Origin of the sequence: Pseudogemmatithrix spongiicola, assembly GCF_030623445.1 — a bacterium.
Lineage (GTDB): Bacteria > Gemmatimonadota > Gemmatimonadetes > Gemmatimonadales > Gemmatimonadaceae > Pseudogemmatithrix > Pseudogemmatithrix spongiicola.
The window spans coordinates 746,468-804,138 of record NZ_CP130613.1 but is presented as its reverse complement, the minus strand read 5'-3'; the positions used below and the strand labels follow the sequence as shown (position 1 = coordinate 804,138).

41 protein-coding genes (1 of these 41 cut by a window edge) are annotated in these 57,671 nt (G+C 68.3%); 21 read left to right on the top strand and 20 right to left on the bottom strand.

Translation table 11 applies throughout. From position 1 onward, the window contains the following. The first annotated feature begins 510 nt into the window (after nt 1-510). Nucleotides 511-1,080, top strand: coding sequence for a DinB family protein (locus Strain318_RS03565; RefSeq protein WP_367887156.1), 570 nt, complete (start codon nt 511-513; stop codon nt 1,078-1,080). Between the two features lie 155 nt (nt 1,081-1,235). Here the strand turns inward: Strain318_RS03565 and rpsG are convergent, their stop codons facing one another. Then, nucleotides 1,236-1,706: a 30S ribosomal protein S7 gene (rpsG, locus tag Strain318_RS03560; protein WP_367887155.1), complete on the bottom strand. Its 471-nt coding sequence runs from the start codon at nt 1,704-1,706 to the stop codon at nt 1,236-1,238. After that, nucleotides 1,706-2,104: a 30S ribosomal protein S12 gene (gene rpsL / locus Strain318_RS03555; protein ID WP_367887154.1), complete on the bottom strand. Its 399-nt coding sequence runs from the start codon at nt 2,102-2,104 to the stop codon at nt 1,706-1,708. The genes rpsG and rpsL overlap by 1 nt, the downstream gene beginning before the upstream one ends. A gap of 220 nt (nt 2,105-2,324) precedes the next feature. Between rpsL and Strain318_RS03550 the strand changes: the two genes are divergently transcribed. Together Strain318_RS03550 and Strain318_RS03545 are read left to right on the top strand one after the other, a co-directional pair. Then, a complete protein-coding gene (locus tag Strain318_RS03550) occupies nt 2,325-5,009 on the top strand; it encodes a DUF5916 domain-containing protein (protein ID WP_367887153.1) in 2,685 nt (894 codons plus the stop codon). A 43-nt stretch (nt 5,010-5,052) separates the two neighbouring features. Then, a complete protein-coding gene (locus tag Strain318_RS03545; RefSeq protein WP_367887152.1) occupies nt 5,053-5,790 on the top strand; it encodes a PPC domain-containing protein in 738 nt (245 codons plus the stop codon). Between the two features lie 4 nt (nt 5,791-5,794). Here Strain318_RS03545 and Strain318_RS03540 read toward each other — a convergent pair whose 3' ends face one another. The 5 genes from Strain318_RS03540 to Strain318_RS03520 all read right to left on the bottom strand — a co-directional run bounded on the left by Strain318_RS03540 (nt 5,795) and on the right by Strain318_RS03520 (nt 10,238). After that, nucleotides 5,795-7,255 (bottom strand): 1-acyl-sn-glycerol-3-phosphate acyltransferase, encoded by a 1,461-nt coding sequence (locus Strain318_RS03540; protein ID WP_367887151.1) that lies wholly within the window; start codon nt 7,253-7,255, stop codon nt 5,795-5,797. Nucleotides 7,256-7,317: 62 nt separating this feature from the next. Next, a complete protein-coding gene (locus tag Strain318_RS03535) occupies nt 7,318-7,833 on the bottom strand; it encodes a fasciclin domain-containing protein (RefSeq protein ID WP_437436310.1) in 516 nt (171 codons plus the stop codon). A gap of 166 nt (nt 7,834-7,999) precedes the next feature. After that, complete coding sequence (locus tag Strain318_RS03530) at nt 8,000-8,497, bottom strand: hypothetical protein (RefSeq protein WP_367887150.1); 498 nt, start codon at nt 8,495-8,497, stop codon at nt 8,000-8,002. Nucleotides 8,498-8,506: 9 nt separating this feature from the next. Beyond that, nucleotides 8,507-9,160, bottom strand: coding sequence for a hypothetical protein (locus tag Strain318_RS03525; protein ID WP_367887149.1), 654 nt, complete (start codon nt 9,158-9,160; stop codon nt 8,507-8,509). A gap of 43 nt (nt 9,161-9,203) precedes the next feature. After that, nucleotides 9,204-10,238 carry an MBL fold metallo-hydrolase gene (locus Strain318_RS03520; RefSeq protein WP_367887148.1) on the bottom strand — a complete coding sequence of 345 codons (1,035 nt, stop codon included), beginning with the start codon at nt 10,236-10,238 and terminating at the stop codon, nt 9,204-9,206. A gap of 183 nt (nt 10,239-10,421) precedes the next feature. Here Strain318_RS03520 and Strain318_RS03515 point away from each other — a divergent pair, with 183 nt between their 5' ends. The 6 genes from Strain318_RS03515 to Strain318_RS03490 are packed head-to-tail and all read left to right on the top strand — an operon-like array spanning nt 10,422 to nt 15,817. Further along, nucleotides 10,422-11,210: an alpha/beta hydrolase gene (locus tag Strain318_RS03515; RefSeq protein ID WP_367887147.1), complete on the top strand. Its 789-nt coding sequence runs from the start codon at nt 10,422-10,424 to the stop codon at nt 11,208-11,210. 28 nt (nt 11,211-11,238) lie between these two features. Next, entirely contained in the window at nt 11,239-11,811 is a 573-nt protein-coding gene (locus Strain318_RS03510; RefSeq protein ID WP_367887146.1) for a phosphorylase family protein, read from the top strand. Further along, the gene (locus tag Strain318_RS03505) at nt 11,799-12,584 is read left to right on the top strand and encodes a 1,4-dihydroxy-6-naphthoate synthase (protein WP_367887145.1); all 786 of its coding nucleotides are present in this window, start codon (nt 11,799-11,801) and stop codon (nt 12,582-12,584) included. The genes Strain318_RS03510 and Strain318_RS03505 overlap by 13 nt, the downstream gene beginning before the upstream one ends. Continuing rightward, nucleotides 12,577-13,035 (top strand): MOSC domain-containing protein, encoded by a 459-nt coding sequence (locus Strain318_RS03500; RefSeq protein WP_367887144.1) that lies wholly within the window; start codon nt 12,577-12,579, stop codon nt 13,033-13,035. Before Strain318_RS03505 ends, Strain318_RS03500 begins: the two co-directional genes overlap by 8 nt. Continuing rightward, a complete protein-coding gene (locus tag Strain318_RS03495) occupies nt 13,035-14,243 on the top strand; it encodes a 6-bladed beta-propeller (RefSeq protein ID WP_367887143.1) in 1,209 nt (402 codons plus the stop codon). The genes Strain318_RS03500 and Strain318_RS03495 overlap by 1 nt, the downstream gene beginning before the upstream one ends. Then, nucleotides 14,240-15,817, top strand: coding sequence for a protein adenylyltransferase SelO (locus Strain318_RS03490; protein WP_367887142.1), 1,578 nt, complete (start codon nt 14,240-14,242; stop codon nt 15,815-15,817). Before Strain318_RS03495 ends, Strain318_RS03490 begins: the two co-directional genes overlap by 4 nt. Here Strain318_RS03490 and Strain318_RS03485 read toward each other — a convergent pair whose 3' ends face one another. Then, nucleotides 15,818-19,105 carry a VPS10 domain-containing protein gene (locus Strain318_RS03485; protein WP_367887976.1) on the bottom strand — a complete coding sequence of 1,096 codons (3,288 nt, stop codon included), beginning with the start codon at nt 19,103-19,105 and terminating at the stop codon, nt 15,818-15,820. A 90-nt stretch (nt 19,106-19,195) separates the two neighbouring features. On the opposite strand from Strain318_RS03485, the gene mtgA reads away from it, so the two are divergent. Further along, nucleotides 19,196-19,954: a monofunctional biosynthetic peptidoglycan transglycosylase gene (gene mtgA / locus Strain318_RS03480; protein ID WP_367887140.1), complete on the top strand. Its 759-nt coding sequence runs from the start codon at nt 19,196-19,198 to the stop codon at nt 19,952-19,954. A 39-nt stretch (nt 19,955-19,993) separates the two neighbouring features. Here mtgA and Strain318_RS03475 read toward each other — a convergent pair whose 3' ends face one another. From Strain318_RS03475 to Strain318_RS03465, 3 genes are all read right to left on the bottom strand, one after another. Beyond that, on the bottom strand, nt 19,994-20,458 hold the full coding sequence (locus Strain318_RS03475) for a hypothetical protein (protein ID WP_367887139.1): 465 nt from the start codon (nt 20,456-20,458) through the stop codon (nt 19,994-19,996). A 66-nt stretch (nt 20,459-20,524) separates the two neighbouring features. Continuing rightward, on the bottom strand, nt 20,525-21,667 hold the full coding sequence (locus Strain318_RS03470) for an NHL repeat-containing protein (protein ID WP_367887138.1): 1,143 nt from the start codon (nt 21,665-21,667) through the stop codon (nt 20,525-20,527). Between the two features lie 20 nt (nt 21,668-21,687). Beyond that, on the bottom strand, nt 21,688-23,889 hold the full coding sequence (locus tag Strain318_RS03465) for a S9 family peptidase (protein ID WP_367887137.1): 2,202 nt from the start codon (nt 23,887-23,889) through the stop codon (nt 21,688-21,690). A 135-nt stretch (nt 23,890-24,024) separates the two neighbouring features. Here Strain318_RS03465 and Strain318_RS03460 point away from each other — a divergent pair, with 135 nt between their 5' ends. From Strain318_RS03460 to Strain318_RS03425, 8 genes are read left to right on the top strand one after another with little or no spacing between them, the layout of a single operon-like run. Next, nucleotides 24,025-24,723: a TetR/AcrR family transcriptional regulator gene (locus Strain318_RS03460; protein WP_367887136.1), complete on the top strand. Its 699-nt coding sequence runs from the start codon at nt 24,025-24,027 to the stop codon at nt 24,721-24,723. Beyond that, on the top strand, nt 24,723-26,015 hold the full coding sequence (locus Strain318_RS03455; protein WP_367887135.1) for a TolC family protein: 1,293 nt from the start codon (nt 24,723-24,725) through the stop codon (nt 26,013-26,015). Before Strain318_RS03460 ends, Strain318_RS03455 begins: the two co-directional genes overlap by 1 nt. Further along, nucleotides 26,015-26,908, top strand: coding sequence for an HlyD family secretion protein (locus tag Strain318_RS03450; protein WP_367887134.1), 894 nt, complete (start codon nt 26,015-26,017; stop codon nt 26,906-26,908). The genes Strain318_RS03455 and Strain318_RS03450 overlap by 1 nt, the downstream gene beginning before the upstream one ends. Continuing rightward, nucleotides 26,905-27,858, top strand: coding sequence for an ABC transporter ATP-binding protein (locus Strain318_RS03445; protein ID WP_367887133.1), 954 nt, complete (start codon nt 26,905-26,907; stop codon nt 27,856-27,858). The genes Strain318_RS03450 and Strain318_RS03445 overlap by 4 nt, the downstream gene beginning before the upstream one ends. Next, nucleotides 27,855-28,604 carry an ABC transporter ATP-binding protein gene (locus tag Strain318_RS03440; RefSeq protein ID WP_367887132.1) on the top strand — a complete coding sequence of 250 codons (750 nt, stop codon included), beginning with the start codon at nt 27,855-27,857 and terminating at the stop codon, nt 28,602-28,604. Before Strain318_RS03445 ends, Strain318_RS03440 begins: the two co-directional genes overlap by 4 nt. After that, on the top strand, nt 28,601-29,716 hold the full coding sequence (locus Strain318_RS03435) for an ABC transporter permease (protein WP_367887131.1): 1,116 nt from the start codon (nt 28,601-28,603) through the stop codon (nt 29,714-29,716). Before Strain318_RS03440 ends, Strain318_RS03435 begins: the two co-directional genes overlap by 4 nt. Then, entirely contained in the window at nt 29,716-30,861 is a 1,146-nt protein-coding gene (locus tag Strain318_RS03430; RefSeq protein WP_367887130.1) for an ABC transporter permease, read from the top strand. Before Strain318_RS03435 ends, Strain318_RS03430 begins: the two co-directional genes overlap by 1 nt. 27 nt (nt 30,862-30,888) lie before the next feature. Further along, nucleotides 30,889-32,520 carry an MFS transporter gene (locus tag Strain318_RS03425; protein ID WP_367887129.1) on the top strand — a complete coding sequence of 544 codons (1,632 nt, stop codon included), beginning with the start codon at nt 30,889-30,891 and terminating at the stop codon, nt 32,518-32,520. A gap of 84 nt (nt 32,521-32,604) precedes the next feature. Here Strain318_RS03425 and Strain318_RS03420 read toward each other — a convergent pair whose 3' ends face one another. The 4 genes from Strain318_RS03420 to Strain318_RS03405 all read right to left on the bottom strand — a co-directional run bounded on the left by Strain318_RS03420 (nt 32,605) and on the right by Strain318_RS03405 (nt 39,048). Continuing rightward, complete coding sequence (locus tag Strain318_RS03420; RefSeq protein WP_367887128.1) at nt 32,605-33,246, bottom strand: hypothetical protein; 642 nt, start codon at nt 33,244-33,246, stop codon at nt 32,605-32,607. Nucleotides 33,247-33,314: 68 nt separating this feature from the next. Then, nucleotides 33,315-33,983 (bottom strand): hypothetical protein, encoded by a 669-nt coding sequence (locus tag Strain318_RS03415; RefSeq protein WP_367887127.1) that lies wholly within the window; start codon nt 33,981-33,983, stop codon nt 33,315-33,317. 72 nt (nt 33,984-34,055) lie between these two features. Next, nucleotides 34,056-36,971, bottom strand: coding sequence for an Ig-like domain-containing protein (locus Strain318_RS03410; protein ID WP_367887875.1), 2,916 nt, complete (start codon nt 36,969-36,971; stop codon nt 34,056-34,058). A gap of 292 nt (nt 36,972-37,263) precedes the next feature. Then, nucleotides 37,264-39,048 carry an acyl-CoA dehydrogenase gene (locus Strain318_RS03405; protein WP_367887126.1) on the bottom strand — a complete coding sequence of 595 codons (1,785 nt, stop codon included), beginning with the start codon at nt 39,046-39,048 and terminating at the stop codon, nt 37,264-37,266. A gap of 102 nt (nt 39,049-39,150) precedes the next feature. On the opposite strand from Strain318_RS03405, the gene Strain318_RS03400 reads away from it, so the two are divergent. Beyond that, complete coding sequence (locus Strain318_RS03400; protein WP_367887125.1) at nt 39,151-40,329, top strand: SMP-30/gluconolactonase/LRE family protein; 1,179 nt, start codon at nt 39,151-39,153, stop codon at nt 40,327-40,329. On the opposite strand, the gene Strain318_RS03395 is transcribed toward Strain318_RS03400, so the two are convergent. Next, nucleotides 40,316-41,854: an alkaline phosphatase D family protein gene (locus Strain318_RS03395; RefSeq protein ID WP_367887124.1), complete on the bottom strand. Its 1,539-nt coding sequence runs from the start codon at nt 41,852-41,854 to the stop codon at nt 40,316-40,318. The two genes, Strain318_RS03400 and Strain318_RS03395, sit on opposite strands and share 14 nt — an antisense overlap. A gap of 108 nt (nt 41,855-41,962) precedes the next feature. Here Strain318_RS03395 and Strain318_RS03390 point away from each other — a divergent pair, with 108 nt between their 5' ends. Then, complete coding sequence (locus tag Strain318_RS03390; RefSeq protein ID WP_367887123.1) at nt 41,963-42,505, top strand: DsrE family protein; 543 nt, start codon at nt 41,963-41,965, stop codon at nt 42,503-42,505. 21 nt (nt 42,506-42,526) lie between these two features. On the opposite strand, the gene Strain318_RS03385 is transcribed toward Strain318_RS03390, so the two are convergent. Next, nucleotides 42,527-43,825 (bottom strand): MFS transporter, encoded by a 1,299-nt coding sequence (locus Strain318_RS03385; RefSeq protein ID WP_367887975.1) that lies wholly within the window; start codon nt 43,823-43,825, stop codon nt 42,527-42,529. Between the two features lie 120 nt (nt 43,826-43,945). Here Strain318_RS03385 and Strain318_RS03380 point away from each other — a divergent pair, with 120 nt between their 5' ends. Continuing rightward, nucleotides 43,946-48,082, top strand: coding sequence for an ATP-binding protein (locus tag Strain318_RS03380; protein ID WP_367887121.1), 4,137 nt, complete (start codon nt 43,946-43,948; stop codon nt 48,080-48,082). A 1-nt stretch (nt 48,083) separates the two neighbouring features. Here the strand turns inward: Strain318_RS03380 and Strain318_RS03375 are convergent, their stop codons facing one another. From Strain318_RS03375 to rpoB, 3 genes are all read right to left on the bottom strand, one after another. Beyond that, complete coding sequence (locus Strain318_RS03375; RefSeq protein WP_367887120.1) at nt 48,084-48,737, bottom strand: DUF6498-containing protein; 654 nt, start codon at nt 48,735-48,737, stop codon at nt 48,084-48,086. Between the two features lie 115 nt (nt 48,738-48,852). After that, nucleotides 48,853-53,214, bottom strand: coding sequence for a DNA-directed RNA polymerase subunit beta' (rpoC, locus tag Strain318_RS03370; protein WP_367887119.1), 4,362 nt, complete (start codon nt 53,212-53,214; stop codon nt 48,853-48,855). 3 nt (nt 53,215-53,217) lie between these two features. Continuing rightward, nucleotides 53,218-57,671 carry the 3' portion of a DNA-directed RNA polymerase subunit beta gene (rpoB, locus tag Strain318_RS03365; RefSeq protein WP_367887118.1) on the bottom strand. It continues 115 nt past the right edge of the window, so the window shows 4,454 of its 4,569 coding nt (coding positions 116-4,569); its start codon lies off the right edge, out of view — the gene reads right to left on this strand; the stop codon is at nt 53,218-53,220.

The following is a 57,671-nucleotide window of genomic DNA, read 5'->3' as shown; positions in this document are numbered from 1 at the left end:
TGAGTAGGCTCATGGGGAACAAAAACGCGGCTGGACCAGGCGTTCCCCCCATGCAGCATCCGGGGAACCGGTGTCCATCCGCATCCGCCGGGTACAGTCGCCACTGCAGCGCGACTGGGGACCCACGGCGCATCAAGGGCCAACGCGAACTATCCCCTGATGTTGAGTTGTCCTGCGTGCTTTTCGGGAATCGCGGCGCTCTAACCGTCTAGAGCGGGATCGATCGGGCTGTCCACTCCCCCCGCGCGTCTCGGTCGAAACCGTGCTAGCCGACGTAGGCGGGCCCATAGGTCCGGAACGCAGTGCTCCGGGGTGTTCACTGTGACCGAACACCTGCGACGGCAAAATGCTTTTGAGAGCGTTTCACCGTAGCCTGAGTAAAGTATCCGCAATCTGGGCGAAGTCAATACCGGACAAGGCTCTAGCGTCGGTGACTCCGATTGCGACAAATGGCTCGCAGCGGTAGGCTCTGGCAGTCCCCACGCCACCCTTTCGCCCCGGATGTTCCGTATGCGGCCCCTGCTCCGCCCGATTGTTCTCGTCCTCGCCGTTGCCGCGCTCGCAGCCAGCCCGGCAACTGGCCGGCAACTGCATGCCCAGCAAGGCTTTATGGCCACGATGCACCGTGACCTGAACGACACGCAGAAGAAGCTGGTCGATCTCGCAAATGCGATTCCGGAGTCCGCCTACGGCTGGCGGCCGGCCCCGGGCGTGCGCTCCATCGGAGAGGTGCTGCAGCACATCGCGGCGGACAACTACATCCTGCCGGTGTACATGGGGACGCCAGCCCCAGCCGCCACCGGCATCACCGCCGACTACGGCACGGCCGTCGCCTACGAAACCCGACGCGGCATGACCAAGGCGCAGATCGTCGCGGACCTCGAAGCCTCGTTCGCGCACCTGCATCGGGCGGTGAACGTGAACACCGACGCGAACATCACCGAGAACATCAACTGGTTCGGCACGCAGGCGACCAGGCTGCAGGGGATGACGGGGACGGTCGGGCATCTGCATGAGCATCTGGGGCAGCTCATTGCGTATGCGCGGTCGAACAACGTGAAGCCGCCGTGGAGCAACTGACCTTACTCAACTGACAACTGCAGTTACGAGTTGTGAGTTGGGAGTTGGAAGTAACGGCGGGAGACGGGAGACGAGATACGAAAGAGGGGCGAGCCGAATCCTCGGCTCGCCCCTCTTTCAACTCTCAACTCCCAACTTCCAACTGCAGTTGGCAGTTACCAGCGGTAGTGCGCAAACGCCTTATTGGCTTCCGCCATGCGATGCGTGTCGTCCTTCTTCTTGATCGCGTTGCCTTCACCCTTCGCGGCGGCGAGCACTTCGGCGGCCAGCTTCTCGGCCATCGACTTCTCGTTGCGCTCGCGCGAGTAGCTGATCAACCAGCGCATCGCCAGCGCCGTGCGGCGCTCGGGGCGGACTTCGACGGGCACCTGGTAGGTGGCGCCGCCGACGCGGCGGGACTTCACCTCGACCACCGGCTTGAGGTTGGTCAGCGCCTGCTTGAAGACCTGCACGCCCGGCTGCTGCGCCTTGGCCTCGACGACGTCCATCGCGCCGTAGAAGATGCGCTCGGCGGTGGACTTCTTGCCCTGGTACATCAGGACGTTGATGAACTTGCTGACAGTCTGGCTGTCGTAGCGCGCGTCCGGCAGGACGCTGCGCTTCACGGCACTCTTACGGCGGCTCATTACTTCTTACCTCCAGCCGGGGCACCCGCCTTCGGCTTCTTGGTCCCGTACTTGGAGCGGCTCTTGTTGCGCCCGTTGACGCCGGAGGCGTCGAGCTTGCCGCGCACGATGTGGTAGCGCACACCCGGCAGGTCCTTCACACGGCCACCGCGGATGAGCACGATCGAGTGCTCCTGCAGGTTGTGGCCTTCGCCCGGGATGTAGGCGGTGACTTCGAAGCCGTTCACGAGACGGACACGCGCGACCTTGCGCAGCGCCGAGTTCGGCTTCTTGGGGGTGGTGGTGTACACGCGCGTGCACACACCACGCTTGAACGGATTCTCCTTCAGAGCCGGCGCCTTGTCCTTCTTGACGACTTCCTTGCGGCTCTGCCGGACCAACTGATTGATCGTCGGCATCTTACCCTGATGTGTTCGGACATCTGTAACTACGTGGATCGCCCGGACGGGCGGCACGGAACAGAGCCTTAGAAGGTAGCCCGCCATGGGCTGAGGGTCAACCTGGGCACCTAGGGAGGCCGGGCCGGACCCCCTACCTTTGAATCGTCGGACCCGGTCCAGCCGTAGCTCCCTGCGTCCGCCGCTTCCCGGGCACCACCCCCCGCCCGTCCTCCTCCCGATGGCCCTCCCGTTCGCTGCCGCGCTTCGCGCGGCCCACCGCCTCGCGGTGTTCGTGACCGCGCTCGCCGCGCTGCCTTCGGACGCGGCGGCTCAGGCCGCGCGCGGCGACACGCTGCCCCGCCCCGCGCTGCGCGTGCTGCGGATCTCCGAGCCGGTCACGATCGACGGCCACTTGGACGAGGCGGTCTGGCGCCGGGCTGAGCCGGCAACGGACTGGATCCAGCAGGTACCGAACGCGTTGCAGCCGTCCTCGCAGCGCTCCGAGGCGCGGGTGCTCATCGACGGGAGCAACGTGTACGTGGGCTTCCGGCTCTACGACACGGCACCCGATTCCATCGGCATGCAGCTCGCGCGTCGTGATGTGGGCGACGTGTACGCCGACCAGGTCTGGGTCGGTTTCGACTCGTACGGCGATCGTCGCACCGCCTTCGCCTTCGGGGTGACGCCGCGCGGCGTGCAGCGTGACGGCTACGCGTTCAACGACGGCGACTTCGACACGCAGTGGGACGCCGTGTGGCAATCGGCGGCGCGGGTGGATTCGCTGGGCTGGACGGCGGAGTTCCGCATCCCGCTCTCGCAGCTGCGCTACACGGCCGGCGATTCGACGCGTGCCTGGGGCCTGCAGTTCCTGCGTATCATCGCGCGGCGCGGCGAGGAAGCCTACTGGAGCCCGCGCGATCCCACGCTGCCCGGCGACGTGTCGCGCTACGGCCTGATGACGGGCATGGGCGCGCTCGAGGGCAGCGTGCCCATCGAGGTGATTCCCTACCTACGCTCGCAGATGAATACGCAGCCGACGGAAGTGGGGAATCCCTTCGTCGACGCGCGCAACGGCGAGGCGGCGCTCGGTGCCGACCTCCGCGTGCGCCTGCCGAAGTCGCTCACGCTCAGTGCGACGGTGAATCCCGACTTCGGGCAGGTCGAAGCCGATCCGGCGGTGGTGAACCTCTCGGCGTTCGAAGTGTTCTTTCCCGAGCGCCGCCCGTTCTTCCTCGAGAACTTCGACACCTTCCGCTTCGGCGGCACGACGACGTTCAACGACAACAGCGCCCCGAACTTCTTCTACACGCGGCGCATCGGCCGCGCGCCGCAGCGTGGGTTGCCCGGCGACTTCACCGACATCCCCAACCAGACGCCGATCCTCGGGGCGCTCAAGCTGAGCGGCACGACACCCGGCGGTTGGGCGATCGGCGTGCTGAACGCCACGACGCCGCGCGAGACGGGCCGCTACCAACGTCCGGACAACTCGATCGCCCGCGATGCCGTGGAGCCGCTGACGAACTCGCAGGTGACGCGCGTGCGGCGCCTCCTGCGCGGCGGGTACACGACCATCGGCGGTTTCAACAGCTGGGTGGAGCGCGACTTGACCGACAGCGCACTCGCGGCACTCCTGCCGCGTCGCGCGCTCGTGAGCGGCATCGATTTCGAGCACGCCTGGGGCGACCGCGACTGGACCATCTCCGGCGTGGCCTCGCGCAGCGCCGTGTGGGGTGAGGAGTCGACCATGCTGCGCCTGCAGCGCGCGAACTATCGGTCGTACCAGCGGCCGGACGCCGGCCACCTCGCCGTGGATTCGACGCGCACGTCGCTCAGCGGCGGCTACTACGCGCTCTCGGTCGCCAAGACGTCCGGCCGCCTCACGGCGTCGGTGACCGCCGAACAGCTGGACCCGGGCTTCGAGAGCAACGACATCGGCTTCCAGACGCGCTCCGATTCGCGCTCGGTGAGCACGGGGATGTTCTATCGCCAGCCGGTGCAGACACCGCTGTTCCAGAACTGGGGCGTGGGCCTGTTCAGCACGGTGGCCGCGACCACCGCCGGCGAAAACCTCGAGCGGCGACTCGCCACGTTCAGCGAAGCGCGATTCCGCAACTTCTGGGGCGTGAACCTCGAGGCCAACGTCGAGACTGGCCGCTTCAACGATCGCCTGTTGCGTGGCGGCCCACTGGCGGCGCGACCGGTGTCCTCGCGCATCGAACTGGGCATCGAGTCGGACTCGCGCAAGCCGCTGATCATGGAGGCGGGCGTCGAGATCGCCGTCGATCGCGCCGGACGGCGGAATCGCGGGGTCGGCCTCGAGCTCGACTGGCGGCCGAGCGCGGCGCTGCGTCTGCGCGTCCAGCCCGAGTACGCGTGGAACGACATCGTCGACCAGTACGTGACGGCGCGCGACGACGCGTTGGCCACGACGACCTTCGGACGGCGCTACGTGTTCGCCGACGTCGAGCAGCGCGAGGCACGGCTCAACACGCGCCTCGACTGGACCTTCTCGCCGTACGTCTCGCTGCAGCTCTTCCTGCAGCCTTTTGCGTCGGCGGGCCAGTTCACGCGGTACAAGGAGTTCACGACGCCGCGGCAGTTCGACTTCGCGGTGTACGGCGTGGACCGCGGGACGGTGACACGTACGTTCGGCGACGTCGTCATCGACCCCGACGGCGCGGGCCCCGCGGCCGCATTCAGCTTCCGCGAGCGCAACTACACGGCGCGCGAGCTGCGCGGCAACGCGGTGCTCCGCTGGGAGCTGCGGCCGGGGTCGACCGTGTTCTTCGTGTGGCAGCAGCAGCGCGAGGGCTTCGTGGACGGCCGCGCCGACCTCGACGTGGGCGCGCAGCTGGGAGCGCTGTCCGGCGCGCCGGCCCGCAACGTGTTCCTCGTGAAGCTGGCGTGGTGGCTGGGGCGCTGAGCCCCGAGTGAACTTCGCGGCGGACGGCGCGGTATACTGTGGCATGCGCATCCGCCGCGGGTCCCGTCTGGCAGCCGCAGTCACGCTCGTGCTTGCCGCCCTCGGCTGCAACGAGGGCCTGCCGACGCGACCCGATGAGTCGCCGGTTCTCGTACTCGGAGAGGCGGTCACCGTGAACGGCGCGCGCGGCTCGGAGCAGGTCTATCGCCTCACGGTGCCGGAAGGTGGCGGAAAGCTGCGCGTCCTCATGGCAGGGTTCACGGGCGACGCAGACCTCGCGGTGCGATACGGCGCCGCACCGCAGCCAACGGAGTTCGACTGCGCCTCACAGTCATCGTTCCCGGTGGAAGAGTGCATCTTCGAGGCGCCCGAAGCCGGACTCTGGTTCATCAGTGTCCTGGGGTATACGGCGTTCAGCGACGCACAGCTGTCGGCGTCGCTACTGCCACAGGTCGGCGAACGCGCACTGGTGTCCGGGGTGGCCACGACCGGATTGAGCGGAAGCTCCGGCGACTTCGAGATGTTCCGCATCACGGTGCCGGCCGGAACCGACTCGCTCGTCGTCGCGCTCGACGCGACCGGCGACCCGGATCTGTACGTGGACTTCGAGCTCTTCCCACTGCTCAACGACTACACCTGCGCGTCCTTCACGGAGACGGGCAGCGAGCGCTGCATGATTCGATCGCCGGGCGCGGGGACGTGGATCATCCGCGTCGACGCGTACCTCGACTTCTCGGCCGGCACCCTAATCGCCACGGTGTATCCGGGCGCGGCGCCTTGACCCGCTAGAGCCCGACCAGCGTATCCACCGGCAGCGCGTCCTGCGCGCGCACGCGCTGCTCGTACGCCCCGCAGAGGTGGGCGATGCCGTTGGCGTAGTACGAGATGAGCTCGCGGCCGCGCGGCAAGATGACGAACGCGTCGCCTTCGCGATGCAGCACGCGCCGCATGCGCAGCATGCGATACGCCCGTTCGAAGGTCTCCCCCGCCTCGCGCTGCGGCTCGACCACCTCCGCGCCCTGCGCGATCAACACGTCGCGCAACTCTTCGATGCGCGCGAACAGTGCCTGCTCCTCCACGACTTCGCGGTCAAAGGTCTGCAGCGCCGCGCAGACCAACGGCACCGCGGTCACCGGGATCACGGCGCCGATGCGATGCATGAGGTCGTCGCAGAACCGCTGCACCTCGGCGAGGCGCTCGTGACGTTCGCGCGCGAAGAGCGGCGCGCCGCGTGCGGCCACGTCCGCCAGCCACGGCGCGACGGGAATCGGGTCGCCGACGACGACCGCCGCGCGGCCGTAGCGCTTCCACCGGCCGGTGCCGAGGCGCCCGAAGCTGCCGACCGCGAAGTTCAGCACCTCGCGGAACTGGGCCAGGCGCGACGGCGGCACGCCACCTTCCGTCGTGCGCAACTCGCGCAGCAACGTGCGGTCTTCCAACACACGATCGTAGTTGAGCCCGACCGGCACCACGTACATACGCTCGGCGAAGCCGGGCTCGCGCGCGGTGCCGAGCATGTAGTCGAGCATGCCGATCTTGGCGGGTCGCAGCCGCCCGTCGCGGGAGAGGCCGCCTTCGGGGAACAGGCCCTGCGTCACGCCATTGCGCGTAATGAGCTGCACATAGCGTTCGAGCACGGCGTGATACAGGGGCTCGCGATAGCGGCGGCGGATGAAGTACGAGCCGAAGGACTTGAACAGGTACTCGAGCGGGAACACGCGCGCCCATTCGCCGACGGCGTACGAGATCGCGACTTGGCCGGCGAGCCCATACGACGCGAGCACATAGTCCGCGTTCGAGCGGTGGTTCATCAGGTAGATGACGATGCTCTCGCGCGGCAGGGCCTCGAAGGCCTTGGGGTCGCGGATGCGCAGCGAGGTCTTGTAGAAGAGTCCGAGCGCCGCCTTGGAGATGGCGTAGCCGAACTGGTAGTACATGAAGAGGTTGAAGCTGGGAACGATCTCGTCGAGATACGTCTCGACGCGGCGCCACACCGGGGCGCGCGGTACACCGTGCTCGGTGGCATGTGCGTCTACGGCGGCGGCGATGCGTTCATCGGCGAGCAGCGACTGGACGATGTAGCGCTTGCCGGTGAGCTTGAAGCGATCGACGCGGGCCCGGAAGCGCAGCAGCGCCCGCCGCGCGAGGCGCGCCGTCCAGCGCCGCCAAAGCCAGAGCGCTGCCGCGGCGAGGGTCAGGAGACCCGCGAGCGGCAGCGCCCAGGATGGAACGGAGAGGCCTTGCATCGGCCTCAAACGTCCCGGTTGCGCCGCGCCGCGTCAAGATGACGCGACGCAGCGCGTCGGACTCAGTTCTTCGGCAGGATGACCGTGTCGATCACGTGGATGACGCCGTTCGACGCCTGCACGTCCGGCGTGACGACGGTGGCATCGTTGATGCGCACCTTGCCGTCGACGACACGGATGCTGATCGGCTGGCCCTGCACGGTGTTGGCCGACGTGAGCTTCACGACGTCCTTCGCCTCGACCTTGCCGGCCACCACATGGTACGTGAGGATGGCGCGAAGACGCGGAATGTCGTTGAGCAGCGCCTGCACCGTGCCAGCCGGGAGCTTGGCGAACGCGGCATCCGTCGGCGCGAAGACGGTGAACGGGCCGGGGCCCTTGAGCGTCTCGACGAGGCCGGCGGCCTGCAGCGCCGCGGCGAGCGTCGTGAACGAACCGGCTTCGACGGCGACCGTGACGATGTCCTTGGTGGACGCGGCCGGCGCAGCGGCCGGGCCGGTCATGGTGTGGCCCGCATGCTGAGCGGACGCAACGGTGCTGCCGAGGACGAGCGCGAGCGCGGCGATGGTGAATCGCATGACGTGAACTCCTGATGTGCTTGAAGAACGAGTGGCGCAGCCGCGAAGCGCGATGCGCGAGTGTCCTCTAAACACGAGGGGCGCCGCGTGGTTCCGTTAGGTGTTGATTAGCGCTGGACGTCGCGCGCCACGGTCCGGAACACGTCCACCGATGCGCCGCTGCGCGTCACGCGTCGATGACGAGGCGCAGGGTGTCACCCGCGGGGAGCGCGTGCCAGTCGGCGAGCAGCGCCTCACGTCGGTCACAGATCGCGGCGAGCGTGCGCTCATCAAGGTGTCTCGGAGGCGCCAGCCCTGCGTCGGCGAGCTTCGCCGTGAGTTGCGCGTTGAACTCGTCTGCCGACATCATCGTCTCGCCGGGAGCGGTCGTGCCGCGTTCGACATCGAGGAGACCGACGAGCGTCTCGGCCCACAGCGCCTCCGCGCCGAGCGGTCCCCGAGGATATGGCGGCAGGAAATCGTCGAAGTCCCAGCCCTGCGCGACGAGACCATAGAAGGCGTGGCGCAGGCCGAGCTCCGATTCGACGGCGAAGTGCGTGAGATCATGCGGCACGAAGAACGCGGCGTGGCGCTCCTGCCGTTGCCAGGTGCGCGTGCCGTCGGCGCGCCCGAGCGTCAGCGCCGTCCGCCCATCACCGTGCTTCTTGAGCAGCAGCGTGAGCACGTGCCGGCCTTACGCGTCGGCGCGACGCGCCTTGAGCTCCGCGAGCGCGGCGCGGGCCCCATCCGCCTCACGCGTGCCGGGAAACCCGTCGATGAGCCGGCGCAGCTCAACCATCGCGCGGCCGTCATCCCGCAGCGGGCCGAGGTAGAGGTCGACGATCTTCTGCTGGACGTAGCGGCGCGCGTCGGGTGTGCCGGTGCCGAGTGTACGCGCGGCGACGAAGCGCTCCAGGGCTGCATTGGCATCCTGGCGGAGCCGCAGGTGAAAGTCGGCGGCGCGCACGAGCGTCAGCACGCTCTGCGGATTCTCCGCGACGGCAGCGTCCCACGCGGCGGCGGCGCCATCCAGGTCGCCCTTGATCTCCAGCGCCTCGATATGCGAGAAGGTCGGCGTGTACTTCGTGGTGTCGCCGCTCGGTGAGTACACCGACGTGACCATCTGCGCGCCAGCCCCGAACGCCGCCCGGGCGATGCCGCGCCCGATGAAAAACGCCGCGGCGCCGCCGATCGGGAGGATCAGCGGGTTACCGGGCAGGTAGCCCTTCACCTGCAGCAACACCGTGAAGAACACTCCGAGCACGCCGGTGATGAGGCCGTGCAGCGTGCCGTCGGTGGTGAACCTCGCAGCGGCGTTGTCGGACGGATTGTCGTGGGAGTAGGCCACGCTCAATGTTGCCGCCGCGCGCGCCCGGACAGCAAGAGCGACCCTAGGGCAGCGGCAGCGGGTACTGCTCCGCCGTGCGCCACGGCAGTGACGGCCACCAGCGGTCGACGGACGCTCCTTCGCTCGGCGTCCACTGCGCGCCCGGGCGCAGCACGGCGATCGGCTGCGCCTCCCGCGCTGCCGCGACGAGGGCGCGTTCGATGGGCTCGGTCCATCCATGGAACGCCAGATCGAACGTGCCCCAATGCACGGGCAGGAACACGCCGGCGCGTGCGTCGCGCGCGGCGCGCACCGCGGCTTCCGGCCCGATGTGCACGTCGGGCCAGGCCTGCGAATACGCGCCGATTTCGATCATCGCGGCGTCAAAGGGCCCGAAGGCTCTGCCAACCTCTGCGAATCCGCCGAAGTACGAAGAATCTCCGGCGTAGTAGAACCGCCGCTGCGCACCGATCAGCGCAAAGCCGCACCAGAGTGCGCGATCGCGGTCGCCGAAGTGCCAGGCGCGACCACTGAAGTGACGCGCCGGCGTCGCGACGACGCGCAGGCCCCCGAGACGCACTTCCTCCCACCAGTCCATCTCCAGCACCTGCGCGGCGGGCACGCGCCAGCGCGCCAGGTGCGCGCCGAGTCCTCGCGGCACGATGAACCGCAGTCCGCGCGCGGCGAGTTGGCGGATGGCCGCGGCATCGAGGTGGTCGTAGTGATCGTGCGAGAGCAGGACGGCGTCGATCACCGGCAACGCGTCGAGCGGCAGCGGCGGTGCATGAAAGCGACGCGGACCAATCGCGCCGAGCGGCGACGCCCGCTCGGCCCACACGGGGTCGAGCAGGAAGCGCAGGCCCTCGATCTCCACGATGCTACTCGCGTGGCCGAGCCACGTGACGCGGAGTCCATCTGCCGGCGCTGCATGGAAATCGTCGGCGCGGCGCGGTACGATCGGGACAGGCGCCTGCGGGCGGGTGACCGCACCGCGCTCCGTCCACAATGCCGTCAGCACCCGCGCGATACTGGGCTGGCGGCTCGGCGGCGTGTTGAGATAGCGACCGCGCGCATCGCGGCGGGACACGAGAAGCGTCATGATTGCGCATCCATGGATGCGCAATCAAGCAGCGACGCCGATATTTCGTTCGCCCTCACCCCACTCGTGCCCAACGTCCCCAGCAGCAGTCGGCTCGCGCGGTGCGCGGGCCGCGCATTCCTTGCCGCCGTAGCGCTCGGCGCTTCGGCTTGCCGCACGGCGGGCCCGGCGGCTGCGTCCCCCATGCCGCAGGCGCTGCTGCCATACGCGGTGGTTGGCGGTGACACGCTGCGCGCCCATCGGTTTGCGTCGGCGGACCCAGCGCGCAGTGCCCGGCCCGCCGTGCTCCTGCTGCATGGCGGTGGCTGGTCAGCCGGCGACCCGAGCTGGGTGTATCCGGCGGCAGCCGCTTTCGCGGCAGGCGGATTCGAGGCCTTCGCGGTGGAGTATCGGTTAAGCGACAGCGTGGCGACGCCGCTTGAGGCGATCGTCGACGTGTGCGCGGCGCTGCGCTGGACGCGGCTGCAGGCAGACTCGCTGGGCGTGGACGCCTCGCGCGTGGCCGTCTACGGCGTGTCAGCCGGTGGACACCTTGCGGCCAGCACGGTGACGATCGGCTGTCCCGAGGCGCTGGCCGAGCGCGGCGCGGACGCCTTGCTGCTGCTCTCCCCGGCCGTGGATGTGGAAGGCGACGCGCACTTTGGTCGCCTGCTGCGCGGACGCGCCTCGGCGGCCGAGGTGTCGCCTGTGGCCAACGGCCGCGCGGACATGCCACCGACCGTGCTCGTCCAGGGCGCGGAGGATTCGCTGACGCCGCTCCGAGGGGCGCAGCGCTTTTGCGTGCTGCTCGCCGCGCAACGCCAGTCCTGCGATCTCCGCGTCTACGAGGGCCTCGGCCACCTGCTCACGCGCAATCTCGCCGAGCAGGAGAATGCCTTCGACCCCGACCCGCTCGCCCGTGCCGACGCGCTGCGGCATCAGGTGCGATGGCTGCAGCAGCTGTGGCCGGACACGGCCCGGCGCGAACGCTGATTCGGCATCGGGGGTTATTTTCCCAGCTATGGTCGCTGCCCCGGAGATCCTCGTAGTCGCTGCGACGCCTGCTGAGCTCGCGCCGAATCTCTCGTGCGCAACGCTGGTGTGCGGCGTGGGGCCCGTGGATGCCGCCGCACACGTGGCGGCGGTGCTCGCTGACCATCGGCCGCGGGCAATCCTGCATGTGGGCATCGCGGGAGCCCGGCGCGCAAGCGGGATCGGGCCTGCGGCATTGGTGATCGGCACAGCGGCGCGCTACACCGACCTCCGCGTGCCTGCGAAGTTCGCGCCTTCGGAGGTGTTGCCCGATGCGCAGCTTCTCGCCTGCGTCTCGCAGGCGCTGCCGGATGCCCTGCGCCTGCCGATCGCCACGGTGGCTCGCGTGGGCGGCAGCGTCGGCTGCGACGTCGAGGCGATGGAAGGATTCGCCGTCTTGCGGGCCGCGCAGCTCGCGGGCGTTCCTGCGATCGAGGTCCGCGCCGTCTCCAACGAGATCGAGGAGACCGACCGCAGCCGCTGGCACTTCGACCATGCGTTCTCGACGCTCGCGGCGATGACGCCGAGGCTCGTGGAGGCGATCGCCGCATGCGCACGCTGACGTTCGGCTACTCGCCCTGCCCCAACGATACGTTCGCGTTCCATGCGCTGGCGCACGGACTCGTCGGCATGCCGTTCCGCATCGAGCCGGTGTTGCTCGATATCGAAGAGCTCAACCGTCGCGCACACGACGGGGCGTTCGACCTGACGAAGCTCAGCGTCGGCGCCTTCGCCGCCGTGGGCGATCGCTACACGATGCTGCGCAGCGGTGCGGCGCTGGGGCACGGCGTCGGCCCGCTCGTCGTGACGCGCACGCCGATGTCGCTGGCTGAGGCGGTGCGAGGGCGCGTGGCGATTCCCGGCAAGGAGACCACGGCGTTCCGCCTGCTCCGGCTGGCCGCGCCCGAGCTGCGCGACACCGTGGAGCTGCGCTACGACAAGATCCTGCGCGCCGTCGCGAACGGTGAGGTGGACGCAGGACTGATCATCCACGAGAGCCGGTTCACCTATCACGAGCACGGGTTGCACAAGGCGCAGGACCTCGGTGGGTGGTGGGAGCGCGAGACGTCGCTGCCGGTGCCCTTGGCGGGCATCTGCGCGCGCGCCGATCTCGATGCCGAGACGCGCAGCGCCGCCGAGCGTGCGATCCGCGCCAGCGTGCAGCACGCGTTTGACCATCCGGATGCCAGCGCCGACTACGTACGGCAGCATGCACAGGAGATGAGCGCCGAGGTCTGCGCGCAGCACATCAAGCTGTATGTGAACGAGTGGTCGCTCGACGTGGGTGACGAGGGCCTGCGAGCGATCCAGCGCTTGGTGTCGGCCGGTGCCTGAGCCGATCGGTCGCCTCGAGGCCATCTGGCAGAAGCGCGCGCACCGCGGGCCGATGGACGCGCTCGACGCCGGCGAGCTCGTCGCGGGCCAGGGCTTGGCCGGCAGCGTCGGGCGCAGCACGCGGCGTCACGTGACGATCATCGAGCGTGAGGTGTGGGACCGCATGCAGGAGGAACTGCAGGCGGCGATTCCCTACAGCGCGCGGCGGGCGAACTTGATGATCAGCGGCATTCGCTTGGTGGAGACGCGCGACCGCGTGCTGCGCATCGGCGAGACGCTGGTGAGGATCGGCGGGCACACGACGCCCTGCGAGCGCATGGACGAGGCTTGTGACGGTTTGCGGGCGAGGCTCGCGCCGGACTGGGGCGGCGGTGCGTTCGGACAGGTGATTCGCGGGGGAACCGTTCGCGTGGGCGATCGTGTCGAATGGGCTCTCACCTCGGAGTCGTGATGACATCGGCAATCGCGTTCGGTTGGCCCAGGCGTCTCATCGCGCTCATCGCGCTCATCGCGCTCATCGGCCTGTCGTTTGCGCCGCGACCCGCAGCGGCACAGCGTAGCGACACGCTTCGGTTACCGCTGCTCTGGTCGGTGGTCGAAGGTGAGCACCCGACGGCGGATTCGCTCGGGAAGCTCACCGGCATCGCGGTGGATGCCCGCGGCAACGTGTACGTCTCCGACTTCGCCGAGCACAAGATCTGGGTGTTCGACATGCGTGGGCGGTCGCAGCGTGCGATCGGGCGGCAGGGACAGGGACCGGGCGAGTTCCTCGCGCCGACCGGCATCGCCATCGGACCGGATGGCAAGCTCTACGTGCGCGATCAAGGGCACGTCTCGCGCTTCGCCGCGGACGGGGCGACCGGCCGCTTGAGTCGCTACGAGACGCGGTACAACGGCGGCGCGATGAACGACTGGACGTCCACGCTGGCGAGCCGGTTCGACGCGCAGGGACGGCTGTACTATCCGAGCTTCAACGTGATGGACCAGAGCCGCCAGATGGGCGAATGGTGGATCTTCAGCCCCGCTGGGGCGCGCGTGGACTCGATTGCCGTGCCCGTGATCGAGAACGTGCCGTCGGGATGGGCGTCCGTGCGGCTGTCGGCGGGCAGCGGGCGCATCCTGCCGGGGCTGAACCGCGCGCCCTTCACCGGCATGCCGTCGTGGGACATCACGCCGCGCGGCACGGTGCTGTACACGAGCGGGCGCGAGTACGTGATCCGCGAAGTGGACCGCAGCGGGCGTCTCGTGCGGGAGTTTCGCCGTGCGACGCCGGCGCTTCGCATTCCGGCTGGCGAGCGGCGTGACTCCCTGGCGGCGCTGCGGCTGCGGCTGGACTCCATCGCGAACATTCCGCGCGCGCAGATCTCGGGGATCCCCGACGACGTGTGGGCACTGCGTCTGCCCGAGACCTACGCGCCGATCCTCGATGTGTTCGCCGCGCCCGATGGCTTGGTCTGGGTGCGGCGCTGGGTGCCGAACGGCCACGCGAGGAGCGTGTTCGACGTGTTCGAGGCGGATGGGCGCTTCAAGACAGTAGTCGAGCTGCCGGCGAACCTCGTGCCCGGTATCACGCCGGTGCTAACGCTCACTGCGGTGGCGGGGATCGGCAGCGATCCAGAGACAGGCGCCATGACGGTGCTGCGGTTCGGAGCGCGGTGAAGACGCCGCTGGCCTTCGACAACCGCTTCGTCCGCGAGCTTCCCGGCGACCCGCGCGGCACCAACGAGCGGCGCCAGGTACATGGCGCCGCGTGGAGCGCCGTGTCACCGACGCCCGTCGCAACACCGACGTTGCTCGCGCACGCGCGTGAGGTCGCCGAGCTCGTGGGTTTCGGTCCGGACGACCACACATCGCCGCGTTTCGCCGAGGTCTTCGGCGGCAACGCGCTGCTCACCGGCATGCAACCCTATGCGGCCTGCTACGGAGGCCATCAGTTCGGCCACTGGGCCGGCCAGCTTGGCGACGGGCGCGCCATCTCGCTTGGCGAGGTGGTCAACGCGCGTGGCGAACGCTGGGAGCTGCAACTGAAGGGCGCGGGCCCGACGCCGTACTCGCGCACGGCCGACGGCCGTGCGGTCCTGCGTTCGAGCATCCGCGAGTTCCTCTGCTCCGAGGCCATGCACCACCTCGGCGTGCCGACGACGCGCGCACTCTCCGTGGTGCACACCGGCGAGCCCGTGATGCGCGACATGTTCTACGACGGCAATCCGCAGATGGAGCCTGGCGCGGTGGTCTGCCGCGTGGCGCCGAGCTTCATCCGCTTTGGCAACTTCGAGATTGCCACAGCCCGCGGCGACGAGACGCTGCTGCGCCAGCTGGCCGACTTCACGATTGCGCGGGACTTCCCGCATATCGACGCGGCAGCCCCGGCGCGCTACGCGCAGTGGTTCCGCGAGGTCTGCGCGCGCACGGCGAGCATGCTCGTCCAGTGGATGCGCGTGGGCTTCGTGCACGGCGTGATGAACACCGACAACATGAGCGTGCTGGGGCTGACGATCGACTACGGCCCGTACGGGTTCCTCGACGACTTCGACCCGCACTGGACGCCGAACACGACGGACGCGGGCGGGCGACGGTACCGGTACGCGAACCAGCCGGCGATCGCGCAGTGGAACCTCGAACGTTTCGCCGACGCGCTGCGGCCGCTGTTCGCCGACATCGAGCCACTGAAGGACGGACTCGGCGCGTATGTCGACCGCTTCAACGCCGAATACCGCGCGATGTTGGCGACGAAGTTCGGATTCCCGGATTTCAGCGCGACGCACGAGGCCCTGGCACAGGAAGGGCTCGGACTCCTGACTGACGTGGAAGGCGACCACACGCTGTTCTTCCGTGCCCTCACGGAGTGGCAGGGCGAGGTGCCGCAGGATGACGCGGCGGCGGTGACGGCACTGGGGGACATGTTCTACGATGCGGCCAAGCGCGACGCGCAGACACCGGCGATGGCCGCATGGCTGCGACGCTGGCATGCCGCGCGTCACGCGCCGAGCGTGGACGTTGCGGCAACGCAGGCAGCGATGACGCGTGCGAATCCGCGATTCATCCCGCGCAACTATCTCGCGCAGCAGGCGATCGACGCCGCGACTGCCGGCGATGCATCAGTGCTGCACGACCTGCTCGACACCCTGCGGCGCCCTTATGACGCGCAGCCGGGGCGCGAGGCGTTCGCCGCCAAGCGCCCCGACTGGGCCCGGCACAAGGCCGGATGCTCGATGCTGTCCTGCAGCTCCTAGTCAGGGACGCGAGAGCCCCCGCCCTGCACTCCACGGTGCGCCTGCGGCCGACATCGCCGCATGCAGGCGACCGAAGTCGACATCGAGCAGCCTCTGAAGGTCGCGCTCGAGCGCCGTGAGCTCCGTCTCGGCCAACTCGGCCTCGCGCCGTTGCGTGGCCGTGGGCGGATACCGGTGCTCGTACTGCGCAGCAGCCCAGAGCCGCGGCGCGATGGCGTGCTCCTGCGGCTCGTCGAGCGACCCCCGCACCGGATCGCCGTTCAGTCGCCGTTCGAGCACGGCAACTGCAGCGGCGAGGGAGTCCACCTGCGCGTACAACGCCGGGTTCGGGCGCGCCGCCGCCGGAATCGAGGCCCGCGCGTGCCGGAGTTGCTCACGCGCGCTGCCGAGCTCACGGCCCGCCGCACCCACGCGCCGCTGCAGCGCGGCCACGCGCTGCTGGAAGGCTGCGACAACCGTGAAGTCCGGATTCCCAGGCACCGATGGCACCGGCTTCACCGCGAAGCGCTGGGCCTCGCCGAGCGAGCGCACGCCCGCAGCGGACACGAGGTGCAGTTGCGCCGTGTAAGTACCGGGCGTCGCAAGCGGCCCGAGCGCCTCGCCCGCCCACGGCGGACTGAAGGCCGGTGGATTCAGGTTGATGACGTCCGGGCTCGCGTGGCGGAGGTCCCAGTTGACGCGATGCAGGCCCGGGCGTGACGGCAGTTCGAGCATGCGCACCACGGTGCCCGCTTCATCCCGAATCGCGACGACGAGCCGCGGACTCGGTTCCGCACGTTCGCTGCGCAGGCGATCGAAGCCCGGGAAGGGGATGTCGGCATTGCGCTCTGCGAGCCGCCGCTCCTCGGCACGGCGCGTCTCCTGCGCCGTGCTGGGCATGGCGGCCACGTAGTACGTGAACAGCGCGCCGACCGGCGGGTTCTCCAGCGCGTAGTCATCGGTGCCGAGCTCCGGGCGCCCCGGCGCCTGTCCGACCTCGGCGGGCACGTACCACCAGGCATCGCGCACGGGGAGCAGCGTCGCGACGTCGGCGCGCGCGCCGGCGGCGATGGCGCGCAACGGCGTGTAGTCGTCGAGTACGAAGATGCCGCGGCCGAAGGTGGCCGCGACGAGATCGCGGTCGCGGGCATGCAGCTTGATGTCGCGCACGGGAATCGTCGGCAACGTGCCGAGGCGATGCCAGTTCGTGCCGGCGTTGGGTGACCAGAACACGCCCTGTTCCGTGCCGACGAAGAGCAGGCCGGACTCCGTGTCCTGCTGCACCGCCCACACGATGGCCCCGCGCGGCAAGTCGCCGGCGATGTTACGCCAGGTCTTGCCCAGATCCGCGCTCACGAACAGGAATGGTGTGAAGTCGCCGATCTTGTGCGCGTCGGCCGCGACGAAGAGCGTCTGCGCCGAGTGCTGCGAGAACTCGACGTCGTTCACGAACGAGAGCGGCGGCAGGCCGGGCAGCGTCGCGGCGCGTGTCCAAGTCGCACCACCGTCGCTGGTCACCTGGATGATGCCGTCATCGGTCCCGACGGCCAGCGTGCCCTCGGCCCGTGGCGACTCGGCGATGGCGGTGGTGGTGGCGTACTTCGACATCGCGCCGTGGTCGAACAGCGCGTCGATGCTCGGGGTGCGCCCGTAGAACTTCTGCGCGTATCGCGGCGCGCCGAGCGTCAGGTCGCCGCTGATGGCGGTCCAACTGTCGCCGCGGTCATCGCTGCGCCACACGCGCTGCGAACCGAAGTAGATGCGGGTCGGCCGGTGCGGGCTGACCAGCAGCGGTGAATCCCAGTTCCAGCGCTCCGGCGCGTCGGTGGCGGCGGGCTGCGGCTTGATCATCACCGTTTCGTCGTTGCGCCGGTCCTTCCGCGCGAGCATGCCCTCCTGCCACATGAGGTACATCAGGTCCGGGTTGCCGGGCTCGAAGGCCACGCCGTAGCCGTCGGCGCCGAGTGGCACGTACCAGTCTTGGTTGCGCACGCCCTCGCGATGCAGCGTACGCGACGGGCCGTGCAGCGTGCCGAGGTCCTGCGCACCGGCGAGCACGTCATAGAACGGCGAGCGGTCGTTGAGGGCGACCTTGTAGAACTGCGAGAGCGGGAGATTCGGGAAGTGCCGCCAGCGCTGGCCTTCGTCGAAGCTTTCGTAGAGACCGCCGTCGGTACCGACGATGAGGTGCCGGCCGTCGGCGGGATCGATCCACAGCGCGTGGTTGTCGCTGTGCTTGTCGTGGCCCGTCTCGAGGTTGGCGAACGTGCGCCCACCGTCGCGGGTGACGTTGAGGAACACGTCCATCTGGTAGACGAGGTCCGGGTCCGTCGGCGAGGCTTCGATCTCCTGGTAGTAGTGCGGGCCGGTGCCGCCGGAGATGTATGCGTTGCGGCGCTCGAAGCTCTCGCCGCGGTCCATCGAGGCGTAGAAGCCCCGCTTGTCGCCCGCGGCTTCGATCGTGGCGTAGAGCCGCGACGGGTCGGCGGGCGTGACGGCGAGGCCGATCTTGCCGATCTCGCCGGTCGGGAGCCCAACGCTCAGCTTGCGCCACGTGCGTCCGTTGTCGGTGGACTTGTAGATGCCGGAGCCGGCGCCGCCCGCGAGGAAGCCCCAGACGTGGCGGCGACGCTGGTAGGCCGCGGCGTAGATCACGTCGGGGTTCGAGGGATCGAACTCGAGGTCCGTGACGCCCGTGTGCTCGTCGATCTGCAGCGTGGCGGTCCACGTCGCCCCACCATCGGTGGAGCGATACACGCCGCGTTCACCGCCGGCCGACCACAGCGGACCCTCGGAGGCCACGAGCACCCGATTGCCGTCGCGCGGGTCCACGAGGATGCGCCCGATGTGCTGCGAATTCGCGAGCCCCATGCGCTGCCAGTTGCGCCCGCCGTCGCGCGAGCGGTACACGCCGTCGCCCCAGCCTACGTGGCGACCGCTGACGTTCTCGCCGGTGCCGATCCAGACGACATCTGGGTTGCTCGGGTCAAGCGTGATCTCGCCAATGGAGTACGATGCCTGCTTCTCGAAGATCGGCGCGAACGTCACGCCGCTGTTCGTGGTCTTCCAGACGCCGCCCGACCCGGCCGCCACGTACCAGGTGCGCGGATCGCGCGGATGCACCTCGACGTCGGCAATGCGGCCGCCCATCAAGGCCGGGCCGATGGGACGCATCGGCAACTCAGACGCGGCAGCGGGCGGCACCGCCGCGCCCTGTGCGGGCTGTTGGGCCGAGAGGCCGGATGGGAGCGCGGCCGCCACGAACGCGGCGGCAGGGAGGGCATGGCGCAGGGCGGAGCGAACTCGCATCGTCGGTACCTGGTGTGTGGACGTGGCCAAACTAGCCCTCGCCCGCCCGGTCTGCCATGCGGCGCTTCCGGCCAGCAGTAGCTTCCAGTCGTGACGGAAGACCTCACCCCAGCGCCGACACCCGCCCTACCACCGACCACGGCTCGTGTCTCGCGGTGGTCGCGCGCCCGTGCGGCTTGGCCGCGGCTGCGCCGCTGGGTGCTGCGGGGTCTTCTCGTCGCGCTCGTGGCGCCGATTCTCGTCTCGCTGAGCTTCAACGTCATCCAGCCGCCGACCACGGCCGTGATGCTGCGCCGTACGGTCCAACGTGCGATCGACGGCAAGCGCCCGTGGTATCCGAAGCGCGACATCGTAGGCCGGGCCGCCATCGCCCCTTCGCTGCGCCGCGCGGTCCTCGCCGCGGAGGACGATCGCTTCTACCTGCACTGGGGGCTGGATCTCGTCGAGATCAACAAGGCCTTGGAGCGCGCCGAGCGCGGCGGTCGGCTGCGCGGCGCGTCGACGATCACGCAGCAGGTGGCGAAGAACATCTTCCTGTGGGAAGGGCGCTCGTTCGTGCGCAAGGGACTCGAGGCGTATCTCACGCTGGTGCTCGAGCTCACGCTGCCGAAGGAGCGCATCCTCGATCTCTATCTGAATCTCGCGGAGTGGGGTGACGGCACCTTCGGCGCGGAGATGGCGGCGCGGCGGCACTTCGGCGTGAGCGCGGCGCGGCTGACGCGCGAGCAGTCGGCGCGGCTTGCCGCGATCCTGCCGAGCCCACGGCGCTGGTCGCCGACCGGCAGCGTCGCGTCGCGGCGGGCGGTGATCATCCTGGACCGGATGCGATACGCGGCGCCGCGGGACTGAGTCCGCGACGCCGCGTCACCACACCGAACCCGGCCGCGACTAGAACCGCAGCCCGACGCCCAACGTCACCCAGCTGTTCGCGCCGTTCTTGAACGGCTTCACATACGACGCCGTCGCCTCGAGCATGAGCAGGCCCACCGAGACGTTCGGCGCGAACGCCCATTCCTTCGCATCGGTGGTGTACCCGAACTCGGCGCCGACATCCAGCAGCGGGAGCGGCGAGAAGTGCGGACCCGCCTGCAGCATGAGTTCCTGCACGTCGTCGTTGAGCGGATTCGCCGACTTGAACTGCGTGTAGGTCACCGAGCCCATGGCCTTGAAGAACAGCAACGGCACGCCGGCGCGGAAGTACGCGCCGACGCCGGCGTCATGCGTATCGGCGAAGTCCCCCTGCGGCAGCGCGCCGTGCGCGCCGAGACGGATGTCGAGCAGCGGGATCTGGGCCTGCGCGGGCGCAGCCGCGAGGGCGAGGAACGCGGACACTGCCAGGATTCGACGGAGCATTGAAGCCTCTCTGGTGGTAACGGATAGGGCGAGGACGAGAATCAGGCGACTCGCGGGACAGCGGCGTCAGGGCGTCGCCGTTCGTACCCTATAGAGCAGTATCCGTTGCACGCCGAGCGAGTCACGGCTGCGGCCAATCAGGACGTCCCGGCCAAACCGCAGCACCGTCACCCCGCGCGGGGTCTCCGCCGCGCCGAGCAGCTTCCCGTCGCGGTCCAGCACGTCCCACTGTCGCGTGGAATCCAGCGGCATGCGAAACCGCTCGAGCCAGATGCGCCCGGCCGGGTCGAGCTTCACCCCCGTGTAGAGCGGCGCGTACTCGCTGAGCGGCAGCGGCTGCGCGTGGAAATTCGCGTAGCGCGCGCTGTCGGACTGGCCAGACATCGAGACGGCGAACTGCCGCTTGTATTCCTCCCACACGTCCGCGCTGCGCACGCGCGGCCGGTCCCACGCTTCGGAGCCGATCACCGAGCCGTCGAGTGCGTGGATCTGCAGGGCCGGCGCATTTCCGCCGACGATGATGAGGCGGTCACCGTCCACGGCGAACTGCGGCTCGGCGGACAGCGGAATGGAGATCGCGCGGACGCGGCCTTCGTACTCATGGAACAGGCGCGGACGCATCGGCAGCTGGATGATCGTGTCGAGCATCGCGCCGGTGGAATCGTACCGCAGCAGCTGGTAGTTCGTGACGAACAGCTGTCCAGGCGCGCCTCGGATGGCGCCGCCGTTCGCGAACGCCTGGACGATCCAGTCGCCGTTTGTCGCTACGCCCTGCAAGTACGGGCGCGGCGTGTCGGGATACAGCGTGAAACGCCGCGTCTCGCGGAACGACAAGTCCGGCGAGAGCACGTGGACGCGCATCGCGCCCTCGTCGGCGGCGAGGATCGCACGGCCGTTGGTGTAGAGGTAGCCGGACGACCCTTCGTTGAACTCCATCGGCCCCGCGCCCCGGCGACCGAGCGAGCCGAGGTGCTTGCCGGTGGAATCGAAGATGCGGAGTTCGGCGGCGTCGCCGTCGGCGACGAGGATGCGGCCATCCTCGGAGATGAGCGCGTCGACGATGCGCTCGAACTGATACGCATCGTCGCCTTCCTCGACGCCGATCGTCAGGAACGGCGTGGACTCCACCACGATACCGGCCACGTCCGATACGCTGCGCGCGCCGCCCTCGCCGCCGCCGCAGCCGAAGGCTGCGACGGCAAGCAGCACTGCGACAACCGGGAAGCGCTTCAACGGCGCTGCCCCAGTCGGTACTCCTTCGGCGGGAGATTGCCCTGCAGGTGCGTCACGAAATAGTCCCAGCGCCGGCGCATGATGTACATGCCGTCCACGCCGAAGCCGTGGCGCGCGTTGGGCAGCATGATCATGTCGAAGTCCTTGTTGGCCTTCATGAGGGCGTCGGCGACGAGCAGCGTGTTCGACGGCGGCACGTTGTCGTCCATCATGCCGTGGATCAGGAACAGCTTGCCGCGCAGGTTGGCCGCGTGCGTCTGGTTGGCCTCGGCGGCGTAGTTGTCGCTGGTCCCATTGCGCACGAGCAGGCCCTGGTAGCGCTCACCCCAATCGTCTTCGTAGTTCCGGTTGTCGTGGTTGCCCGACTCGGCGATGCCGACCTTGAAGAACTCCGGCGCCCGGAACATCGCCGCGGCCGTGGCGAAGCCGCCGCCCGAGTGGCCCCAGATGCCGACCTTCTCGATGTCGATGAAGCGGTGCCGGCGCGCGAGCTCCTGCATGCCCGCGACCTGGTCGGGAATCGTGTTGTCGTTCATGCGCCCGTAATAGGCGTCATGGAAGGCCTTGGACCGCTGCGGCGACGAGCCCATGCCGTCGAGCAGCACGACGACGAAGCCGAGGTCGGCCAGCGCTTGGTGATCGCCGCGCGCCGGCGAGAAGGAGCGCGAACCCACCGAGCCACCCTGCGGGCCCGGGTAGATGTAGTTGATGATCGGGTACTTCTTGGTGCTGTCGATGTTCGTCGGCGTGAACATCAAGCCGTAGAGATCGGTCTGGCCGTCGCGGGCCTTCACCGTGAAGGGCTGCGGCGCCTTCCAACCGGCGGCCGTGAGGCGCGAGATGTCGACACGCGCGAGCTCACGCACGACGCGGCCCGTATTGCCGTCGCGGAGGACGGTCACCGGCGGGACATTGGCCTGCGAGTAGGTATCGATGATCCAGCGTGCGTCCGGCGAGAGCTGCACGCTGTGGTTGCCCACCTCGGGCGTGAGGTGCACGAGCTGGCGGCCGTCGAAGTTCACGCGGTAGAGCGAATTGAAATACGGATCGCGCCCCGGCTCCCGGCCCTGGGCCGTGAAGTAGATGCGGCGCGCGCGCTCGTCGACATGCACAATCCGCGTGACGTTGCCGTCACCGGTGGTGATGCGGTTCTTCAGCTGGCCCGTGCGCAGGTCGAACAGGTACAGGTGCATCCAGCCATCGCGCTGCGACCACTGGATGAGCTCGTTGCTGCCCGGCAACACGCGCCAGAGGGCATCGTCCGTCGAGGCGTCGCCGATGTGCGTCGGGCTGGTCTCCTCGTACAGCGTGCGGACCTCGCCGGTGGCGGCGTTCGCGACGCGCATCCACATCTGCTTGTGGTCGCGCGAGGACGAGACGAAGGCCAGCTGCGAGCCATCCGGGAACCACTCCAGGTCGCAGAGCTCGCCGCCGCACTCGATATGGTCGGACACGCGGGAGCGATGCTGGTCGGCGGGCATCTGGAGGCGCGTCACCGCCGGACGGCCGTTGCCGCCGTCGAGCGCGATGACGACGCGGTGGATGCGGAAGATGACCGAGTCGCCGGGCAGCGGATAGCGCCAGGCCTGCAAGCGCGGTGCGCCGACATTGGTCGTCGTGAGGTACATCATCGACACGCCGCGACCATCGTGCTGGAAGGTCGCGATGCGCTTGCTGTCGGGACTCCACGAGACCACCGGATCGTCCGAGTGCGTCCAGCCGGCGTTGTTCGTCGCGTAGCCGAAGTCCTCGACGCCATCCGTCGTCAGCTGCGTCTCGGCTCCGGTGCTGAGGTCCTTCACCCACAGGTTGTATCCGCGGATGAACGCGGCCTTGCTGCCGTCGGGGCTCACGCTGGAGCGCGGCGGCGCGGCCTGCGCAGGACGCGCCGGCGGAGTCGCCTGGCAGGGATCCTGCCCCTGCACGCAGGTGCGGCTTTGGTTGCGTGCGGGATCGACGATCCGCAGCTCCGCGCCGTTCGCGCCCTGCACGCGGTACCAGAAGCGCCCTTCCGGCAACCACGTGAATCCGCTGGCCGCCCCGCTGACCAGCGGTGCGACGTTCTGCCCGAGCCAGCGCTCGGCGCGCTGGTAGTCCTCGGCAGTCAGCTGCACCTGGTGGTGCATGCTGTGCTGCTGGGCGGAGAGGAGCGCCGGGACAGCCAGCGCGGCGAGCGCAAAGGGGCGAAGCAGTCGCATAGGTCTCATCTATAGAAGAGGGGGGCCTTGGACGGACCCGGGAAAGTTACCGGGCTCGCGCGCCGTGCGAAGGGCAACGGGCCGAGCGGACGGGGGACTTGCGCCTTCGGATGTTTAACTGAATAGTTAAACTCAATGACCAAGCGAAAGTCCGCTCCCGCATCCCCAGGTAAGCGCCCCGCCGCGACCAAAGCCGCCGCCCCCACGCGCCGTCAACCGGACACGGAAGCGCGGATCCTTGCCGCGGCGCGCATCGTCTTCACCCGTGCCGGGACCGCCGGTGCGCGCATGCAGGACATCGCGCGCGAAGCCGGCGTCAACCAGGCGCTGCTGCATTACTACTTCCGCAGCAAACAGGCGCTCGCTGACCGCGTGTTTCGCGAGGCCGCCGCGACGCTGTTCTCAGCCCTCCCAAGGGACATTCGCCCCGACGCTTCGCTCGAGGACCTCCTGCGTGCGTTCGTGCGTGCCTACATCGACACCGTGCGCCGGACGCCCTTCGTGCCGGCATACATCGCCGCCGAGGTGCACCAGCATCCCGCGCGCGTCGTCCAGATGATCCGCGAGATCACCGGTGCCGACTCGACCGGCGCGACCCCGGCGGTCCTCCGCGTCGTCCAAGCGATGATCGACGTGCGCGTGGCTGCCGGCGAGATGCGTCCCATCAAGGCCGAGCAGCTCGTGATCAACATGATGGCGCTGCTCGCCTTCCCCTTCGTCGCGCGGGCGCTGCTCGCCGGCGTGTACGGCATGGACGATGCGGCGTTCGAGCGCTTCCTCGACGAGCGCCGCGACGATCTCCCCCGCTTCATCCTCAACGCGGTACGGCCCTGATGCCGAATCCCCTCCGTCACCTCTGTCTCGCGGTGCTGATGGCCGCCGTCACCCTGCCCCTCGCGGCACAGGGCGGCGGTGGCGATGCGCTCGCCTTGCGCGACCTCCTGCACGCCGCCGAGCGCACGGATCGCCGTGCCGTACAGCGCGCACTCATCGCCGAGCAGTCGGCGCTGCGCAGCACGACGCTCGACCGCGAACGCTTGCCGAGCCTCGCAGGGTTCGCCGCCGGCCAGTACGTGTCCGACGTGCCGAGCATCGGCGGCACGCCGATGGTGCCCTTCCAGCAGTACGACGCATACCTCACCGTGCGGCAGCGTCTCTTCGACCCAAGCCGCGCACCGCGCCAGGCCGTGGAGCGCGCGACGCTCGAAGAAGCCGACGCCCGAGTGCGGGGTGCGCTCTGGACGCAGCGCCAGCAGGTCAGCGATGCATTCTTCACGCTGCTCGCCCTCGATGCCGAGCGCGCGACGCTCGCCGCCGCCATGACGGAACTGGACACGCAGCGACGCCTTGCCGAGACCCGCGTGGCGGCAGGGAGCGCCCTCGCCGGTGAACTGGCTCTGCTTGAGGCCGAACTGCTGCGGCGGGCGCAGGCGCTGGACGAGATCGATGCGAACCGCCGCGCCACGCGCGCGGTGCTCGCATCGCTCACCGGACGCGCGATCGACGAGACCACTCAGCTCGCGCTGCCGTCGTTGGAGGCGGAGACCTCGCGTGCGGTCGCGGCGATGGACTCGCTGCGCAACCGTCCCGAGTACGCGCAGTTCGCCGGCACGCGGGCCCTGCTTGACGCCCGCGCTCGCCAACTGCAGCGCACGGACTTGCCGCGCGTCTCGGCGTTCGCTCGATCCGGCTACGGTCGCCCCGGCATCAATCCGCTGGCGCGCGACTTCCAGACGTACTGGATTGCCGGGGTGCAGCTGGAGTGGACGCCGACGCTGTGGGGCGGCGCCTCGCGCGACGCCGAGGTGCAGCGACTCCAGCAGGAGGTCGTGCGCAGTGAGGAAGCGCAGTTCACCGCGCAGCTCGAGCGCGCCGTGCAGCGTGACCTCGCGGCCATGGATCGCCTCGCGCGCAGTCTGGCCAGCGACGACACCATCATCGCGCTGCACGAGCGCGCGGCGGGTGAAGCGCGGCGCCGATTCGCCGAAGGGAGCATCACCGCGGGCGAGCTGGTCGACCGCGAAACCGACCTCCTCGCCGCGCGCACCGCGCGCGACCTGCACCGCGTACGGCTCGCCGAGGCACAGGCGCGGTTCCTCACCACTGTCGGCCAGGAGATCCCGTGATGCGGTCCGCACTGCAGATGCCTATTCCCGCCATCGCGCTTGTGCTGGCCGCCTGTGGCGGCGACGTGGCTCCCGATGCCTATGGCAACTTCGAAGCCGATGAGGTGGTCGTGGCGGCGCAGGTGGCAGGCCCCGTGCTGCGCTTCGATGCGCTGGAGGGCCAGACGATCGCCGCCGGCGCGCTCGTCGCCGTGGTCGACACCATTCCCCTCGCGATCGAGCGCCGCCAACTGCTGGCGCAGCGCGAGGTGCTCCGCGCCCGGCGCAACGAGCTGAGGGCGCAGGCACAATCCGTGGAGAGTCAGCTCGAGATCGCCCTGCGCAGCCGCGAGCGGACGCAGCGCCTGCGCGCCGGTGATGCGGCGACGACGCAGCAGCTGGATGCGGCGGAGCGCGAGGTGCGTGTGCTGGAATCCCAGCGCGACGCGCTGGTCGCTGCGGACGGCTCGGTGGTCGCGGAACTCACCGCACTCGACGCGCGCGTCAGCGGATTGGACGATCGCATTGCCCGCGCGCAGGTGCGCGCGCCGATCGCCGGTACCGTGCTCGCCACCTACGCCCGCGTCGGTGAGAGCGTGCAGCCCGGGCAAGCACTGTTCACCATCGCCGACCTCGCCACCCTTACGCTGCGGGCATACGTCACCGGCGACCAACTCGGCAGCTTCCGCCTCGGACAAGCCGTGACGGTACACTCCACCATCGGCGATTCGCTGGTCGCATTCGCCGGCGAGGTGGCGTGGGTGTCGTCGCGCGCGGAGTTCACGCCGACGCCGATCCAGACCCGTAACGAACGTGCGGACCTGGTTTACGCCGTGAAGGTTCGCGTGCGCGACCCGGACGGGCGGCTCAAGATCGGCATGCCGGGTGACCTGTCACTCGCCGCTGCCCCGTGAACTCGCCCCTGGCCGCGCCTGTGGTCGTCGACGGCGTCCGCAAGCGCTTCGGCGCCACGACCGCGCTCGACGGCGTCTCGTTCGCGGTGCGCGACGCCGAGCTGTTTGGACTCGTCGGGCCCGACGGCGGCGGCAAGACGACGCTGTTCCGCATCCTCACCACGCTCATGGTGCCCGACGCCGGGCATGCGACCGTGCTGGGGCTCGACGTCGTGCGGGACCTCTGGGCGATCCGCGCGCGCGTCGGGTACATGCCGGGACGCTTCTCGCTCTACGGCGACCTCACCGTCGAGGAGAACCTGAAGTTCTTCGCCTCGGTGTTCGGCACCGACCTTGAAAGCGGCTATGCCCTCATCGCGCCGATCTACCGGCAAATCGAGCGTTTCAAGGACCGTCGCGCCGCGGCGCTCTCCGGGGGCATGAAGCAGAAGCTCGCACTGTCCTGCGCCTTGGTGCATCGCCCGCGCCTGCTCTTCCTCGACGAGCCGACCACTGGCGTGGACGCGGTCTCCCGCCGCGAGTTCTGGGACTTGCTGGCGGAGCTCAAAGCCAGTGGCCTCACGATCGTCGTCTCGACGCCCTACATGGACGAGGCGGCGCGCTGCGACCGCGTCGCGCTGATCCAGCAGGGCCGAGTGCTCGCCATTGACGCACCGAGCCGGATTGGCGGCCGGTTTCCCCGCTCGATGTTCGCCGTGCGGGCCAGGCAGCGCGCGGGGCTGCTCGAGGCACTGCGGCGCTTCCCCTCCGTGGCGTCGGCCTACCCGTTCGGCGAGGACGTGCACTTCAGCGATCGACGCCCCGAGATCGCCCCGGCCACCGTGATTGTCGAGCTGCACGCGTACCTCGCTGCGCAGGGCCTCGACGAGGTGCGGATCCGCGAGAAGGCCCCCGGCATCGAGGACGCGTTCATCGAGCTGATGGGCCACGCGCCGGAGATTGCCGCGTGAGCACGGGTCCGCGCGGCGCCATCCACGTCCGGTCGCTGACCCGCCGCTTCGGCGCGTTCACGGCCGTCGATGCCATCAGTTTCGATGTCGCGGCCGGTGAGGTCTTCGGATTCCTCGGTGCCAACGGCGCCGGCAAGACGACGGCAATCCGCATGCTCATCGGCCTCCTCGCGCCGTCGGCGGGGACAGCCACCGTCGCCGGCTTCGATGTGGCGACCGATGCCGAGCAGGTGCGGCGGCGCATCGGTTACATGAGCCAGCGCTTTTCGCTGTACGAGGACCTGACCGTACGTGAGAACATCGCGCTCTACGGCGGCATCTACGGGCTCAGCGACGCTGAGGTCGCGCAGCGCGGCAGCGCCATGATCGACGGATTGAATCTCGGGGCCCACGCGGATGACTTGGTCAAGGCGTTGCCGCTGGGATGGAAGCAGAAGCTCGCGTTCTCGGTGGCATTGCTCCATGCGCCAGACATCGTATTCCTCGATGAGCCCACGGGTGGCGTAGATCCGATCACCCGCCGGCAGTTCTGGGAGCTGATCTATGCCGCCGCATCCCGCGGCACCACGGTGTTCGTGACCACGCACTACCTCGACGAAGCCGAGTACTGCGATCGCGTCGCGATCATGGTGGACGGACGCATCGCCGCGCTGGGCACACCGGAGGACCTGAAGTCCGGATTCGCGACGGACTCGCTGGATGACGTGTTCGTGCGGCTCGCGCGCGCGACGGGAGCCGGCGTATGAGACAGGCGCTCATCGCATTGCGCGCCTTCATCGTGAAGGAGTTCCAGCATATCCTGCGCGACCGCCAGACCCTCATCATCCTGTTGGGGCTCCCGGTGGCGCAGCTGACGCTCTTCGGCTACGCGCTGCGCACCGACGTGCGCGACATCCGATTGGCCTACGTGGCCGAGGCTCCCGATGCCGCGACGGCCGCGCTGCGGACGCGGTTCGCGCGCAACGGGCGCTTCACGATGGTGGACCTCGCGCCGGGCCCCGGCGCGCTCGCGGAGGCGTTCCAAGCCGACCGTGCCGACGTCGCCGTCATCGTCGCGCCCGGCCTCGCCGACCGTCTGCGCGACGGCCGCGCGGCCGAGGTCCAGGTCATCGCGGATGCATCGGACCCGAACACCGGCGCCACGATGCAGGCACATGTACTCGCGGTGCTGACCGCCTGGCAGCGCGATCTCCCTCCGCGCGTCGGCGGGGTGAACATCGAGCCGCGGGTCCGCATGCTGTTCAACCCGACGCTCGAGAGCGTGAACCTGTTCGTGCCGGGGCTGATCGCGCTCATCCTGACCATCGTCACGGCACTGATGACCGCGATCTCGCTCTCGCGCGAGAAGGAGCGCGGGACGCTGGAGGTGCTGTTGGTGTCGCCGCTGCATCCCTGGCAGGTGATCGTCGGCAAGGTTGCGCCATACCTCCTCCTGGCGTTCGTGAACGTCGTCTCCGTGCTGGTGGCGGCCTGGCTGGTGTTCGGTGTCCCGTTCCGGGGATCGCTGGTCACGCTGATGGCGGGCAGCACGCTCTACGCGCTGGTCGGTCTTTCGCTCGGCGTCGTGATTGCCGCCATCACCAGCAGCCAGCTGACGGCGATGCTGGCGGCGCTCATCGGCACCATGATGCCGAGCACCCTGCTCAGCGGCATGATCTTCCCGATCGAGTCGATGCCGGCGCCGCTGCAGGTGCTCGCGAACATCGTGCCGGCGCGCTGGTTCATCGAGATTTCGCGCAGCGTCATGCTCAAGGGGGCCGGATGGGCGGAGCTCTGGCCCCAGTTTGCGATCCTGAGCGGCATGTTCGCACTGCTCATCACGCTGGCGATTCGCCGCTTCTCGGTGCGGCTCGACTGATGCGCGCCCTCCGCGTACTGCTCCGCAAGGAGTTCCTGCAGATCCGCCGCGATCCGACGATCCTCCGGCTGCTCTTCGTCATGCCCTTCGTGCAGCTCGTGCTGTTGGCCAATGCGGCGAGCTTCGAGGTGAAGGAGAGCCGCCTCTGGGTCGTGGACCAAGACCGGACCACCCTCTCGGCCGGGCTGGTCGAGCGGCTTCGCGGGACGGGACGCTTCATCGTCGTGGGGAGCAGCGTCCGCCAGGAGGACGGCAATGCCGCGCTGATGACGGGGCATGCCAACGCCATCGTCGCCATCCCCGCCGGGTTCGCCCGCGAGATTCAACAGACGCGCCGCGGCACGGTGCAGTTGGCGTTCAACGCCGAGGATGGCGCCCAGGCCGGCGTCGCGAGCTCCTACGCGACGGAGATCGTCTCGCGGTACGGCGCGGAGCTCGGTGCGCAGCTCCTGCCACAGGCGCTCGGGGGCGCGGACCGCGACCGCCCCGTGCGCGGCGTACCGCGCCTCGATGTGCACCGCCGGTACTGGTTCAATCCCGCGCTCGAGTACCGCTGGTACATGGTGCCCGGCATCCTCGTGCAGCTCGTGACTATCGGCGGGACGTTCATGTCCGCGCTGAACATCGTGCGCGAGAAGGAGGCGGGCACGCTCGACCAACTCAACGTCACGCCGATCAACCGCACGACGTTCATCGCCGCCAAGCTGATTCCGTTCTGGCTGATCGGCATCGTGCAGCTCACCGTCGGCCTGCTCGTGGCGGTGGCGGTCTTCCGGATTCCCATCGAAGGTTCGCTGGCACTGGTCTACGGGGCTGCCGCACTCTACCTCGTCGCGGCGCTCGCTGTCGGGCTCTGGGTGTCGAGCGTGGCCGAGACGCAGCAACAGGCCGTGTTCGTGGCGTTCTCGCTGCTCATGGTCTACATCCTGATGAGCGGGCTGTTCACGCCGATCCGCTCGATGCCGGATTGGGCGCAGGACCTCGCCTTCCTGAACCCGCTCATGCACTTCATCGCGCTCATGCGCGGCGTGATGCTGAAGGGCGCGAATGCCGTTGACGTGCTGCCGCGCCTCGCGGCCCTGGCGGTCGGCGCCGGCGTGCTCATGGCGGCCGCCGTGTGGAGGTACCGCAAGGGCGCGGCGTAGGGCGCTGGGCCGCGCTACATTCCCGCGATGCAAGACGAACTCGCTCCCACCCGCGACGTCCGCCGCGTCATCCTCGCTTCGTCGCTCGGCACCGTCTTCGAGTGGTACGACTTCTACCTGTACGGGTCGCTCGCGGCGATCATCTCGCGACAGTTCTTCTCGGGCGTCAACGAGACCGCAGGCTTCATCTTCGCGCTCCTCGCATTCGCGGCAGGCTTCGCCGTGCGCCCCTTCGGCGCGGTGTTCTTCGGCCGACTCGGCGACCTGGTCGGGCGCAAGCATACGTTCCTCGTGACCATCGTGCTGATGGGCGCTTCGACCTTCTTGGTCGGTGTGCTCCCGACGTACGCGAGCATCGGCATCGCCGCGCCCGTCATCCTGATCCTTCTGCGCCTACTGCAGGGCCTCGCGCTCGGCGGTGAGTACGGTGGGGCGGCGACGTACGTCGCCGAGCACGCCCCCGCAGGCAAGCGCGGTTTGTATACCGGCTGGATCCAGACCACGGCCACGCTCGGGCTGTTCCTCTCGCTGCTCGTCATCCTCGGGTGCCGCATGGCACTAGGGCCCGAGCGCTTCGATGCCTGGGGTTGGCGGATCCCGTTCCTGTTCTCTGTCATCCTGCTTGGCATCTCGACCTGGATCCGGCTGTCGCTCGACGAGTCGCCGATGTTCCGCAAGATGAAGGCCGAGGGCAAGCAGTCGAAGGCCCCGCTGCGTGAGAGTTTCGGCGAATGGGGCAACCTGCGCATCGTGCTGTTGGCGCTGTTCGGTTTGGTCGCGGGCCAGGCCGTGGTGTGGTACACCGGACAGTTCTACGCCCTGTTCTTCCTGACGCAGACGCTCAAGGTGGACGCGCAGGCGGCGAATCTCATGGTCGCGGCGGCACTGGTGATCGGCACGCCGTTCTTCGTCATCTTCGGATGGCTGTCGGACAAGGTAGGCCGCAAGCCGGTGATCCTCGGCGGCTGCTTGCTGGCGGCGCTGACGATCTTCCCGTTGTTCCGGGCGTTGACCGCGGCGGCGAACCCTGCATTGGCGGCGGCGCAGTCGATGGCGCCGGTCACCGTGCAGGCCGACCCAGCGAGCTGCGCCGTGCAGTTCAATCCCGTGGGAACCAGCGCGTTCACCGCCTCGTGCGACATCGCGAAGACAGCGCTCGTGCGACGCGGCGTGCCGTATCGCAACGTCGCCGCGACAGGAACGGCGCGCGTTGCCATCGGCGACGTGTTGGTGGAGTCCTTTGACGGCGCGGCTGCGGGCGCTGACACCGCGCGCACGAGGTTCGACGCCGAGCTGGACGCGGCGCTGTCCGCTGCGGGATACCCGACGCGTGCCGCGCCTGAGGACGTGCGCGTCGGACTCGTGATTGCCATCCTGGTGGCGCTGGTGCTGCTCGTGACAATGGTCTACGGTCCGATTGCGGCAATGCTCGTCGAGCTCTTTCCGACGCGCATCCGCTACACGTCGATGTCCCTGCCGTACCACATCGGCAATGGCTGGTTCGGCGGGTTCTTACCGACCACCGCATTCGCAATTGTCGCAGCGACCGGGGACATCTACGCCGGCCTTTGGTACCCGATCGTCATCGCGCTCATGACGGCGGTGATCGGGGCGTTCCTTCTGCCCGAGACGCGGGGCGTGGACATCGACGCGACATAGCGCGCAGACGGCCGGCGCGGGATGCCGCCCCATGGACACTCGTGTCCCGTGGGCCTATCCGAGACGTGCGTCGGTCCGCACTCCTTACGGTGGCTGCGCGGCTTCTTCGACCCGCACGGGTATGCGCAGGGTTCCGATGCCCGCGTCGAGGTGGATGTTCACGGGGCCGACGTCAGTTGCGACGACGCTGATGCGAGCGCCGACGGCAGCGGAGAGCCGAAGCGCAACGGGGTCGCTGACGGTCCACGTGGGAATGAAGAGTCCGGTGAGGTCGCGCGTAGGGACGCTCTCGACACGGACTCGGAAGCTGATGGAGTCGCCGACCACGATGCGTAGCGTGTCGGGGTTCGCACTGACGGCAACCTCCGTCCCCAGACTGTCGCGGAAGACGAGCAGACGCGGCGGCAGGACCGTCGCAGTCAGTGTGCGCTCGATGCCTCCCGAGCGCAGCACAAGTTGCGCGGAACCCGGCGCACGTCCGATCAACGATCCCGTGCGCAGCTCGACGACATCGGGATTCCGCGACTGTGCGACGAGGGGCCAGCGCAGGGTGTCAAGCACACGGCCGGCTGCGTCCAGCGCCACCGCCGCGAACGGGACGGTATCAGCCAGGCCGAGTACGGGATGTTCCACGTTCACGCTAATGCTCACCGGCACTGGAACGACGAGCGGAGTGTCCTGGCAACCGGAGAGGCCGAGCACGCACAACATGGCGCGGAAAGCCACCCCTCGTGGCCTCCCGCGCCGTTGTCCAGCACGCCGTTCGCATCGTGCGACCGGTCCCGCGTGCGCGGTCACGGCGTCCAGCGGACCCCAAGCTGCACGAAGTGATCGTTGACCGCCTGCTTCGCTTCGCCACCGAGAACGATCGGCAGCGTCGCCGGATTGAACTCGCTCGGCGAGAAGCGATACATCATGAGCAAGTCCGCGCGATCGGAGATCGGCGTACGCCATCCTGCACCGAGGTCACCGGCAAGCTCGGCACTCACGTCGGAGTATGGCACGTCGAGCTTCCGAATCTTGTACGCGACGCCCGCACGGATCACGGGACTGCCGACCCACAGCAACCGCCGCTCCGGCATCCAGTTGAGTCCGAACGAGGTCAGCACCGTCGTGGCTTGGTACACCGGCCGCGACGGATAGGGATCGACCTCGAGGATTCCACTGTGGGTGAGCTGCGGGGCCCACAGGGTGCCCCCGACAAACAGATAGATGCCGCGCCCGAGCCGCCGTTCGAGGTCGAGACTGACCTGTGTGGCAGACGTCTGGTTGACGCTGGCCTCCGATCCGTCGCTCACAAGTACCAGAGGTGACGCGGAGAGCGTGGTGCCGACGGAGGCCGTGACCCGCCACGGGGAGTTCCCCGCCGCGGCCGCGCCTGCTGCTGGCGGTCCCTGGCCTTGAGCGCTGAGCGCGCCAGCCAGGAGTCCCGTCGCCGCGAGCACGACTGTGAAACGATTCATCGTCGCTCCTGAGGAAGTAGTGGTGTACCGGCGTGGTGCCTCCAGAAATCCGGAGACACCACGCCAGCACGATCAGCGGCGGGAGAAGATACCCGTGACGGCGAACGTATTCGTCGGTGCGGGATGGTAAGCCGTGAAGGCAGGCAGCAGTCCGAACCGCATGTTGCCGCCGTCGAAGTAGATCACTCCGTTCGTCCGCGTCGCGTCAGCCGACGCGCCAAGGAACTGATCGCCGACCCGCGTGAGCAGCGCCGCGGACACCGCGCTACCCGTGATGCTGTGCAGCGTGGTGTTGACGTTGTCGTAGCGCTCGACGACCGCATACGTCGCGTTGATGTACATCGGGCGCCGGAACTCGGTGGATGTCACCGCCGAGTTGGTCAGCTGCGTGAGCGTGCACCCCGGCAGCGTCATCCGCCACACTTGCGAGAACTGCGTGGAGTCGGCCGCAGTGCCACGCAGCGCGGTGTTGAAGTCCGCATCCGTTCGGGCTCGCGTCGTAACGATCGCTTCGGTCCCGCTGGGCGAGATCGCGATGCCGCTGAACACCACGTACTGGTTCGCGTTGCCCACACAGTTCGTGATGGTGCCCGTCGGCGCGAGCGACTGGATGGTCGACAGGGCCGGACCTGCGTTGACCGAGTCGGTAATGAAGTAGGCGGTCCCGCGGTTGCCGGTCCCCGGCACGAAGGCAATCTGGTTGAACGGCCGTCCGTTGGTGCCCGTCGCGCCAGTCGACAGCGGGAACGCCGGCAAGGCGCTGGGGATGCCCCACGCCGTGCCTGCCTGGCTGCCGTCCATCGCGCGCAAGTACGCGCGGAAGCCGCTGCCACCGAGATTCGCTGAAACGACCGCAGTGTCCGGATGACCCGACAACGCAAGGGACGTCTGGCTGATCGTCGCTTCCGCGGGGGCGAGGGCGTAACTCGTGGCCGCGCCGATGGGCCCGATGTTGGCGAACGGCGTCGTCAGGCGGCTCAAGGTGTTCACATTCATCCAGACACCGCTCGGCCGTGCCGTGCCCGTGAGCGTCGTCGAGGTCGACACCGCCCCCACCGTCGCGACGGCCGTCGCCGAGTCGCCAGCCATGGAGACCGTGACCCGATGGTCCGTGTTGTCGACGGTGCCGTTCGATGTCACCCGTGCGCGATCGTCACGGCTGACCGAGAAGGTGATACTCTGCTGTGCCGCCGAGGCCGGTGCACCGCTCACGAGAATCACCGGATTGCCGTACGTGTCGAATGCGCGGTACTGCCATTGATCCGCCGCGGTGACCGGAATGCTCGCGGTCGTCACGCGATCGGTCGTGTCGGCCGCCGACACCGCATTGCGGCGGAACGCAATCACACGCGATGCCTCGCGCGGGAAGATCACGCGGTTCGAGGTCACGGTCGCCGCCCCGTTGCCGATGCCGGATCCGTTGCCTGCCACGCCGGAAATGGTGAACGTCACGTTCTGCGTGGCCACACCGGATCCGTTGGAATTCAGCACCTGCGGCGCCGTGTACACGAAGCTCGCGACACCGGTCGTGTCCGTCGTGACGCTCGTCCGGTTGAAGCTGCCGGTCTGTGCACCACCGTTCACCGTCGCAACGATTTGGACGGTCGCGCCGGCAACCGGCGCTGCGGCGCGGTCAACCACGCGCAGGGAAATCGTCCGAGACTCACCAGCGCGCAACGTGTCGCCCGCCGCGACGTTCGCGACGGTCGTCAGCGACTGCGAAGCATCCGCGGGCTCCGCGAAGACGTACAGCGCGGCGCCCTGCCGCAACCGCACCGAGTCGCGCACCGAACTTCCGCTGCCTGGATTGGTGGCCGTCAGCAGAGCGTAGGTCGATCCATCGGTGCCCGCGTTGCCGGCACTCACGCGCAACAGGCAGTCGTTGCTACCGGGCGGCACGTTGACCTGCGTCAGCGTGCCGATAGCAGCGTTGCGCGTGATGATAGCGAGTTGGGCCTGCACAGACGAGCAAATGTTCGTGCCGCGCGGCGTAAGCACGACGTACGGCAGCAGCGGCTGCTGGTCAGCCACCGTGCTTTGCTCGTAGATGACGCTGTCCGGAATGATGCTGATGCTCGCGATGTTCGGACGCACCACGACGCGTACCGAGTCGATCAGGTTGTTGACCTGCAGCACGACCCACGTCGAGCCGGGCTGGCTGAATCCGCTCAGCTGGACCTCGCATCGACCATTCCCCGTCTGAAGCGTTGCCGTGCTGACGATGCTCGGGTTTCGGGACGCGAGGACGACGATGCCGGAGGTACCGATCGTGGAGCAGCGGTTCGCCCCGCCGGCCGTGGTCGCGGCCCACGTGAACAACAACGCGGGGTCCGAAGCGCTGAGGAGCGGGAAGATGGAGGCCTGGCCCACGCCACCCATCGAGTCCGGCACGATGTTCACGGCTGTCACGAGGTCGTTGGCGTTGCGCAGCACCTGCACGACGGTCGTGTCAACCAACCCACCAGCGCGGGCCACCACACGCGTGGTACCCTCCGCCACCGCCTGCACGGACTGAGCCGTGCCCGTCGACGCGTTGATCAATGCCACCGTCCGATCGAGTATCTCGTATGTGATGGTCGGCTGCGAAGGCAGCACGCGACCGCCCGTGCCGCGCACGACCGCCGACAGCAGCACCGTCTGGTTGGGCAGCATCTGAACGGACGCCGGCGAGAGATCGAGCGTGGGGTTCGTCACGGTCACCGCCACCGTCGCCGTTAGCCCACCCGTCGCCGCCGTGATGGTCGCGGTGCCGGCCGACTGAGCCGTCACGAAACCTCCAGAGCTCACCGTTGCAACACTGTGATCGGAGGACGACCAGAGAATCGTCGGCTGCACCCGGAGCGGAACACCATCGCCGTCAAGAACGCTCGCCGACAGCGCGACGCCGTTGTCACCTGCCGTAACCGAAACCGTCGCGACGTTCGTCGTTAGCGTCGACGCCGTCGGCAACTCGACCGGCGTCTCGGCACAGGCGGCCAAGACCGCCATCACCGCAGCGGACACTGTCCGCAACAAGGTGGCTCTACGTGAGCGCATACAAATCCTCGAGCAAGGGAGGGGTGGGAAGAATGGGCAAGCGCTGCCCCCGCAAGCGGGCGCAGAAAAACGTCGCAAAGATTGGAGTGGGGTTGCGCAATTGCAAGGGCGAGATTATGGCCTAGGTCACTCGGTCACAATTGCCGCACAGCCCCACAACTGTTCTGTGACGAACCGCACGTGCGGCGCCTCACGCACGGAGCCGACCTAGGCCGAAGTGCTAGTCACCTGGCCGTCGGCTGCTTCAGAACCACGCGCTCCGCATCTCAAAGGCGCTGGCCTCATTGCGAATGAGCACGTCCGCATCCACCGCGTGCTTGGGCAGCTCGAAGCCGAAGTAGAACTGGGCTGCCTGCAGCTTGCCTTCGTAGAACGCGCGATCGTCGCCACTTGCGCCAGCCGCGAGCGCTGCCTCGGCCACCACCGCCTGGCGCAGCCAGAGCGCGCCGTACACCACACGGGACACGAGCTCGAGGTACACCGAGGCATTCGCCAGGCCACGGGCGGGCTCCTTCGACATCGTGGGCAACAGCGTCTGGGTCGCCGCGACCATGCGCTGCGTCGCGCCCTGCAACTGCGCCGCCAGCGGGGCAAGCGCCGCTGACGTCGCACCGGCCGCCAGCTGCTGGAGCTCGTCGAGGAGCGCCTTGAAGCACGCTCCATCCTCCTGCACCACCTTCCGGCCCAGCAGGTCCAGGGCCTGGATGCCGTTCGTGCCCTCATGGATCTGATTGAGGCGATTGTCTCGGTAGAGCTGCTCGACGTCGTACTCGCGGGCGTAGCCGTACCCGCCCATCACCTGCAGCGCCGAGCTGATGCCCTCCTGCCCGTAGATGCTCGGCCAGGTCTTCGCGATCGGCGTCAGGACCTCGAGCAGTCGCGTCGCCCGCGCGCGCGCCGCCTCGTCGCCGGTCTCCTGCTCATCCACCAGCCGCGCGCAGAGCAGGATGAGATGCAACGACCCCTCGGCGGCGGTCTTAGCCGTCAGCAAGAGGCGTCGGATATCGGCATGCTCGATGATCGTGACCGGCGGCTTCGCGGGATCCTTCTCGCCGGGCAAGCGGCCCTGCCGACGCTGCTGCGCGTACTCCAATCCCACGTGATAGGCTGCGTACGCCATCGCCATCGCCGCGCGACCGACCCCGATGCGCGCCTCGTTCATCATATGGAACATGTAGGCAAGCCCGTGATGCGGCTTGCCGACCAGCTCGCCGAAGCACTCGCCACGTTCGCCGAAGTTCAGCAGCGTGCTCGTCGTGCCGCGCCAGCCCATCTTGTGGATGAGGCCACCCAGCGTGACGTGGTTGTCCCCCGCCGGGTTGCCCGCCGCGTCCACGCGGCGGCGCGGGACGATGAACAGCGAGATGCCCTTCGTGCCCGACGGCGCGCCCTCGATGCGCGCCAGGACGAGGTGCACGATGTTCTCCGTGAGCTCGTGCTCGCCGCCGGAAATCCAGATCTTGGTGCCTTCGATGCGATACGTGCCATCGGCGTTCGGAATTGCCTTCGTGCGCAGGTCGGCGAGCGACGAACCCGCGTCGGGCTCGGTGAGCGCCATCGTGCCGGAGAATCGACCCGTGAGCATCGGGGGTAGCCATCGCGTCTTCTGGTCTTCGTTTCCGAACGCCGCGATCAGATTCGACGCACCGGCCGTGAGCATGGGATAGCTCGCCGTGCCGATGTTGGCGGCCTCGAGGTGGCCGATCGCCGCCGAGGCGATGACGTGCGGGAGCTGGAGGCCGCCGCGCGCTTCGTCGTGCGTGCTCGCGATGATGCCGGCCTCCGCCGTTGCATCCCACGCGGGCTTCACGCCGGGCTGCAGCCACACCCTGCCATCGCGGACCTCGGGCTCCTGCTGGTCGTTGGCCTTCCGGTTCGGCGCGTAGAACTCGCGGGCAATGCCGTCGGCGGTGTCGAGCACTGCGTCGTAGACTTCCCTGCCCTGGCCCGCGTACCTCGGGCGTTCGGCCAGCGCGTCGGCGCCGAGGAGTTCGTAGAGGACGAAGTTCAGGTCACGCCGCTTCAGCATCGACACATCCATCGTTGAAGGCTCCTCCAAGATAGGACGCGTGCGCAGGGCGGGCCACATGGCTGGTTCGCGCCCCGCCGCCGTTGCTGCCAGATTCCTGACATGGAAGCCGAGCCCGAATCGCCGGACGTCGCGGGACCCGAGACGCCACCGCCGCCGATACACCTGTCCCGGCAAGTCACGCCGGCCGGCGCGACGGCGGCGGCCGCCGCGCTGATCTTCCTCTACTTGCTGTTCTGGCCCGTGCCGATCCGGCCGGTCGCATGGGAAGCGCCGGCGAATCCCGGCTACAGCGGGGTCTTTGCCGCGAACGAGCGGCTCTCGGCCATGGACACCGTTGGCGTGCTGGGCGAGCGCGGTCCCGAATCAATCGCCGTGGACGACTCCGGGCGCATGTACTTCGCCACCGCGTCCGGATGGATCGTCCGGACCGATTCGCTCGGTGGCGCAGCGGAGCGTTGGGCCAACACGGGCGGACGCCCGCTCGGGATGGCCTTCGATGCCAGCGGAACGCTCTGGGTCGCCGATGCCTTGAGGGGACTCCTCAGCGTCTCGCCCAGCGGAGCGGTGCTCGTGATGGCGACGACCGCCGAAGGGATTCCAATTCGATACGCCGACGACCTAGATGTCGCGCCAGACGGCCGCGTGTACCTCACGGATGCGTCCACGGCATTCTATCCGCCGCAGTATGACGCCTTGCAGGCGAGCATCCTCGAGGTGCTCGAGCATCGCGGCACCGGACGCGTCATTGAGTACGAGCCGAGCAACGGCCGCACGTCGGTCATCGCCGCCGGCCTCGTGTTTCCCAACGGCCTTGCCGTCACCCACGACGGCACGGGTGTGCTCGTGAATGAGATGGGCAACTACCGCGTGCTGCGCATCGAGCGCGACGGCGTGGCCCGCGGCGCCATCGAGGCCGTGGTGACGGACTTGCCCGGATTCCCCGACAACCTCACGCGCGGCCGTGACGGCCGATACTGGATCGCGCTGGTCTCGCCGCGCAACGGGCTCGCCGACTGGATGTCGGACAAGCCGATGTTCCGGAAGATGCTGCTGCGCCTGCCGCGGATGATTCGGCCGGGACCGGTGCACTACGGTCATGTCATTGCGATCGACAGCACGTGGCGTGTGCTCGCCGACTTGCAGGATCCGAGCGGACGGCTCGAGTCGCTGACCCACGCGCTGGAGACGCCGGGTGCACTCTGGTTGGGCTCGTTGTCGGCGCCCGTGGCAGGTCGCGTGCCGTGGCGGTCAGCCGACGACTCGCTCAGAGCGCGGTAATGCCGGCTCGTCCGTGCTCGACCCGCCAGCGCGTCACCGTGTGCACCGGCGCACCCGGCCGTGTGACGAACGGCACCTCACGGTAGTCCGTGCGCCACTCGCGTTCCGTCACGTCGCAGACGTAGTATCCGCGTCGCCCTGACTGCCACTTGATGTACGGCAACTCGGCGAGCCGCGCCTTGAACGGCTCCGTCTGCTCCTGGCCATCGCCGCCCGACGCGATGCTCGTCCCCACGAACTCGGCCGCGACCACGGGCCGGTCGGGGCGGTCGAACCCCGCGCGGAGCTCGTTCACCCAGTTCGAGTGGATGTCCCCCGTAAGCACGACCGTGCGGTTCGGCGCACGCTCGGCGATGGCGTTCAAGATGCGCTCGCGGCTGCGCGGATACCCCGACCACTGGTCCATCGACACGCGCTGCTCGGGGCCGAGCGCTTCGTCATAGGGTGCCACCATGACTTGCTGCCCCAACACCTGCCAACGCGAGCGCGACTGACCGAGTCCCTCCGTCAACCATTGCTCCTGCTGCGCACCGAGGATCGAGCGCGCGGGATTGTCCCAGTCGCCGCAGGGCACCGTACGATTGCCGTCGTCGCAGGCTTGGTCATCGCGATACTGGCGCGTGTCGAGCATCCAGAAGCGCGCCAACGCGCCCCAGTTGGTCGTGCGGCGGATGTCGAGATCTGCCCACGACCGCGCCCGAGGCACGCGCACCGGCTGATGCTCCCACCACGCCTGATAGCCCGCCGCGCGGCGCGCGCGCATCTGCTCGGCGGATTCCATTCGGTTCTCGCCGAACTCGTTTGCGTAGTTGTTGTCGACCTCGTGGTCATCCCAGGTCACCAGCCACGGGCACATCGCGTGCGCGGCTTGCAGCTCTGCCTCGAGCTTGTACTGCGCGTACCGCAACCGGTAATCGTCGACCGTGATGATCTCGCGTCCGAGATGCGAACGCACGACTTGGTCGCGGCCGCCGTACTCGTAGATGTAGTCGCCGAGATGCGTGACGAGGTCGCAGCGTTCGTTGGCGAGGTGCCCGTACGCCGTGAAGAGTCCGTTCTCGTAGTTGGCGCAGGACGCCACGCCGAAGCGCAGCGGCGTGTTCGCCCCATCGGCGGGCGTGGTGCGCACGCGCCCAATCGCGGACTTCGCTTCACCCGATTGGAAGCGGTAGAAGTACCAGCGATCGGGCTGCAGGCCGTCCACTTCGACATGCACGCTGTACGAGAGTTCCGGCGCCGCGGTGTACCTGCCCTGCTTCACGATCTTCGTGAACGCCTCGTCCTCGGCGACCTCCCACACGACGACGGGCCGGTTGCCCGGCATGCCGCCATGCGGCTCCAGGGGCCGCGGCGCCACGCGCGTCCACAGCACCGCGCCTGCGGACCACGGATCGCCGCTGGCCACGCCAAGCGCAAAGGGATTGTCCGCGTACTGCGGTCGCCACGTGAGGCGCCACTCGTTGGGGAGGCCGGCGCAGAGCGCGCTCAGGCGGACGACATCGACCAGGAAGTCGCGACGTTGCATGCCTGATGCTCACACGGACCCGAGGTGTCGGCAAGGGCATGGACTGTCACAGGCGTGGCACAGGCTGCCGCTGTATCTTCCGCCAGACCCCTCACCGGAGCCTCACCGATGCCTCGCGCCTTCCGTCTCGGCGTCCTGTTCGTGTCCGTCGCCCTCGCGTCCGCACCGCTTGCCGCGCAGACGGGCGAAGCCCTCCTGCGCGAGATCGGCGGCACGCCGACGGAGATGAACCCGTCGTTCCGCGCGCCAGCCAACCTGACCTACCGAATGGCCTGGCACGTCACGGAGGCGCCGGCCGAGCCTGGCGGCATCGCCGCGGGATTCCGCAGCCCGCCGAACCTGCTCCGCCAACTCGAGACCAACGGCGTCCCGCGCAGCAACATCAAGATGGCCGTCATCGTGCACGGCACCGCGACGCCCTCGCTGCTCAACAATGCGGCGTACAAGGCACGCACCGGCGCCGACAACGGCAGCATCGCGCTGCTCACGGCCCTCCACGAGGCCGGGGTGCAGGTCATTGTCTGCGGGCACGCACTGGTGAATCGCAATGTGCCCCGCGACCAGTTGCTGCCGTTCGTGCAGGTCGCGACCACGGCGACCAGCGCGCACGTGATCCTCTCCGCGCAGGGCTATACGATCTTCACGCCCTGATGCGGCGTGGCGCGGCGCACCTCAGGGTGCGCCGCGCGCGCCGGGACGCAGGTCGTCGCGCACGGGGCCGAGGATCGCGCGCGCGACGAAGATGAAGCCGAGCAGCACGAGCACGCCGATGCCCTGCCCGCGGATCGGCGTCATTCCGAGCTGGCCGATGCAGAGCCACGCCACGAACGCCCAGATCATCGGGCCGATGATTGCACTGAACCGCCCGACCATCCCGTAAAGTCCGTAAAACTCACCGATGCGGTCCGGCGGGGTCAGCCGCAGCATCAGCGGCCGGTCGGCACTCCAGATGCCCCCCAGCGACACGCCGGCCATTGACGCCACCACGAACAGCGTCTGCCATGGGAGCCCGAGCAGTCCGACGGCGGCCGCCATCGCGAACGTCGCCACCCACAGCCACAGCACGTAATCGAGCGTCCGCTTGGGGCCGCGACGGTCCACCAGCTGCCCCCAGACGAATCCCCCGACGACCGCGAACGAGATTGCGACGAACATCACAAGCAGCGCCGTACGTTCCCCTCCCTCCTCCGACTGTCCCGACGCCACCACCACGTTCACCGTGTACAGCATCATTATGTTGATCACGGTGTTGATGGCGTCTGTGTAGAACACGCGCCCGACGAGAAACCGAATGAGACCCGGATACTCCTTGCCGCCACGGAGCGTGCGCAGGGTCTCAGCCGTGCTCTCCCTGATCATCGCCAGCGAAAAAACCGGCCGCGGATTGGGGTTCCCCCGCTCCTTCACCCACAGGAAGCAGGGGATGCTGAAGAGCAGGAACGAGACCGCGATGGCGGTGAACACGAACGGCTTCTCCTCCGACTGCGGCAGGAAGCCGAGCCCGACGGCGACGAACGAACCGAGATACCCGATGCCCACCCCGATGCCGCTGATGCGCCCGCGGTTCTCCTCCGTCGTAACCTCAGGGAGCAGGGCGTCGTAGAACTGCAGGCCCGCCTGATACGCGGCGTTCGCCAGCACGAACGCGAGCATGGTGACCCAGTATCCGCTGCGGGCCAGCGACGCCGTGAGTCCCACGCACACGATGGTGCTCACCACGAGGAACGGCATGCGGCGCGGGGCCCGGTCCGTCATCGCACCCAAGAGCGGCGAGATGACGAAGATGATGCCCATGGAGACCGCCGTGATGATGCCGTAGACGGTGTCGGCCCGGTCGGCACCCACCTGCTCGCGCACCCACAGCGAGAAGTACAGCGAGACCACGCCCATGGAGAAGATCGTGTTGGCGAGGTCGTACAGGATCCAACTCCAGACGGCGCGGCGCGGGATGGCCTGCGGGGGGAGTGTCATGGAGGGAATGTGCGGCCTGCGCCGATACTCGTCTAGCGGCCCCTTACCCACCGTTCAATAGACGGCCAGATTCCTATGGCCTTTCCGTCCTAGGCCGTCGGACCACCCTCACCCCCGTTCGTGACCGTCGACCACCAGCTCACCAGTCTCGCGCGTACGCTGCGGCGCACCTCTCGGTGGATTGCCGGCAGTGTCGCGGTGGCGAGCCTGTGGTTCCTGCTCCTGTGGTTGCGTGGGAAGGGTCTGGAGATCGCCTTTTCGGGCGCCCAGGTCCCCACGGCGCCGGCCACCGCGCTCGTCGCGCTGCTCCTCGCGCTCGGCATCATCGCGCGCGCCCGGCCGCATCAAGAAGATCCATCCCTTGCGGCAGGTCTCCTGCCGGCAGTGGCCCTCGCCCTCGCGCTGTCGTTCGGGATCGCGTATGTCGCGGGCGTGGAGCTTGTGCTCGAGCGGTGGCTCGCCGGACCGGCCCTGATGCGTGACGGTGTGCCGCTCGGCCGCATCTCAGTGATCACGGCAACGCTCTTCTCCGTCATCGCGCTCGCGCTGCTGGTGGGCCAGTCGCGGCGCGCCGAGTACGAGGGCGCCATCGCCGCCATCGCGCTCTCCGCGTCGTTCGTCATCCTGCAGGGATACGTGCTCGGGGCGCCATTGCTGTACGGCAGCAAGACGATTCCCGTCGCCGCACCGTCGGCAATACTGCTCTGGCTCCTCGCCCTTGCCACGCTGCTGCGCACCGATCCGACGCACTGGCCGCTGCGCGTACTCCTCCCCACGGGCCGCATCGGCGTGCTGCCGTCGCCGCGGAACTTCGTGTGGCTCGCGCTCCTCTTCGCCGCGGTGGTGGGCAGCTCCGGCTACTTCTGGTACGTCTCCCAGCGCGAGGAGGCCGAACGCCGCGCGGTTGCGACGTTGCGTACCGTCGCCGACCTCAAGGCCGGCGAGATCGCGCTGTGGTACGAGGGCATTCGCACGACGGTCATGGCGCTGAGCAACGTGCCCATCGACGCCGCTGTCCTCGCGGCGGCGCGCGCCCCGGGGTCCGACCAGCGGCGGCAGACCTTGCTCGCGTGGATTCGCGCGCTGCGGACGGAGAACGACTTCGAGGTGGTCGCGTTGGTGAGCCCGACGGGGGAGCGGCTGCTCTACGATGCCGCTCCGGATGCCCGCCCCGTGACATTGCTCGACACGCAGTATCGGACGCTGGCCGGGGACTCGGTGCACGTCACGCCCGTGTACGCATCGGGCGCGGCGATCCGCCGCACGTTCTGGGTCCCCTTGCACGGCGGCGGGACCGTGCGCGGCGCGCCATCGGCGTGGGTCGCCTTCATCGTCGCGGTGGACCGCGCCCTGTACCCGCGCCTCGCCGACTTCCCCGCTGAGTACCGCACCGGCGACTTCTCGCTTTGGCGTGTCGAGGCCGACTCCGTCCGGCTCCTCTCGCTGCCGCAGGATGCCGACATCAAGCCGCTTGCGCTGACGCTGCCGCTCGACAGCGCCACGCAGGCGGATGTCTTCGATCCGCTGAACTCCGAGGCCGGTTACGAGGGCCCGGGATTCACCGCCCAGACCATCCGTGCCGTGCAACGGGAGGTGCCCGGCACGCCGTGGCAGTTGGTGGCGAAGGTCGATGCCGACGAACTGCGGGCGCCGGTGCTCGCTGCCGCGCTGCGCGCGACGGCCCTCTCGCTCTTCTTCCTCATCGGCGCCGCCGCGCTGACCTATGCGCTGTGGTACCGCCGCGACCTCGCCCGTGCGCAGCGTGAGCTGACGCTGCTCGACTTGCGCGAGCGCGACCGCAAGGAGATCGAGGCCTCCGAGCAGCGCTACGCCCGCGCGATGCGCGGCACGACCGACGGCCTGTGGGACATGAACATGGTCACCGGCGAGGCATACGTCTCTCCGCGCTGGCGCGAGATCGCGCGCATCCCCGACGAGTCGGCCATCAAGTCAGAGTCGGACTTTCTTGACTTCATCCATCCGGACGACGTCCCACTCCAGCAGCAGGCCATGCGCGACCACTTGGAGCGTGGACTACCCTACGACCTCGAACTGCGCCTCCGGCCCCAGCCGGACTTGCCCACGCGCTGGATCCGGACCCGCGCCGAGATCGAGCGCGACGCCGACGGGAACCCGATCTGGATGTCGGGTGCCATCACGGATGTCACGGCGCGACGCGCCACCGAAGCGGCGCTGCAGCGCACCGCCCGACTGCTGCGCGTGCGCACGGCCGTCAATCAGGCCATCGTGCGTGCCGAGGACGAGGACGCACTGCTGCGCATGATCTGCGAGATCCTCGTGCACGACGGCAGCTACCGCATGGCCTGGATCGGCCGGCGCGACGACGATGCCGAGCGGCATGTCACGCCCGTCGCCATCGCCGGCGAGGAGCGGGGCTACCTCACGGAGAATCCCGTGACCTGGGGCGACGACCCGCGAGGCCAGGGGCCCACCGGGCGGTGCATTCGCAGCGGCCAACCCCAAGTGGCCCAGCGCTTGCTCACCGAGGCCAACTACGGCCCATGGCGGGAGGCCGCCAGGCAGCGAGGACTTGAGTCGTCCATCTCGATCCCGCTCATCATCGACGGCGCGATCTTCGGGGCCCTGATGATCTACGCCGGCGAGCCGGATGCGTTCGTCGGCGACGAGTACGACTTGCTGACGGCACTGGCGATGGACGTCGCCTTCGGCATCGGCGCGCTGCGCAACGATCGATCGCTGCGCGAACAGCGCGAACAGCTCACCCTGTTCCGTCAGGCCATCGATCGCTCCGCCGATGCCATCTTCGTGGCCGATGTGGCCACCGGAAAGTTCGTGGACTTCAACCACGCGTGCCTGCATCAATTGGGGTACACCGCCCAGGAACTTGCCGCGGTCGGGCCCTCGGACATCGTCGTGGACCTCGACGCTCGCGGCGGACTGCGAGCCGTGGCCGATGGTGTGCGCGCCGCAGGCGGCATCGTGCGCACCTCGCTGCATCGGCGCAAGGACGGCCAGGAGGTGCCCGTCGAGGTCGCCCTCTCCGTGCTCGACCTCGGCACCCGCACGCTGGTCCTCGGCATCGCCCGCGACATCTCCGACCGCCTCAAGGCGGATGCCGACCGCGACGAGCTGCAGCACATGCTCAATCGCGCGCAGAAGATGGAATCCGTCGGCCGCCTCGCCGGCGGTGTCGCGCACGACTTCAACAACCTGCTCACCGTCATCAACGCAACCGCCGAGCTGGCGCTCAGCGAGGTCCCGGCCGACAGTCCGCTGCGCAACGACCTGCAGGAGATCCGCGCGTCCGGCGAGCGCGCGGCGGCGCTCACACGGCAACTCCTCGCCTTCAGCCGGCAGCAGGTCCTCAAGCGCGAATCGCTCAATCTCAACGACGTCGTCTCGGGATTCCTCACCCTGCTGAGCCGCGTGCTCGGTGAGGACATCCACGTCGAGGTCCGCCTCGGCCGGGAAGTGCCGCACATCCACGCCGACAAGAACCAACTCGAGCAGGTGTTGATGAATCTCTGCGTGAACGCCCGCGATGCCATGCCGCGCGGCGGCACGCTCACCATCGGCAGCGGCATCGCAGAGGTCGACGAAGTGCACGCCGCGCGCCGCGAAGGCATGACACCGGGTCGCTATGCCACGCTCTCGGTCACCGATACCGGCATCGGCATGGACAAGGCCACGCAGGCCAAGATCTTCGAGCCGTTCTTCACGACCAAGGAGACCGGCCGTGGCACCGGCCTGGGGCTCTCGACGGTGTACGGCATCGTCAAGCAGAGCGGCGGGAGCGTCTACGTGTACTCGGAGCTCGGCGCGGGAACGACGTTCCGCATCTACTTGCCGATCACCGAGGATGAGGCCGCCGAGCACCCCTCGGGCAAGCGCGCCGCGCCGACAACCGGCCACGAGACCGTCCTCATCGTCGAGGATGAGGAATCGATCCGCATGGTCGCCCGCCGCGTGCTGCAACGCGCCGGCTACACCGTGCTCGAGGCAGAGTCGGGCGCCGCGGCGCTCCAGCTCCTTGCCGCGCACGAGGGGCCCCTCCACCTCGTCATGACGGACCTCGTGATGCCGGGCATGAGCGGCATCGAGCTGGCCACCGAGCTTAGGCGCCAGCGGCCGGGGCTCAAGATGCTCTTCACCTCCGGCTACTCCGCCGAGGCGGTCTCAGATCAGTTCGTCCACGAGGGCGAGTGGAACTTCATCAGCAAGCCCTACGGCCTGCGCGAGCTGACCAACGAGATCCGGCGCGTCCTCGACAGCTGAGTCAGGCCCGCGCCCCTTGGAGCATCCGATGCTCCACCTTGTGCATCGCCACGTCCGCCGCCGTCTTGAGGCTGGCGAAGAGCAGCAACCCCACGGTCCCGCCGAGCATCGCCCCGAAGATGATGGTCAGGTGCATCGGCACGATGCGGATGTAGGGCACGAACATCAGCGTGCCGATGTTGGGCCTGCCGCGTAGGTCTGCCGCGACGTGCTCGCGGTGCGACTCGCCGTGGCTCACCAGGAAGCCCACCAGCGTCGCGCCGTACCAGAACGGTGCCCAGGGACTCGGCGCGTCGGCCGTTGCCATCACCTCGCCCATGACGCCCGCGGCGGAGAACGCCCCGAGGAACATGAAGTACACGAGATGGAAGAAGCCATAATGCAGCAGGAAGAACGTCCACACCTTCCGCCGCGTCTGCGGCGTGGGATCGACCGCGGCCCCGTTGATCTTGAAGTTGTCCGTGGCGAATCGCTCCAGCTTCTGGATGCGTCGCATGGCGTAGTAGCCGATCACCACGCTCTGGATCCAGTACGGCCACATGAGCATCAACATGCCGTCGCCGGAGACGAGCGCTCCGATGGCCACGAACACGTTCATGATGATGATGCCGCGCACCGCGGTGTCTGCCGGGCGCCCGTCGAGGTGGATGGCCATGGCTAGAGCATAGCCGCCCAGTGAGGCGCGGCGGAAGGCGGCACGCTGGTGAGAAAAGCGAACGGGGGAGACCGGCACCCTGCCGGTCTCCCCCGTCTCCCATCGACGCCTGCGCTTACTCCTCGTCGGGCAGCGGCGCGAGCAGGCTCGCGTCCGCCTCCGCCGGGTTCGCCAGGAAGCTCTCCGGCAGGGCGCCGAAGCCACCGAACTCCTGCGGCGGCGCCGGCGGCGGCTCGATGTCCATATCCACGTCCGAATAGCGGTACATGCCCGTACCGGCCGGGATGAGGTGACCGATGATGATGTTCTCCTTGAGGCCGAGGAGGTTGTCCTTGGCGCCACGGATCGCGGCATCGGTGAGCACGCGGGTCGTCTCCTGGAACGAGGCGGCCGAGATGAACGACTGCGTGGTGAGTGAGGCCTTGGTGATGCCGAGGAGCAGCGGCTCCGACGTCGCCGCACGCTGCTTCTTCTTCTTGGCCTTGTCGTTGGCGTCGCGGAACGCCGCCTTGTCGACATGCTCGCCCTCGAGGAACTCGGTGTCCCCCGACTCCACGACGCGCACCTTCTGCAGCATCTGGCGCACGATCACGCCGATGTGCTTGTCGTTGATCTTCACGCCCTGCAGGCGATACACCTCCTGCACTTCGTTCAGCAGGTACTCCTGCACCGCGCGCGGGCCCTTGATCCGCAGGATGTCGTGCGGATTCACCGGCCCTTCGCTCAAGCGGTCGCCGGCACGCACGCGGTCACCCTCGTGCACGCGGAGGTGCTTGCCCGACGCCACTTCGTACAGCTGCGGCTGCTGCGTCTCGTCCAGCGAGCCGGAGCTGTCGATCGGGTGCACGAAGATCTCGCGCTTGCCGCGCTTGATGTCGCCGAAGCGCACGACGCCGTCGATCTCGCTGATCGTCGCCGGGTCCTTCGGCTTGCGGGCCTCGAAGAGCTCGGCCACGCGCGGCAGGCCGCCCGTGATGTCGCGCGTCTTGTACGCCTCGCGGCTGATCTTCGCGATCGTCTGGCCGGCGGCGATCTCCGCCCCGTCCTCGACGATCAGCTGCGCGCCCACCGGGATCACGAAGTCGCGGACCTTCTTCTCCTTGCCGCCCTTCGACTGCCAGATCTCGATGTGCGGGTGGAGCTTCTTCTCGCGGTCTTCGATGACGACCGTCTGCCGCAGGCCGGTGAGCTCGTCGAGCTCCTCGGAGATCGTCTCGTCCTCCACGAGGTCCACGAACTTCAGCGTACCGGACACGTCCGCGATGATCGGGTTCGTGTACGGGTCCCAGGTGAAGATCGGATCGTCCTTCTTCACGTCCTGGCCGTCCTCGACGGTCAGGATGGCACCGAGCGGGACCTGCAGGCGCGCCATCACCGGCGCGTGCTTGTCCCGCGTCGCGCGGATGAACAGCTCGCCCTCGTACGAGGTCACGATCTCCTGGCCTTCCGGATTCGTCACCTTCACGAGGCGGTCGCCGAACTCGACCACGCCCGCCACCTTCGACTTGCGCGCCGTCTGCTCCGCGATGCGGGCCGCCGTGCCGCCGATGTGGAAGGTGCGCAGCGTGAGCTGCGTACCCGGCTCGCCGATCGACTGCGCCGAGATGATGCCCACGGCCTCGCCCAGGTCCACCATCTGCATGGTGGCCAGGTTGCGGCCGTAGCACATCCGGCAGAGGCCGCGCTTCGCCTCGCAGGTGAGCACGCTACGGATCTTCACCGTCTCGATGCCCGCCTCCTCGATCTGCGCCGCGGCTTCCTCGAGGATCATCTGGCCGGCCTCGACGAGCAGCTGCGGGCGACCCGCCTCGTCCAGCAGCTGCGGATCGACGATGTCGTCCGCGGCCACCGTGCCGACAATGCGCTCCGACAACGGCTCGATGATGTCTTCGCCTTCCTTCAGCGCGCCGATCTCGAGGCCCATCACCGTGCCGCAATCCTCCTCGGTGATCACCACGTCCTGCGCGACGTCGCAGAGACGACGCGTCAGGTAGCCGGCGTCGGCCGTCTTGAGCGCCGTGTCGGCCAGGCCCTTGCGGGCACCGTGCGTCGACGAGAAGTACTCGAGCACCGAGAGGCCTTCACGGAAGTTCGACTTGATCGGGTTCTCGATGATCTCGCCGATGCCGCCCGTCAGCTTCTTCTGCGGCTTCGCCATCAGGCCGCGCATGCCGGCCAGCTGGCGGATTTGGTCGCGGCTACCACGCGAACCGGAATCGAACATCATGAACACGGGGTTGAAGCCGCCCTGCGACTCGCGCATGCGCTTCACCATCGCGTCCGCGATGTCGTTGTTGGCGTGCGTCCAGGTGTCGATCACCTTGTTGTAGCGCTCGCCGTTCGTGATGTTGCCCGTCTGATAGGCCTTCTGGAAGCGGTTGACGCGCGCCGTCGCCTCCTCGAGCAGCGTCTCCTTCTCCGCCGGGATCTCGAGGTCTTCGATCGCGATCGACACGCCACCGCGGGTCGCGTTACGGAAGCCGAACTCCTTCAGGCGATCGAGGAACTGCACCGTCTCCGCCAGCCCCGCCTTGCGGTAGGACTCGAAGACGAGTTCACCCAGCGCCTTCTTCTTCATGTCGCGGTTCTGGAACGGCAGCGCCGCCGGCACGATGCCGTCGAACAGCACGCGGCCCGCCGTCGTCACCGTCCACGCCTTGCCACCCTCGTTCGTGCGCGCGAGGTAGCGCACCGGCGTCTGCACGTGGATCTGGTGCAGGGCCAGCGCCATCTCCACCTCGGCCGCCGAACCGAACGACCGCAGCTTGGCCGCCGCCTTCGCGTCCTTCTGCAGCGCCTCGAAATCCGCCGGCGCCTTGGTCGCGAAGTAGCAGCCGAGCACGATGTCCTGCGACGGCTCCGCCACCGGACGGCCGTCCGACGGCTTGAGGATGTTGTTGCTCGACAGCATCAGCACGCGCGCCTCGAGCTGCGCCTCGTACGACAGCGGCACGTGCACGGCCATCTGGTCACCGTCGAAGTCGGCGTTGAACGCCGCGCAGACGAGCGGGTGGATGCGGATGGCCTTGCCTTCCACCAGCACCGGCTCGAACGCCTGGATGCCCAGGCGGTGCAGCGTCGGCGCACGGTTGAGCAGCACCGGATGGTCGCGGATGATCTCTTCGAGGATCTCGAACACCTCGGAGGACTCGCGCTCCACGATCTTCTTGGCGCGCTTCACCGTCTCCGCGATGCCCTTCTCCACCAGCTTGTGGATGATGAACGGCTTGAAGAGCTCCAGCGCCATCGCCTTCGGCAGGCCGCACTGGTGCAGCTTGAGCTCCGGGCCCACCACGATCACCGAGCGGCCGGAGTAGTCCACGCGCTTGCCGAGCAGGTTCTGGCGGAACCGGCCCTGCTTGCCCTTCAGCATGTCGGACAGCGACTTGAGCGGACGCTTGCCGCGGCCGCGGATCGCCTTCGAGCGACGGCCGTTGTCGAACAACGCGTCCACCGCCTCCTGCAACATGCGCTTCTCGTTGCGCAGGATGACTTCCGGCGCGCGGTGCGAGATGAGCTTGGTGAGGCGGTTGTTGCGGTTGATGACGCGACGATAGAGGTCGTTCAGGTCCGACGTGGCGAAACGGCCGCCATCCAATGGCACAAGGGGACGGAGGTCCGGCGGAATCACCGGCACCACGTCCATGATCATCCATTCCGGCTTGTTGCGCATGCCGGAGTGGTCGCCCGAGTTGCGGAACGCGTCGACGATCTTGAGGCGCTTGAGCTGCGCCTTCTTCTTGTGCTGCGACGTCTCCGTCACGACCGAAGCGCGGAGCTCCTCGGCCGTCTTGTCGATGTCGAGGCGCTGCAGGAGCTCGCGCACCGCCGGCGCACCGATGTCGGCCTTGAAGGCGCTGTCGCCGTCTTCCTTGGCCTTCGCCTTGAGGTAGAGGAACTGGTCCTCGGAGAGCAGCATATTCTGCTCGACGCGGACGAACTTGTCGGATTCCGTCGCGTCAGGGACCGACTCCTGCGCGCCCGGATCGATCACGACGTAGTTCGCGTAGTAGATCACCTTCTCGAGATCACGCAGCGTGAGGTCGAGGAGGTTGCCCATCGGGCTGGGCAGGGTCTTGAAGAACCAGATGTGCGCCACCGGCACGGCCAGTTCGATGTGGCCCATGCGGTCGCGCCGCACCTTCGAGAGCGTCACTTCCACGCCGCAACGGTCGCAGATCACGCCGCGATAGCGGATCCGCTTGTACTTGCCGCAGTGGCACTCCCAGTCCTTCACGGGGCCGAAGATCTTCTCGCAGAACAAGCCGTCCTTCTCGGGCTTGAACGAGCGGTAGTTGATCGTCTCGGGCTTGGTCACCTCACCCCACGACCACCACGAGCGAAGGCCGGCCATCTCCAGCCGCTCGCGCTCCTTGGGGTCCCGGGGGCCGCGGATCTCTTCCGGAGAAGCGATGCGGACCTGGATATAGTCGAACGCCGACGCGCTCTTCTCGCGGACGCTACGGAAATCGATCATGGCTTACTCCTCAGTGCCGAAGGGAGACGAAATGCCCTGGTGCCCACCTTCAGCGTGCGAATCCATCGTCACGTGGATGCCCAGCGCCTGCAGTTCCTTCACGAGCACGTTGAACGACTCCGGCGTGCCCGGTTCCGGCAGGTTCTGGCCCTTCACGATCGCCTCGTACACGCGCGAGCGACCGCTCACGTCGTCCGACTTGACCGTCAGGATCTCCTGCAGGGTGTGCGCCGCGCCGTAGGCTTCCAGCGCCCACACTTCCATCTCGCCGAAGCGCTGGCCGCCGAACTGGGCCTTGCCGGCCAGCGGCTGCTGCGTCACCAGCGAGTACGGGCCGATGCTGCGCGCGTGGATCTTGTCGTCCACGAGGTGGCTGAGCTTCAGCATGTACACCTGGCCCACCGTCACCGGGTTGCTGAACGTCTCGCCCGTACGGCCGTCGCGCAGGCGGATCTTGCCGCCCGGGTTCATGCCGCCCGCAATCATCAGCTCGCGCGACGCCGCATCCACATCCGCGTCGCTCTTCTTGCCGAGCATCGCGGCCAGCGCCGGACGCCCCATCGCCTCGAGCAGGCCCGCGTCGTCCAGCTCCGCGCGCTTCTCGAGTTCCTTCAACGCCTTCTTCAGCTCGGCCTTGGCCGACGCCGGCGTCTCCGCCGCGTCGATCTCCGCCTGGTGATGCGCGACGGCATGCTGCGTCGCCGTGCGCTCACGCGCCGCCAACTCCTTCGCCGCACCGGCGAGGTAGTCGAAGGTGCGCTGGAACGCCGCCTTCGCGACCGCGCTCATGCCGCGGCCGTTGAGGTCGTTCACGTTCGCGTCGGCCAGCAGCTCGACCTTGTCCGCCTCGGACTGGGCCGGGCGGAGGTCCGAGAGGATCGCCCGGAGCTCGTCGGCCGTGTAGCCCGGCGCCGGGGTCTCCAGCTGCAGCGAGCCACGCACCCACTCGAGGCCCGCGAGACGCAGGCAGAGCCCGATCTCGCGCTCGTTCGCGCCCTGGAACACCGGCGTCTTCGCGTAGAAGCCGAGGATCTTCGCCGCCCACCCGAGGTGGGTCTCGAGGATCTGGCCCACGTTCATGCGCGACGGCACGCCGAGCGGGTTCAGCACGATGTCCACCGGACGACCGTCCGGCAGGAACGGCATGTCTTCTTCCGGCACGATGCGCGCCACGATGCCCTTGTTGCCGTGACGGCCGGCCATCTTGTCGCCCACCGAGATCTTGCGCTTCTCGGCCAGGTACACCTTCACCAGCTGGATGACGCCCGGGGGCAGTTCGTCCGGCTTGAGGATCTGGTCGATGCGCATCTCCGCGCGCTCCTCGATCTTCGCCTTCACTTCGTCGGCGGCGTCGATGATGCGGCGGACTTCCTCGTTGACCTTCTTGTTCTCGACGCGGAACGTCTTGAGGTCCAGCGTCGCGAGACGCAGGCCCGCGAGCAGGTCGCTCGTGAGCGTGGTGCCCGCGGCGATCGCCTCTTCGACCGTACCGGCCTGCAGCGCGAGCGCCACCTTCTGGCCCTCGAGCAGCGCCTTGATCTCCTCGTCGCGCACGTCGTTGACGCGCACCTTCTCCTCACCCTCGAGACGGCGCACTTCGCCGATCCGCTCGCCGCGGTCCTTCTCGACCACCTGGTCTTCCACGCGCGAGAAGATCTTCACGTCGATGACCACGCCCTCGACGCCCGGCGGCACCTTGAGCGACGAATCCTTCACGTCCTTCGCCTTCTCGCCGAAGATCGCGGTGAGGAGCTTCTCTTCCGGCGAGAGCTCCGTCTCGCCCTTCGGCGTGATCTTGCCGACGAGGATGTCGCCCGGGCGCACGTGCGCGCCGATGCGCACGATGCCGCGCTCGTCGAGGTCCACGAGGGACTCTTCCGAGACGTTCGGGATCTCGCGCGTGATCTCTTCCTGGCCGCGCTTCGTGTCGCGGACGTGCAGCTCATGCTCCTGGATGTGGATCGACGAGTACACGTCGTCCTTCACCAGGCGCTCGCTCAACACGATCGCGTCTTCGAAGTTGTGCCCGTACCAGGGCATGAACGCCACCGTCACGTTCGAGCCCAGCGCCAACTGGCCGTACTGCGTGCCGGCGCCGTCGGCGAGCACCTCGCCGGCCTTCACCTTCTGCCCCACCTTCACCAGCGGGCGCTGGTTCAGCGCCGTGTCCTGGTTGGTGCGGCGGTACTTGCGGAGCTTGTAGCGATCCTGCGCGGCGAGGCGCTTGAGCGGCTCGTCGGCTTCCTTGCCCTTCGTGCCGGCGTCGACGATGATCTCGTCGGCCGTCACGCGCGTCACCGTGCCGGCGCGCTTGGCGATCACCACCGCGCCCGAGTCCACGGCCACCTTCTCCTCGAGGCCCGTGCCCACCAGCGGCGTCTGCGGGTTGAGGAGCGGCACCGCCTGGCGCTGCATGTTCGAGCCCATCAGCGCGCGGTTCGCGTCGTCGTGCTCGAGGAACGGGATCAGGGCCGCGGCGATCGACACCAGCTGCTCCGGCGCCACGTCCATGTAGTCGATCCGGCTCGGCGGCATCAGCGGCACGTCGCCCTGCTGACGGCAGAGCACGAGGTCTTCGGCGAACGAGCCGTCCTCGTTGAGGCGCGCGTTGGCCTGGGCGATCACCGCATCCTCTTCGCGGTTCGCGTCCAGCCAGGCGATCTCCTTCGTCACCTTGCCGTTCTTCACGACGATGTACGGCGTCTCCACGAAGCCGAGATCGTTCACGCGGGCGAAGGTCGCCAGCGAGGTGATGAGGCCGATGTTCGGACCTTCCGGCGTTTCGATCGGGCACATGCGGCCGTACTGGCTGTAGTGCACGTCGCGGACTTCGAAGCCGGCGCGCTCGCGGGTCAGGCCGCCCGGGCCGAGGGCCGAGAGACGACGCTTGTTCGTGAGCTCGGCCAGCGGGTTCGTCTGGTCCATGAACTGCGAGAGCTGCGACGAACCGAAGAACGCCTGGATCACCGCCGAGACGGTGCGCGCGTTCACGAGGTCGTCGAGCGAGATCTTCTCGCTGTCCTGGTTGATGCTCATGCGCTCCTTGACCAGGCGCGCCATGCGCGAGAGGCCGACGGAGAACTGGTTGGCGATCAGCTCGCCCACCGAGCGGATGCGGCGGTTGCCCAGGTGGTCGATGTCGTCCACGTGGCCGCGGCCCTGCTGCAGCTCGACCAGGTAGCGGATGATCGCCACGAAGTCGTTCGTGTCGAGCACCGTCTGGCTCGCCGGCGTGGCGAGGTGCAGGCGCTGGTTGATCTTGTAGCGGCCCACGCGGCCGAGGTCGTAGCGCTTCGGCGAGAAGAACAGGCGCTCGAGCGCCTGCTTCGCCGTCTCCTTGTTCGGGGCGTCGCCCGGACGGAGCAGCGAGTAGATCTGCTTGAGGGCCTCGTCCTCCGACTTCGTCGGGTCCTTGGCCAGGGTGTTCTTGATCAGCGCGCTCTCGGCGCGGCCCGAGGCGGCGAAGCAGGAGACCTTGTGCAGGTCCAGCTTCCGCAGCTTGCGGACCATCGTGACGTTGAGCGACTGGCCGGTCTCGGCCACGACCTCGCCCGTCGCCGGGTCGACCACGTCGAGGGCGATCGTGCGCGCCTGCGTGCGGTCGCCGCTCTCGAAGGCATCGAGCTCTTCGCCGAGGTCGACCTGCTGGTACGACGCGAACACCTGGATCTTGTCGATCTTCAGGCGGCGGAGGCGGTTGTACACCTCTTCCGTGAGCTCGTCGCCCTGCTTGACGAGCAGCACGTTCTCGTTGCGCTCGCGCTCGGCGCGGGCCTTCTTGGTCTTGAGCTTCGGCGCGTCCTCGGGGGTCGCCTCGCCGGCGAGCTCGATGTCCTCGGCGATGATCGCGCCGATGATCTCGCGGTCACGGCCTTCCTTGCGCTTCGTGAGGTCGAGCTCACGCACGCCGAAGAACAGGCGGTAGATGTCGGCGTTCGTGCCGTAGCCGAACGCGCGCAGCAGCGCCGTCGCGGGGAACTTCTTCTTCTTGTCGATGTGGACGTAGATCACGTCGTGGATGTCCACGGTGAACTCCACCCACGAGCCGCGGAACGGGATGATCCGCGACGAGATCAGGCGCTGCCCGTTCGGGTGCGTGCTCTCCTCGAAGACCACGCCCGGCGAGCGGTGCAGCTGCGAGACGATCACGCGCTCGGCGCCGTTGATCACGAAGGTGCCGACCGGCGTGAGCAGCGGGAGCTCGCCGAGGTAGACTTCCTTCTCGATCTGGTTCTTGAGGCGCTTCTTCCCGTCGACCGGGTTCTCCTCATAGACCGTCAGCACCAGCGTCGCCTTGAGCGGCGCCGAGTAGGTCATGTCGCGCTCGATGCACTCCTCGACGGCGTACTTGGGCTCGCCGAGGGTGTAGCGCTTGAAGTCCAGCGAGAAGTTCTCGTGGACGTCGGTGATGGGGAAGAGATCCTTGAAGACGCGCTCCAAGCCGACGTCTTCGCGAC

Excerpts from the sequence above, each read along its gene's own strand:
- Strain318_RS03385 (WP_367887975.1), bottom strand. The coding sequence starts at position 43,825 with ATGACACTCCCCCCGCAGGCCATCCCGCGCCGCGCCGTCTGGAGTTGG.
- Strain318_RS03550 (WP_367887153.1), top strand. The coding sequence starts at position 2,325 with ATGGCCCTCCCGTTCGCTGCCGCGCTTCGCGCGGCCCACCGCCTCGCG.
- Strain318_RS03520 (WP_367887148.1), bottom strand. The coding sequence starts at position 10,238 with ATGACGCTTCTCGTGTCCCGCCGCGATGCGCGCGGTCGCTATCTCAAC.
- Strain318_RS03400 (WP_367887125.1), top strand. The coding sequence starts at position 39,151 with ATGGAAGCCGAGCCCGAATCGCCGGACGTCGCGGGACCCGAGACGCCA.
- Strain318_RS03410 (WP_367887875.1), bottom strand. The coding sequence starts at position 36,971 with ATGGCGGTCTTGGCCGCCTGTGCCGAGACGCCGGTCGAGTTGCCGACG.
- Strain318_RS03460 (WP_367887136.1), top strand. The coding sequence starts at position 24,025 with ATGACCAAGCGAAAGTCCGCTCCCGCATCCCCAGGTAAGCGCCCCGCC.
- Strain318_RS03540 (WP_367887151.1), bottom strand. The coding sequence starts at position 7,255 with ATGCAAGGCCTCTCCGTTCCATCCTGGGCGCTGCCGCTCGCGGGTCTC.
- Strain318_RS03425 (WP_367887129.1), top strand. The coding sequence starts at position 30,889 with ATGCAAGACGAACTCGCTCCCACCCGCGACGTCCGCCGCGTCATCCTC.
- Strain318_RS03510 (WP_367887146.1), top strand. The coding sequence starts at position 11,239 with ATGGTCGCTGCCCCGGAGATCCTCGTAGTCGCTGCGACGCCTGCTGAG.
- Strain318_RS03390 (WP_367887123.1), top strand. The coding sequence starts at position 41,963 with ATGCCTCGCGCCTTCCGTCTCGGCGTCCTGTTCGTGTCCGTCGCCCTC.
- Strain318_RS03505 (WP_367887145.1), top strand. The coding sequence starts at position 11,799 with ATGCGCACGCTGACGTTCGGCTACTCGCCCTGCCCCAACGATACGTTC.
- Strain318_RS03395 (WP_367887124.1), bottom strand. The coding sequence starts at position 41,854 with ATGCAACGTCGCGACTTCCTGGTCGATGTCGTCCGCCTGAGCGCGCTC.
- Strain318_RS03405 (WP_367887126.1), bottom strand. The coding sequence starts at position 39,048 with ATGCTGAAGCGGCGTGACCTGAACTTCGTCCTCTACGAACTCCTCGGC.
- Strain318_RS03565 (WP_367887156.1), top strand. The coding sequence starts at position 511 with ATGCGGCCCCTGCTCCGCCCGATTGTTCTCGTCCTCGCCGTTGCCGCG.
- rpsL (WP_367887154.1), bottom strand. The coding sequence starts at position 2,104 with ATGCCGACGATCAATCAGTTGGTCCGGCAGAGCCGCAAGGAAGTCGTC.
- rpsG (WP_367887155.1), bottom strand. The coding sequence starts at position 1,706 with ATGAGCCGCCGTAAGAGTGCCGTGAAGCGCAGCGTCCTGCCGGACGCG.
- Strain318_RS03430 (WP_367887130.1), top strand. The coding sequence starts at position 29,716 with ATGCGCGCCCTCCGCGTACTGCTCCGCAAGGAGTTCCTGCAGATCCGC.
- Strain318_RS03485 (WP_367887976.1), bottom strand. The coding sequence starts at position 19,105 with ATGCGAGTTCGCTCCGCCCTGCGCCATGCCCTCCCTGCCGCCGCGTTC.
- Strain318_RS03475 (WP_367887139.1), bottom strand. The coding sequence starts at position 20,458 with ATGCTCCGTCGAATCCTGGCAGTGTCCGCGTTCCTCGCCCTCGCGGCT.
- Strain318_RS03375 (WP_367887120.1), bottom strand. The coding sequence starts at position 48,737 with ATGGCCATCCACCTCGACGGGCGCCCGGCAGACACCGCGGTGCGCGGC.
- Strain318_RS03535 (WP_437436310.1), bottom strand. The coding sequence starts at position 7,833 with ATGCGATTCACCATCGCCGCGCTCGCGCTCGTCCTCGGCAGCACCGTT.
- Strain318_RS03415 (WP_367887127.1), bottom strand. The coding sequence starts at position 33,983 with ATGAATCGTTTCACAGTCGTGCTCGCGGCGACGGGACTCCTGGCTGGC.
- Strain318_RS03495 (WP_367887143.1), top strand. The coding sequence starts at position 13,035 with ATGACATCGGCAATCGCGTTCGGTTGGCCCAGGCGTCTCATCGCGCTC.
- Strain318_RS03465 (WP_367887137.1), bottom strand. The coding sequence starts at position 23,889 with ATGCGACTGCTTCGCCCCTTTGCGCTCGCCGCGCTGGCTGTCCCGGCG.
- Strain318_RS03435 (WP_367887131.1), top strand. The coding sequence starts at position 28,601 with ATGAGACAGGCGCTCATCGCATTGCGCGCCTTCATCGTGAAGGAGTTC.
- Strain318_RS03455 (WP_367887135.1), top strand. The coding sequence starts at position 24,723 with ATGCCGAATCCCCTCCGTCACCTCTGTCTCGCGGTGCTGATGGCCGCC.
- Strain318_RS03515 (WP_367887147.1), top strand. The coding sequence starts at position 10,422 with ATGCCGCAGGCGCTGCTGCCATACGCGGTGGTTGGCGGTGACACGCTG.
- rpoC (WP_367887119.1), bottom strand. The coding sequence starts at position 53,214 with ATGATCGATTTCCGTAGCGTCCGCGAGAAGAGCGCGTCGGCGTTCGAC.
- Strain318_RS03450 (WP_367887134.1), top strand. The coding sequence starts at position 26,015 with ATGCGGTCCGCACTGCAGATGCCTATTCCCGCCATCGCGCTTGTGCTG.
- Strain318_RS03545 (WP_367887152.1), top strand. The coding sequence starts at position 5,053 with ATGCGCATCCGCCGCGGGTCCCGTCTGGCAGCCGCAGTCACGCTCGTG.